Source organism: Zarconia sp. (assembly GCF_057467645.1).
Genome location: NZ_JBRJXU010000063.1, coordinates 1 through 48,677, shown reverse-complemented (window position 1 = coordinate 48,677; position 48,677 = coordinate 1). Strand labels below are relative to the sequence as shown.

The following is a 48,677-nucleotide window of genomic DNA, read 5'->3' as shown; positions in this document are numbered from 1 at the left end:
GGGGGAAGTAGGGAAAGGTAGGGGGAAGTAGGTTGAAGTAGGGAAAGGTAGAGAAAGGTAGGGGGAAGTAGGTTGAAGTAGGGAAAGGTAGGGGAAAGTAGGTTGAAGTAGGGAAAGGTAGGGGAAAGTAGGTTGAAGTAGGTTGGCAATTGCTCAGCCCTCGCGAACTATCCGAACTCGCTCATCATCAAGTCGTTTTATTAACTTGTGAAGCTGCTTGGACAAGGTCAAATTCTCGTCTGAGCAGAGCTTGAATTGTATTGACCGAAGATTCTCAAATCCTTCGCAAGTTTCAGTTACACAGTCGATCACAGTTTCTGCCGCTCGGATCTGGGTGAGCGCAGACCAAAGCAGTTCGTTTTTAATTTTTGTCAGTTCGTTCACGTTTTTCTCTGAGTGTTTGCTGCATCGTTATAGAATGATTTAAGACGCTGAGTCCTTGCCGCCCTTGGGCACTGCTCTTTCATCCGGTTCCTCGCCTTATGGCGGGGTTTCCATTTATTGGGGTAAAATGGATGCACGAATCCGTCCCCAAGTGGGGTTATGGTTGAAGGAATCCGTAGCGTTAGGTGGTACTATTGGGCTGCGGATTCCTTGCTATTTGGGGGTTTTACGCTCGTTTAGCGGCAATGGCAGCTTTGGGTTTTGCCCGTTTGGCAGCTTTTCTGACGGGCCAGGGGAGAAGTGCAATACTCATCATTCCCGACCACTGACAAAAAACCTGAATTCCGACAAAGGTTTCCAAAATGTCATTGGGGAGCCAAATAACAATGGGCAGCATCAGTGCCGGCACAACCATCAGCGCAAAAATTATCCAGAATGGCTTCCCTTCAAAGCCTGCCTTGGTCAAGATTCGGTCCCAAATGAATCCCCAGGCGAAATACACAGCGAGCAGATAAATCAAAAAGGCAAGAAGAGTTCCAAGTACGTAACCAGCGACGTCTCCGACGTAAGTTCCAGCGGTTTCGGCAAATCCTTGTTGAAATGCCTGCCAGAAAGCTTCTTCTTCTCTTGATAACGATGCAATAATGGTCATAGCTTTAATCCGGGGGACGCAACGCGATGTTGTGTCCCTTTTTCAATTTTGGGTAACTGTACTCACCTCCGTTTTAGCTTTAACCGCCCGCTGCAAGCTAATTACTGTTTTCGGGTGGAATGCCCAAGTAATCAGGTAGCTCGTCAACATTAATTACAGTTTTTCCTTGCAATACAAATAGTTTTTTGAACTGAGCAATAGTTAGCCTGATTTCGCTAAAACCTAGCTCGCAACGACGCACTGTGGCAGGATCTGCATCTATTGATGCAGCCATTTTTGTTTGGCTAAGCCCAAGACCCGTTCGAATTTTTTTTAGCACTGCCTCCTGTTCTTTCTCCTGATCTGTTTGACTATTGTCGTTATTTACCATAGCATAAATGCAGGCATTTTGCACGCACAAAAATTACGCACAAAATGTCTGTCCTGAAAAAACACCTCAAAGCGGACTCGCACTCCGCTTTGAACCCCAATTATCCCAGGCATTTTGTCTAGGCAGAATGCCCTACCTCTTCGATTCAGGCACCCCCTGACGGAATCCGTAAAAACTTGGTGCGCACAAAAAAACGGGCGCAGTTTGCCGACTGCACCCCCAAAATCTGACCCAACCCTCTCCGATTACCACGTCGCAAGGGTTGAGAAATGTTAATTCAACAACCAAACCCGGGTAATTTCACGGTGATGGTTGAAACCCTTCAAGACCGTATTTCTACCAGGTTCGTTGTTAAGAAATTATAAACCATGCCCGATCTGAACGTGTCAAATTCTTCGCATCTCAACCCCCAGAATCTGATTCAGTCTTTCATCTGCTTAAAGGAGTCGCTGGAGACCACCGCCCAGACTCTAGACAGTGTTATCTGCAATTTCTTTGGCGAGCGCGCCGCTTGGTCGAACATTCCCGACACCAAATTTGACGACATCACCACTCAGGAATATTCGACCTTTTACCACCCCGCCCTGTCTCTCGATGACATGAGGGCATTAAAAACCCTTTGGGATTTGCGACTCGCCACCAACTCTTGCCTCGTTGCGATCGAACTTGACAAGCTCGACGAACCAACGGAGGAAAAGTGAACCTGGAATTCGATTTCTATCACCTCTACAGCGTTTTTGACGACAACGGCAAGTGGCAAGCGGTACTTCCCGATCGAAAACTGGCTGGAGGCATTGGAGATTTTTTCAGCGAGCGCACCGGGCGTGGGTACCGGGTTCGAGACGAGGGAGTGAGGAACCCTTTGACGTTTGAAAGCCAGGGACCAGCAAGCAAGCTCCCATTTTTTTACCGCGTGGGGGCGGACGAACAAGACAAAATCGATTGGTGGTTGGGGTCTTTCGCCAGCTACCTCGATGCTAAGCACTACTACTACGGCAGCTGCGAAGTCATTTTGTGCGAACCGTGCGTGCTTCGGAAGATTCAGCCAGGGAGGGAATCATGAACATCAAACACTTACTGATTGGCGATTACTGTATCAACCTCGCCAGTATCAACTACATTCAACGGTTTCTCGACGGTACAGTCGCAATCCACTTCTCCAGCAACGAGCGCTTGACGGTGGAGGGAGTGGAAGCCGATGGGTTTTGGGGATTTTACACTGGCCATCAAAACGGCACCAAGCGCATCACCGCCCCTACCGTTCAACTACCGGAGGTTTCCCGCCGTGCTGAAAATTAAGTTTTTTCGTCTTGAAGGAAGGGACGCCCCCGCGATCGTTTTTCAATCGGACTGCATTTGTTTTAACGACTCTCGAATTTCTTTCGCGGAACGAAATCGTTCAAGCTCCGGGGATCGAACAGTTGTTTGGTTTCTCAACGAAGAGCACGTCAGCCTTGCGGGTGAAGCGTCTGTTTGCTACTGGGAAGCTCGGACGCCCAATTAGTTTTGAGTTTTTTTGAGGTTTTCAATCGTGCCAATGAACCGGGAACGCTACCCGAAAAATGCGATTGCCAGAAAAACCACTCTCACTTTTTAAGCCGGAGTCAAATTAGTGAACCCATACCCCGAAATACTCCTAAAGCTTTACTGCGCCGATTCTGAGTTTCCTCAAAAACTGAGATCGATTGCCCCCGTCTCCCCAGAAATCATCAGCCGCACCCTCAAGGTTCAAAATTTCGATGGAGACGGAGTCGATATTCACTTTAGCTTGCCTCTCGATCGGGCGATCGAACTGCTGGGGCGAAACCTTGGCGTTGATTTTCGAGCAGAAGATTGGACCGGACCCGAACCCGAATTTTTGGTGGAAGCAGCCTTACCCCTTCCTCTCCTGCACCAAATGCTAGACCTGATTTTTAGCAACAACGGGCGATCGCACTTTGTAGACTCCTCTGGGTCTCTCGCTCACTTAACCGCCACGATGAATCTGCGCCTCGTTTTGGCAATGGCGATCTGCCAGCAAAACCACAACTACACGATCGCACTTGCTCAAGAAAAAAGAGGGTCCGAACCCTCCCTGTCCAACAGTATTTATTAAGTGTCAAAGCTCATGGTTGCTCTACAATCAAGCAATTCAGAGAAATATAGATTGAATGAAACCCATTTGACCGATCTGTTATCCTCTGGCCTCCACCAGGATAGCATTTTGAATCTGGGACATCAATCGGTAGACGCGGATGAGGCGAAACTCTACACCGGCCACCCACTACCGGGGTTGCTATTTCACTACTGCGACCCAGACGGCAAGCCCTACCGATGGGCGAGCGGTCGGTACAAAAACCGGCACTTTTGCCGCATCAAGCCCGACTGGGACGCCGTCGATGATGCCACTCGCCGCCAGTACGCCAAAGACGACGAACTCCCCAAGTACCTCAGCCCTCGCAAATCCGGAAATCGCCCCTACTTCAGCCGCGCCCAGAGCGAATGGCCCAAAATTTGCCAGAAGGCCAACATTGGCATCGACATCACCGAAGGGGAGAAAAAGAGCGACTGCGCCAACGCTCACGGATTCCCCACCATCGGCTTGGCTGGCGTCACCTGCCACCGCGACCACACGAGCCGAGGTGTAGAAGCGACCGGCAGCCATTGGGATATGGAGGAACCGGAGGAGACCCCCAGCCGATTTTTGCCAGAATTAGAAGAGCTACAGTGGCGCTTTCGTCCGGTTGGTATCGTTTTTGATTCCGACATTGTCGAAAAGCGGCCCGTGCAGTTCGCCTTACAGTCCCTCGCTGTTGACCTGAAGCAACGAGGGGCTTTACCTTTTCCGGTCATCCTTCCCGCCGAACCCGATGGCAGCAAAAACGGGTTAGACGATTTCATTTACCGCCACGGGCGCGATGCCTACGCCGAACTGAGAAAAACCTGGCAGGGGATACAGCGCGGTCGCCACCAACTGTTGAAAACCGACAAAAATGGCAACCTCCGATTTTTCATTGAAGAGCCGATCGCCACGGTGAAAGCGGTGATGGTTTGGGCGGTACTCAAGAGCCACCTTCGCTACCGCACCGGTGTGGGGTGGTACGAATGGACGGGACAGATTTGGCAATACCTGCACCCCGACGATTTCCAAGTTCGACTGGATGAATTCTGTTTGGCTCAGGGCTGGATGGAAACGGGAACCAACCAATTGCACCTCATCGAGCGACTTCTCAAAACCCGACTAACCACCCGAGCCGACCGTTGGAACGGCAACCGGAAACGGGCATTTGCCAATGGCACTTACGATTTTGCACTTCAGCGCTTCGAGCCAGGTTGGGACCGGGAGGATTACCTGACCCAGGCACACCATTACGACTGGCTAGACCCGGAGGAGGTCGACCCCGATCGCGATTGCCCTCACTGGATGCAATTTTTGAACGAATCCGCCGGCGGCGATGGGGAACTGGTGAAATTGCTGCAAGCCTACTTGCGATGGTTGCTCGCCCCCAAGAAACGAGATCGCAACTTCCCCATCCAAATCATCCTCGACTTGATCGGACCACCGGGCACCGGCAAGGGCACATTTCTCGAAGTTTTGCGATCGCTTGCGGGCGAGGCAAACTACGCCGAAGTGAATCAGGAGATGCTCAAATCCCCCGAGAGCCGCGCCGCCCTCATCGACAAATTGGTACTGATTGCCTCTGACGCTTTCGGTCACTGGAGCCGAGTAGACCTCCTAAATACGATCGCCTCCAACGAACCGGTCGTCACTCGACGCCTCTATAACCAGGCGGACCCCACGACCCGTCTTGGAGCCGTCTTGGTTCGGGCGATGAATGCTTACCAAAGCGTTCCCAGCGGGGCAGAAGGACTCAATCGGCGACTGCACGTGGTAAAGTTCGACCATATTCCCGAAAAGAGCGACCCCCATTTAGTCAGCCGGCTTCAATCTGAGTTGCCATTTATCAGCGCGTGGGTTTGGTCGATTGGGAGTGGTGAAATGCGTCGGCGTATCTCCTGGGCAAGCAGCGTCCCCAGTGTCGCCGAAGCCCGACTCGAGCGATTTGAGTTTAACACCCCCGAGTTTCAGTTTTTGCGCGAGGTTTTTCCGGAGGGTTGTTTGAACATTCAAGCCTCCGATTTGTACGAAAAATATGCCAGTTGGGCGAAAAATTCGGGTAAAGATGCGCGATCGTCGTGCAAATTCGGTCTAACTTTGAGCAATTGGAAGCGCTTTGGCGTGCAAAAAATTGAAGGGAAAAACGCCAATTTTTACACGATTCCATCGCCAAAAGCCTTGCTGGAAGCGGGATTGCTGCCAAATCATACCGGAGAAAGGCTGGGGGAGGGTTTAGGCTCCGGTGGAGGGTTGGGGGAGGGTTTGGTGGAGGGTTTAAACCCGCTCCCTGTAAGGATGGTGGAGGGTTCGGAAGGTTTAATCATAAAGAAAACCTATCACCAGCAAAATCAAAACACCAATAGCTTGCAACTGTCACACACTAAACCCTCCGAACCCTCCACCATTCAGTCACAGCAAGGCTTACAACCCTCCACCAACCCTCCACCAACCCTCCACCAACCCTCCACCAACCCTCAAAATGTCAATTTTTCACCTCAGTTTTTAAAAACTCAGAGAGATGTTGAGGGAATTTTAGAAATGCTGAGGCAATTCTCCAGAGAAGGAGCCTTAACCGAAGAAGCGATGGGCATCATCACCACCGGTTTGTCTCCAGAACAGAGGAGTTGGGTGTGGAAAAACCTGGAAAAATGCGATCGCGATCGGCTTAAGAGCCTGAAAAACGAGTCAAAAGCAGTCACTCAATCTCCAATTCAGAACGATGGCGCTCAACTGAAATTATCGAAGATTGACTGGAACAGCTTTCCCTGGATACCCAAAACTTGCTGGCAGCCCGGAGCCGATCGAGATGTGATTCGCCACCAGAAAGCCGAACAGCTCAGAGACAAACTCGTGAAGTGTTCGACAGAGCAGGAATGGCAGGCTCTAATCAAGGAGTGGGGAATGTCGGCGATTAAATGGGTTGATGAATTTCTGAGTCTCCCCCAAGAAATTGCCGAACGAAAAAGCCGGGTGGAAGCCGATCGCGAATCCCAACAGCTCACCATCGGTGGCGAGCCTTCCATCATTGACGTTCCCACTTCCGTTGCGCTTTGGGCAAATTGGCAGGGCGATCGGGGACGAATGCGATTTGCCGATGCCGATTACGAAAAGGCTAAAAACTGGTGCGCGACTGCCAGCGCTTGGGGGTTTATCGCAACCCTCGGTCGAACAGAGTCGCAACATGAGTTACTGGTGCGCGGCAACCCTAAAAATGGCGAGCCATTCGAGGAATTTAAGCGATTAGCCGCTGGTCCGCTCCCAAAGGAGTCGGAATCGAAGGGGCGGGGTCGGGACATTCTGAGTCCTGGACAAGAAATGGAAAAGCATCGACTCGAGGGGATGTCGATCGCTGAATTGCGATCGGATTTGGTAGCGGCAATGGGTGAAGGGTACCTTTGCACCCTCAACCCCAAAGCAATGACTCGACGACAGCTCAACAAAGAGTTGATGGCAGTGCGGGCGTGGCGTTACCCTTAGCCTGCAGGTTTCACTTTTCGTCAGGCGAAGAATCTTCTAGCCAAGGGGCATGAGTTTCGTACCTAACTTGTTCGCGAGGCTGAAAACGCATTTCAATCGCCAATCGTGCTTCCATATCTTCAATGCGACCCTCCAACAATTTAATTGCATATTTCTGTTGTCTAAAAACCGAACCTGTATCTTTTCGGAGCAATACATTTTCGTGCCTCAAATCTCGAATTTGCAGCTTTAAATTGCCGGTGTAGCGCGAAATCGCCAAAAACGCTGTCAGAACAACAGCAGCAATTTGAAGAAGAGTATTGATTAGCTGGGGGTCTATTGTAACCATAGGTAACAATCACTCAAATTTCCGCTTGTCATCGCTTTGGCAAAGCGACTCATCGTCGCTATATTCCCAAACCCTTAACCGAAGGCTCTTCACCCACTGCCAGTTTCTGAACTTAATTTTGTAAGGAAGCCCCCAGTTTGGCCAGATATGAACCTGAAGGCGAGTTGTTACGGCACGAAGTGCAGCATCGGGCGCATCATCGGGAACTGGCCAATTTAAGCGCTGAACGATGTATCCCGCAGAATAAAGAGTGTTCTCTTTGGGGAAAACATCAGTCATGACAACTCTGCTGTGAAACGTGTGCGGCAACAGATGTCCCTCAGGTGCAGATTCAAGCTGTCGATCGAACACCAAGCGCCACAGACGAAGATTGTCAGCCATAGCAAAACACTGCAAATAGCTTTAAGCAAGTTAAAACCCAAAGCTGCTATTGCTGTACCTCCGTCCAAATTTGACCCAGTATTTGTTTGATGTCCGAAGACTGAGGTCCCGAATATTGCCACACCTCGATGTACATTTCCTTGTGCCAGTAGGGAATCGAAAACGTTGCCAGGTATGGCTTTGGCTCAAAATTTGGAAAATAAATTAGAGTCGGTCGGTTAAGCGGAACTTTTCGATCGAACAATGCCATCCCCGTCGTAAATTCAGAAAATGTATCGGGGGAAGCCAGCAGCGACACCGCAACCTCCAGCCCAAAATTCCAAGTAGGCTTTGCCAAAGACGATCGACATCCCACCAGCAAGATATTGCTACTGACCAAGCGGCCAAATGGTGGGATGCGATTTTTTTTTGGCTCAGGCGCGATCGAAAATGTCTCTCGCATCACCCCATCCCAGTGAATTCGATTAGATAACTCTAAAATGGGGTCAAACATTATTTAGCCTGGAGCTGCGGCGGGTTCGGGTTCTTCTTCAAGACTGCTAGGCAACGGAAGCTCAAGCATCTCTGAAAACTTCACGTTACCAACGTAATCAAGTGGCTTGGCAAAAACCTCACCATTTGATTTAACAGCCATGTCGATGGGCAAATTAAACTGAGCGGAAAATACCTGGGTTTCATCGTTAAAACTTGCCGCTGTTACCCCGGTATTAGCAGCCGAGCCGCCGCGACGCTCAGCCTCGTTCAAAATAGTGGTCATGGCAATTAACGCCCCAGAATAGCTGACAGGGTAAGCGTTGCCATCAAAATCGACAAAATCGAGTACCCAATCCTGAAGAGGGCGATCTTGGGTTTCCCCAGCGTAAATAAACTTGGGAATGATTTGAAAACGACCTCCTCCAAAGAAGCCGATGCGACACGGAATTTGAATATTACCCGTCGCGACGTTTTGCCCGTAATTGAGGGTAATATTTACACCTTCAGGTGCAGCGCTTCGAGCGTCATAAGCTCGCTGTAACAACTCAAGTGCTGCGGCAGGAATTCGCGGGCGCTTTAACGTGCCCGTTGTTGGAAATTCAGAAGGCATTTAACACCTCACAAGTTTTCTTGGCTCGCAAAAACCTCATCACATTCGCCACCGTAGAGGTAATCATCAAGCTCTCGGAAATTGACCAGTTCAAGTTGTCCGCTGTTGCGGTAGACAATAGCTGTCTCTCCCCAGTTTTTGTGCTTGTGATTTGACCAGTCCGGTGGCACTGCCGACTGATAAATCTCGTAAAATCCTGGGTCGGTCGGCAGCATAATCAACCTATTCACCGTTACTGCTTAGCAACCCAGCCAGCGGGTAAAGTGCTAGGAATCGGCCACGAGATGAATGTGGACACAAGATCGACACCGTCTTGGCCAGCCGTCTCGGTGCAGGCACGTGGGGGCTTATTTAGACGTCCGCCCTCAACATCGTTAATCCCTTCAATGTAGTTGGCTCCTAAGAAGCAATAATCACTCCCGCCAACAACATTTTTTAAATCCCCAGGAACTTTGACCGTATTGTATTTTGGTGCGTACCAAGCGTACTTTGCACCTTGAATTTCAACATAGTGCAACGTAGATTTTGCTGTGTCCCGAGGTGATGGACCTAACTTGGCAGCTTGAACCAAAACCCAGTTTGTCAAACTTGCAAAGTTAACGCTTGCATCTAAAAACGAAGAAACACTGTCAGTTTCTGAAACTTTACGAACGCGAGCCGGTTTGGGGCGACTACATCCAAAAAATACCGGAGTATTTGTATTGCCTGTCACCTCTTGATGCCCGAGGGCTTGACCATCTCCCGCAGCAATGTTGGTCTGAAACCCGTAGCGACCACCGTACTGGCTCCCTACGGATACTGAAACTTTTCGTTTGTCCGCATAAACCGGCATTAATTTAACCTCCTAAAAACGATCGAATTACCTGTCAAAAATGTCAAAGTCTTAGGAGTTAGCGACGGTCGCGCCAAAATTTAGAGGGGTGGAAGTCACTACGGTAAAAGTGGTATTCGACCGATACGAACCGTCGGCGCGGAGAGTCGGAGCACTAAACGTGGGGTTGTTGAAAGTGTTAATCGTCGCCGTGGGGTTGGCGGCATTGTAATCGTCTTCTGCGAAGGCGCAGCCAGCTAATAAGTCGTGAATGGCATCAGGAATTGTTACATCAGACAACTGAACGCTAATCGCGCTCGTGAGAGCCTTTAAGGAGATCGTCACGTCGTCGGCAGTCTCTGTCAGGGTGCCTGCGGGCAATTTTGCGGCCAGATCGGAGAAGGTGAAAGACATAGCAAGAATGAAGTGAGTTTACGAAGTGGGCGCGCTTAATTTATTCATAGCTGTACAAGCGTATAGCAGTCAATAGATAATCGAAGAGTGCAAAAACACAAACCTTAAGGGCTGTAACAATTTGAGATGGAGCTAAAACTTTACCCAAAGCTTTCAACACGCAGTAAACGAGCGCTGACGCGAAAACACTATCGAGGCAGCCAGCGTCATGCACCAGGCGAGCCAGTAGTTTACACGCCTCGCGGAGCGTTGGTCGCACGGCTGAGCCGCGAAACCGGCATGAACGAAGAGGCTGTGATCAAACAGTTGTTTGCAGAACGAGAGTACTTGCTGGAATTGGGGCGAGTGTAAGTGGGAAATCTTGCCAATCAGTTCGTATACGAGGAAAACACCCAAATCCTCACTCGGTTTCGGGCCGGGGAAACCAGCCCAAAAATTTTGTGGCAACCAAAACTCTCAAAGTACGGAGTTTTTACGCTGTCCTCCCACTACTCAGGATTTCTTCAATCCCTGCGGTTAAAGGTTGACATTAGCTCACTAGAAGAGACTCCCATCCCAGCAATTCCGATAGAGGAAAGCCGAATTACTCGAGCGCAAGCACTTCGAGACATGGAGTGGAAAAACCCCCGATATCAAGTTGACATCATGATGGCTAATGGGGGCGATTACCACAACCTGTTTTCGATTTCTCTGCAAACTCGGCTCCCGTATTACACGGTGAGTTTGTTGTCGTACTTTACAGAAAACGCCGATTTCCTTTTGGGACCAGAAACGATACTGGCTGCCCAAGTGGTGAACGCTGGGTACGGCTATCCCCAAGGGGACGACGAAATTATATTTTACGGCGCAGTTTTAGAACAGGCGTATTATTACGCCGAGAGCTTAGACCAGTTTTCCAATCAGTGCGAAGACTACTTGGTTAGTGTTGACGGCACCGGTGAGCTAATTCGAGGGGCAAACGTCAGGCGATCGACTCTGTCAATTATCAACGATTCGCCTTACCGAGTTTGGCTTTCTATGGGCAAAGAAGCGAGCATTGGTCGAGGAATATTGCTCACTCCTGCCGGATCGAGTTACACCATCGATCGCAGTCATTACTATACCGGTCCAATTTATGCCGTATCTGAAGGCAACAGTAATATCGTGGGGGTTGAATGTTCCAGTTAAAACTTTGGGTAGCAAACTCTTTGCCCATCCGGCGGAAAAACTTTCGCGTCAATCGATTTTTGTACAGCCAAACCGAAGACCGTCGCCAAGTGCGGCACCACGATGAGGTTGAAACCAAGTTCCCGCTCATTTTGCACTCTGCCCATTACATTAATCCCGTTGATAATTATTAATGAAACGAGGCATTCGGCGAACTCCACGCCCTGACTTTGACATTGATATTGACGATTTTGAGTCGATAACAGATATTTACGAAGAAATTGGAACCGGAGTTATTGAATTTCATGGACCGGAATTTGAAGAGCCGAGTTTTGGGGAGTTTTTGTGGGAAGAAGTAGTCCAGCTAGGGTTGTTTAGGGCTGATGCTGAGGTAGAAGTTACAGTCTCTGACTGCGAAATTTGTGTGGGTATTGCACTAGACATTTCCCTGTATGAAACGGCGCAGGGCAAAGGTCCGCGTGTATGTTATCGATTTGACGAATGTAAGGAAGAAGACGAATTTCCGCAACCATCGCCCCCGCCGCCCCCGCCGCCCCCGCCGCCACAAGATCGAATGCCACCACCAAGGAGAGTAAATGCGGGTTCAACGTTGTGTAACGGACTTTTGACGCTTTACTCAACTCGCCACTCAATTACTTACACGGGTGGCTCTAATGCTCGCCCAGGGACTCCTGTAGAGATTCCGGTAACTTCTACGGGCGTAACAAAAGATTCTGTGATTTTTCTTGGAAGCAAAATTGAGTCCTTCACTTACGCTTACAGAGCAGTCTATTTCTACACTGTAATTCGTCCGCCAGACCCGATTGATAACGAGCAAGCAGTTAGACAGTACGATTACTATTTTCAAGAAGAGAATCCCAAAATAAGCAATCGATATCTTATTGCCATTATTGGCTCCGAACAGTATGGAAGGTCAAGGGGAAAAAACTCTGAGTTTTTTCCTCAGTTCAAAGCTTGGGACGAACATGAATACATTCTCGATTGCTCTGTTAAGAAAAAAGCTCCACCCCCAGATGGAAACGAAATGAATTGTTGCAGAAATCAAAGAGATAACGATGCATTACTCAAGAAAATATATCGAGATCTGGTTAAAGCTCGAAAAGAAATTGACGAGATGGGAGAAGTAGTTGGAATTGATGATTTTCCTGCATCAGTTCCTAAATATTTAACAGAAAATCAAGGAAATCGTGCTCTCAAAAGTATTCCTCAGTTTCAGGAATATATCGTTGAACAACTAGACGCCTTGTTTGGTCAGTTCCCAATACAAATTGAGATAGAAGATACTGACCCAACTCAATCAGGTAATCAAAAAGCTAAAATTTCACTTCCTAATCTTGCCGAAGGGCTAGCAGAAGTTTATGGATTGCTGACTAAGGCGGCAATAGATGGAGATGTTGCCTTAAATTTCATGACACGATTAGCCTTTGAACTAGAGTCAGTTAAAGCCGCAACATTGTTGACGCAGTCGTACGCTAGGGGTAACGCTGCATACTTGGGGTATCAAGGTAATTTTGAAGAATTTGAAATTCAAAACTTTTTTAACATCGATTCTGACAATATTGAAAACTTTACTGACATTCTTCGGGAGGAAAAAGCTCGCATTAGTACCTGGATAAACGAAGACAAAAACACGGTGCAGGCATATTTAGAGAGATTAATGTTTGCTGCGTCTATCATTAAACAGGTGTACGTTAAGAACGATGACTTCTCAACTCCTAACAAGATAATTGACCTTGTGGGGTCAGCTTTAGGCAATGGAGTTGGGTCAAAAGAGTGGGAAGAATTTTTGTCATACTTAAACACCGAAGGGTTTGTAGGTAGAACATCTTCTAGCCCTCAACCATCTGCAAAAAATATTGACTTAACAAATACAGAACCGGAAAACAACCCAGAATAATGCCGATAGCAATTTCTAGAAGCGCGCTAAGAAGTCGGGCGATTCGTCAAAAAGTGACTGGCAACAAAATTATTAGAAAGATAGATTTAACTCAGTCAATCGCTAATACAAATCAGCAAGGGTTACTTTCAAAAATACTTGGCGGGCTGGGAAAGTTTGTTGGGTTTATTACAAACCTCGTTTCAAAAGTCAAAGTGTCTGTAACAGCACTTTCTGAGTTTGTAATGGCGCGCATTGAGGAGTTAAAAGCGTTTGACTGGAACGCAACCGATTTAGAGCTGGAAACAGCTATTTGGGCTTATAACGTTCAAATGGCGGGAATTTGGGGAAGCTTAGTGGGGCGAGGTGTTGGATATTTGGCAACAGTGGCGGTAGGGGTAGGAGTTGGATTGGTTATTCCGGTAATTGGTGGTGCAGCACTGGCTGGGGCAATTAGTGTTGCCGTTTCAGAAGAAGCTGTTCCAGAGTTGATATCGGAATTAAGTTCAGCCTTGTTTCAAACAGTGGCTTTAAAATCAAGGCAAATATCGCTTTCTGCATATATTAATCTTCGTCGCTTTATTAAACAACTTCCTTTAGGGACAATCGCGTCAATTCCAGGAATTGACTATAATTTTGCTAAAAAGATTAAAAATGAGTGGGGAGCTGAAGGAGCACCAGTCTTATCTTTCAATAAGTCGGTAAGTGACAAAGTAGAAAAAATTAAAAACCCAATTACTCAAGCGTTTGTAGAAAATGCCTTAGACGAGTCCTGGGATACGTTTGTTGAGGGAACGCTAATTATTGCTCGATCGATTGACGATTTTATCGCTGCCGAGCAAATGCCTAGCTCTTCAAACGGGTTACGGGCGGTAGAGGTTCTGCCTGACAAAAACAATCCCGACGAGAAGGTTTTATTTTACGGGCGAGAAAATTCTTTGATGGGGCAAATCATGGGAACCCTAAACACCCATCAGATGATTCACAATCGGGATATTGGGTTTTCTGAAGACGTTCGATTGACGTCAATGCCAGCGCCTCCCCAAAAGCGAACGTTGCGAATTATTTTGTATTCTTCACCATCTCCCCCATGGACGAGAAAGGGGAAAAGACCTAAGAAGTCAGAGCATATTATTCCCGATCCAAAGCCTGGTTTGACTTGGCAAGATGTCAAAAGGGCTGTGGGGGGAGCTGCCGGAATGAAGGTTGGAGATTTTGCGGCCACAGTTAACTTTTCTAACCGTCGCCAGTTTACGGTTCACGGTGACACCAAAGATGTGGCGTTAGCCAATGCTCGTAAGCTTGCTGAACTTAGCGAAGCAAAAGTGTTTAGGGTTCACGTCAACGAAAATATTGCCTCACGGCAAACTCCCAAGAAAGTTCTTACGGTTTACGGCGCATTTATTCACGTTGGCAAAGTTATTCCTGACTCGACGAGCGATCGACAAAATACGGATGGCCAACGATACAGGGAAGAGAAGAAACGATACGCGCTTTGGCCTGACGACGCCCCTGGCAATCTTCGCAACTTATTTGGTTAACTATGCCTGTTCAAAATTTATCTGAACTACAAAACATCAAATTAGAAGTTCCCGATCCGCAGTTGCTACAGGGGTGGGAACCATTCAACGGCGCGATACTTTACGCCGAGCGCGGCAAAAAATACCTGGTTTTTTCTGAAGACCCCGAAATCCGTATGCCGGCTCCGGACAACGTGAATGGGGAAATTCAGTTTCTTAAGGTGTCTGACGGCATCGCGACCATTAATCCTCAAACTCACACCGTTGAAGGGTTGCTGGCTTTTGACAATCGCGGCATTCTACGAGTGGTTGCCACCGACGACAAGTGGATCGTAACAGCAGTCACGTCGGGAACGGGCAGTGGCTCGGGCGGTAGCGTTTTTGCTGGCAGCGGTGGTGGCAGTCGCCAAATTGTCTTGTCAGCGGCTGCGGAAAATTTTCTTTATGAAAGCGGGGCGCTGACCGTAGGTGTTCGCCCGTTTACTGTGTCGATCGCTCAGGGAGCAAACGAGCAGGGAGTGGCTATTGATACGACGGTGGAGGTAGAAGAAGACCCATTAGAGTTTCCCAACTTGCCCACCAACACCACTGTCTATTTTTGGGTAGACACTTTGGGAAATTTGGGATACACCGATTCTGAGCCGCTGGAGGTAGACTATTTGCCTGTTAACGGCACCGTTGAAAATAGCTTTGAGTTGGTGTCGCTGATGGGGTCGGACGACGGCACGGCAGAAGCTTATGACTCGTCATTGCAGTCGGGGGAATATTTCGATGACAACACGAAACCTTGGTTTGCTTTTGATGGCAATCCTTACACGTTTTGGGCAAGCAATGGTAGTCCTGTAGTGCGGTTGAGGAAAACGTTGAGCAGTCCTAAAACTGTCGTCAAGTACGCCATTACATCTTCTTCGGCGGCTTCAAACTGGGGTAGTCGCTTTTCTCTTAATGGCTGGCACATTCAAGGTTGGGATGGTAGTACTTGGGCGACCATCGACTCTAGAAGCAATCAAGTTTTTGGAGACCAAGAGACCAAAGAGTATTTTGTGGCTACCCCAGGGGCTTACAGCTCGTATCAGTTGCTGGCTGCAAATGCTCAATTAAACGATCCTTACATTACTCTTTCTCTTGACTTCTACGCATCTTCAACCACAGATTACGTGTACCTGATTCCCGAAGGGCAGACGTACAAGTGGGAAGAGTCAATACAGGCTTTTACTCCCAGCTCGCGCATTTTTGTGGGGGAAGCAGACACCGATGGCACAAAGTTGTTGGCGGTTAGACCTTATCGGGTGGGAAATCGGGTTTACCAAAGCCAAGTCGTTAACGCCAATACCAACACGGTCATCTCGACCAACTTGGGGACTAAGCGAGCAATTTATGCCGCATCGTTGCCAGTAGGGGCGGTATCGGGTGGGGTGATTGCTTGGGACAGAAAATGTGTGGTGGTGAGGTCGTCAGCTCAGGGGTTGGTGACGGTGACCGGAGTTCGAAATTATTGACGAGGGAAGTTAATGCCGTACATTGACAGGCAGGGAAATTACTATGAAGGCGATCTCATTTTTCGGGGCGATATTGAGGTGCCACAACGACCGGGAGAAAATATGGAGTGGCACGGCAAAGAATGGGTGGGGGCACCTAGTCGGGCGGTGGTCCACCGGCGAATGACTGAGGATGAGTTTAAGCCTGAAGGGTATAGAATTTGGAGCCACATGAAGTTAAATTCCCCAGGCATTGCCACTGACTTATTTACGGCGTTGACCGGGTCGGGGGAAGAAGATGTTCTGCAATGGAATATCCGCAGTCTTCTTGCCACGATTATTGAGACGCTAGAGCAGTTGGGAAAACCTTTGTCCACAGCACAACTAAGCCGCTTAGACGAAATTTTAGCTGAGGCGTGTTTTGAGTGGACGATTGACGATTTGGGGATTGTGGACGAGCCGTCGTCGTAAAGCGATACTGAAAAAGATCCAAAACTTACAGCGACCACGTGCCCTTGCCTTCGACCAAGGGTATTTTTTTTAAAAAGGAAGAGCGCATTCCCAGTATCCGCGCTGGTTTCGCTGGATAAAGTGTCCTAAGCTAGAAGCAAAGTATTGAATTTTTCGCTCAGAGACATAAGGGGTAAGAACCCAGGCAATATGCAGTATCAAGTCAAGGTTGACTAGCAAGGGCAAAAGTTTGGCGAGCATAACTATTTTGTGCAATTCTCGACCTTCTGGCAGTAATGCAAAAAAGGCGATCGAGTTGGTCAAATTTAGTCTAGCTGGCAAGGAAAAAGAGGCTAAATTTCAGTCTAGACCGCGTATTTAGACTTTAGAAACCTTTGCACACAAGGTTTCAGAAACAAAGACCAGACTTCTGAAAATCCGCGTGTCCCCGGTTCAAGTCCGGGTCCTGGCATAATTCATAATTAATTGACCTAAAACCCTTGTTCTTTCCATAGAGCAAGGGTTTTGAAGCTTCTAGGAAATCTCAAGACTCTCGAATATCCCTCTTCGGTCACTCTCCAGCTTTTCCGTACGACAAGCAATTGTCCCGGACAAGGGATCGCCACTGTCAGTATTGTCGGGAAGTCCTAAATAGCCCGATCGATTTCCCACCGTACTTTCACTGAGGCGATCGAAAATCTACTGGGGTTGTAATGGAAAGTAGGCGATCGATATACCTATCGCCATCGAACGTTCTCGACCTCCCCATCTACTCGATAAATATGCTCCCTTCCACCGGAACCCTACTTTCGGATCGATCGCCGTCTCTACAAATTTCCAGCTCCGAGGGGTTTGCCCGTTGGTTACTCGATCGCCAGCTCAGTTTGGCGTTTACCACCTATCAAACCAATCGGCTGTTTTTTATCGGTGCGAAACCCGATGGGGGGATTTGGGCGTTCGAGCGCTTGTTCGATCGAGCCATGGGACTCCATGCCACCCCCGATCGCCTGTATCTGAGTACCCGCTACCAGTTGTGGCAGCTCGATAACCTCTTGGAGGCGGGGGAAACCTACGAAGGTGGCGATACGCTCTACGTACCTCGCCAGAGCTACATCACCGGTGATGTGAACGTTCACGACGTAGCTATAGACGTATCACAAAAAATAGTTTTTGTCAATACTCAGTTTAGCTGTTTGGCAACCCTCGATCGCCACCACAGCTTCAAACCCATCTGGCAGCCGCCTTTTATCTCCAAACTCGTTCCCGAAGATCGCTGCCACCTCAACGGTTTGGCGATGGTAGACGGGCAACCCCGGTACGTCAGTGCCGTCAGTCAGTCCGATACCCCAGCCGGGTGGCGATCGCAGCGACAAAATGGCGGTTGCATTCTCGATATCCAAACCAACCAAGTCGTTTGCGCGGGATTGTCGATGCCCCATTCTCCCCGATTTTACCGAGGTAAGCTGTGGCTGCTCAACTCCGGTACGGGAGAATTCGGGTATGTCGATCTCGAACGGGGACAGTTTCAGCCGATCGCCTTTTGTCCGGGATTCGTGCGGGGGCTGGCATTCCACGAGAATTACGCGATCGTCGGCCTATCCAAACCTCGCGATCGGACGTTTCAAGGACTGGCGATCGACGAACGGTTAGCCGCTCGCAATATTCTACCGCGCTGTGGGTTGGCGGTGGTGGATCTCGATACGGGAAAAATCGTGGCGGGGTTCGAGTTCCTCGAAACGGTGAAAGAAATCTTCGACGTTGCCGCGTTGCCGGGGGTGCGGCAGGCGCGCGTGGTGGGGTTTCAAACTGACGAAATCGAGCGGTTGGTATCTTTTCCCGGTTCTGGCGGGTTAGTGTCCGTGCGGCCCACTGTTGGGGCGAGTGCAACAGCCGCGATGGCAGCGACTTCCACTCCGACGCGCATTCGCTACCAGTTGGTTTGCAACCTCGATGCCGCCCACACCCAAGACTACGATGCCCTCAGCTTTCCCAGCCTGAAAAAACGGTGGCAGACTTTTACGCAACGGGGGGAACTCATCGGCATTTCCGCCTCCATTCACGAGCGCATTGTTGGCATGGCGATCGCCGAAATTTTGCCGCCCCAACAAGATACACCCAATACCGCCGAACTGATTTCTATCTTCGTCCGGCCCGAAGAACGCAGACGGGGAATCGGCACCAATTTGGTGAAATACCTCGAAACGGCCCTGGGCGATCGAAATTGTACCCAAATTTCCGTGCAGTACCAAGCCAGCCAATTGACCCAGCTTGCTTGGGAACCCCTGCTGGCACAGCGACAGTGGCAGCCCCCCCAAACCACCTACCGATTGTACAAAACCACCACCGAGAAAATTGCCAACGCCCCCTGGTTGGCGAAATATCCCCTCCCCGAAGCCTTTGAAATCTTCCCCTGGCACGAACTCACCGCAGACGAACGGCAGGGGATCGAGAAACGGGGGGGATATCCCCAATCCCTCAACCCCAACGGAAGCGATCCGCGCCTGGAACCGAGTAATAGCTTGGGATTGCGCTACAACGGCGAGGTTGTGGGGTGGAGTATTACCCATCGCATTGCCCCAGATACCATTCGCTACTCCAACCTGTTCGTGCAGCCTCAGTTTCGGCATTTGGGGCGGGGAATTTCCCTCCTGGCAGCCTCCATCCAGCAGCAAATTGCCCAACCCATTCCCAACTGCACTTGGGCGGTGGCAGCAGATAACCCGGCAATGCAGCGGTTCGCCCAGCGTCACCTAGAACCCTTTGCCACCGGACAGTGGCAATCTCGCCAAGCCGACAAATCTCTTTAACAGCAACCCTTGACAACGTAACGAGGAATTCGATCGTGGCTATTTTTGAAAAGAAAACTGGAACCGATAACCCCTTTGACAGCGTAGATGTAGGTAGCAGCAGTGCCCCCAGCTTTGTCGATGTCGATGGCGACGGGGATTTGGATGCTTTCATTGGGGAATGGAACGGCAATCTCAATTTCTACCGCAATGACACTGGTACCTTCACCTCAGTCACCGGTACCGATAACCCGTTCAATGGCGTCGATGTGCTTAGGAGCAGTAAACCCAGCTTTACCGATGTCGATGGCGACGGGGATTTGGATGCGTTCATTGGGGAAGGGGACGGCAATCTCAATTTCTATCGCAATGAGGGTGGCTCTTTTACTGAAGTCACCGGTGCTGACAACCCTTTCAATGGCGTCAATGTGGGGCGCTACAGTACCCCCAGCTTTGCCGATCTCGATGGGGATGGAGATTTGGATGCTTTGATTGGGGAAGGGGACGGCAATCTCAATTTCTACCGCAATGAGGGTGGAACCTTTACCGAAGTCACCGGTGCTGACAACCCTTTCGATGGCGTCGATGTCGGTAGCCACAGTACCCCCAGCTTTGCCGATCTCGATGGGGATGGAGATTTGGATGCTTTGATTGGGGCAGGGGGAGAAGGTGGCGTTATGGGCGTTGTCTACTACCGCAATGACAGTGGAACCTTTACCGAAGTCACCGGTGCCGACAACCCTTTCAATGGCTTAAATGTGGGTGGCTTCAGTGCCCCCAGCTTTGCCGATGTCGATGGCGATGGGGATTTGGATGTCTCGATCGGGTTGTCTGGCGGCACGATCGAGTTTTACGAAAATACTGCCCCCGTCGCCACGATCGCCCCCGGCACGATTCCGAGCGAAGTCGGCACCACCGCCACCACCGGAACCTTCATCGTCACCCTCAGCGATGCTGCCCCGGCTGGCGGAATCACCATTTCCTACACCGTCGGCGGTACGGCCACTTCCGGCACGGATTATACTGCTCTCTCGGGAAGTGTCACTGTAGCCGCCGGGGCAACGACTGCCACGATCGACGTCACCCCCATCCTCGATACCGTCACCGATCCGGGGGAAACCGTCGAAGTCACCCTCACCGGCACTCCCACCTCCAATTACAACCTCGGCGACACCGCAACAGCCGTCCTCCGCATTGCCGACGAAACCCCCACCACTTTCACCGAAGTCACCGGTGCTGACAACCCTTTCAATAGCGTAAATGTGGGTCGCTACAGTCACCCCAGCTTTGCCGATCTCGATGGCGATGGGGATTTGGATGCCTCGATCGGGGCACAGAACGGCAATCTCATTTTCTACCGCAATGACAGTGGAACCTTCACGGAAGTCACCGGTGCCGACAACCCTTTCCATGGCCTCGATGTGGGAGATGACAGTGCTCCCAGCTTTGCCGATCTCGACGGGGATGGGGATTTGGATGCCTTGATTGGGCAACGGGGCGGCAATCTCATTTTCTACCGCAATGACAGTGGAACCTTCACCGCAGTCATCGGTGCCGAGAACCCCTTTGACGGCGTAGATGTGGGTAACCGCAGTGTCCCCAACTTTGCCGATCTTGATGGCGATGCGGATTTGGATGCTTTCATTGGGGAAGGGGACGGCACTCTCAATTTCTACCGCAATGACAGTGGAACCTTCACCGAAGTCATCGGTCCCGAGAACCCTTTCAATGGAATAAATGTGGGTTTATACAGTACCCCCAGCTTTGCTGATGTCGATGGGGATGGGGATTTGGATGCTTTCATTGGAGAATTTGACGGCAATCTAAATTTCTACCGCAATGAGGGTGGAACCTTTACCGAAGTCACCGGTGCCGACAACCCTTTCAATGGCGTAGATGTGGGTTTCTTCAGTAGCCCCAGCTTTGCCGATCTCGATGGGGATGGGGATTTGGATGCTTTCATTGGGGAAGCATTCGGCACCCTCAAATTCTACGAAAATGCCCCCACCGCCACCATTACTGCCGGAATCACCCCCAGCGAAGTGGGAACCACCGCCACCACCGGAACCTTCATCGTCACCCTCACCGAAGCGGCCCCGGCTGGAGGCATCACCATTCCCTACACCGTCGGCGGTACGGCTACTTCCGGCAGCGACTATACTGCCCTCTCGGGAACCGTCACCGTGGCGGCTGGGGCAACTACCGCCAGCATCGACGTCACCCCCATCCTCGATGCCGTCACCGATCCCGGCGAAACCGTCGAAGTGACTCTCACCGACGGCGCAACCTACAACCTCGGCGACACTGCAACCGCAGTCCTGGGCATCGCCGACGAAACCCCCACCACCTTCACCGAACGAACGGGAACTGACAACCCCTTTGACAGTGTAGATGTGGGGAGTACCAGTCATCCCGCTTTCACCGATCTCGATGGGGATGGGGATCTGGATGTATTTGTTGGGGCATGGGATGGCAATATCTACTACTATCGCAACGAGGGAAGTAGCTTTAGTGCTTTTTCCCCCACCGATGCGGACAATCCCTTCAATGGCGTTGACGTGGGGAATGGAAGCAAGCCTAGCTTTGCCGATATTGACGGGGATGGAGATTTGGATGCCTTCCTCGGCGAACAAGACGGCACGATTAATTACTATCGCAACGACGGTACGTCCACCAGTCCTAGCTTCACGGAAGTCACCGGAACGGGCAATCCTCTCAACGGGATCGATGTGGGTTTGACAAGTCATCCCAGCTTTGCCGATATTGACGGGGATGGGGATGTAGATGCCTTTATCGGCAAACGCAACAATGGTATTCATTACTACCGCAACGACGGCACGTCTGCCAATCCCAGTTTTACGGAAGTTACCGGAACCGATAACCCCCTTGACGGCATTAATTTCTCCTTCTCCCGCCCCAACTTTGCCGATCTCGACGGGGATGGAGATCTCGATTTATTACTCGGCGAAGGGGCAGAAGGTGGTCAAATCGTTCGCTACTACCGCAATGATGGCGGAAACTTTACCGCAGCTACGGGAGGCGATAACCCTTTAGATGGCGTAGATGTGGGTTCCTACAGTTCCCCCAGCTTTGCCGATATTGATGGCGACGGGGATTTGGATGCCTTGATTGGGGAAGGGAACGGCACCCTCAATTTCTACGAAAATGCCCCCACCGCCACCATTACTGCCGGAATCACTCCCACGGAAGACGGGACAACGGGAACTTTTACCTTTACCCTCAGCGATCCGGCCCCCGATAGCGGCATCGTTCTGGACTACACCGTTGCGGGTACTGCCACTTCCGGCACGGATTATACCGCCCTCTCGAGAACCGTCACCGTGGCCGCTGGGGAGACGACGGCGACGGTGAATGTAGCCGCGATTGACGATCTTACCGTTGACCCTGGCGAAACCGTATCTGTCACCCTCACTGACGGGGCTGCATACAACCTGGGAACGACGACAACTGCAGAGTTAACGATAACCGACAACGACGCCGCTGGATTCACTCTCTCGAAAACCACCGCCACCGTAGACGAATCGGGCAGTACGGATAGCTTCACCGTCGTCCTCTCCTCCCAACCCACCTCCAATGTCGTGATTCTCGTCAGCAGCGACGATACGGGAGAAGCCACAGCCACTCCTACCCCCCTTACCTTCACCCCTGCCAACTGGGATACAGCCCAAACCGTTACCGTCACCGGAGTCGACGATCATTTAGACGATGGGAACCAAACCTCTACCGTCACCCTGGAAATCGACGACGCAAACAGCGACGACAACTTCGATACCCTAGGAAACCAAACCGTCACCGTCACCACCAATGACGACGATACCGCTGGAGTAACGATCGGGACCACCAACGTCAACGCCACGGAAGGGGGGGCAACGGGTAGCTACACGGTGGTACTCGATGCCGAACCCACGGACGATGTGACCGTCAGTTTCACCACTGACAGCGAAGTAGAGGTCATTGGGGCCCTCACCTTTACCCCCGCCAACTGGGATACGCCGCAAACCGTCACCGTCACCGCCACCGACGAAACCAACATCGACGGAACCACCACCAGTACGATTTCTCACAGTACCAGCGGTGGCGGCTACGACGGCGTAACCATCGAGGATGTTACCGCTACCATTGTCGATAACGATAGTCCCAACGTCGCGATCGCCGAATCCGATGGCAATACGCAAGTGGAGGAAGACGGAACCGCCGACCGCTACGAACTTTCCCTCACCAGTACCCCCAGCGGCGATGTCACCATTACCGTCACCGCAGCCGCTGGGGTGGAAGTGAGTGGGGATAACACCAGCTTCGGCAGTACCGCGGATGTTCTTTTCACGAATGCTAACGGTCTCAATCCCCTGACGGTGTACGTTCGGGCGATCGACGACGATGATGCGGAAGGAACCCTCAGCGGCAGCATCACCCACGCCATTACCGCCAGCGACGATACCAACTATCCCACCACCCTCGATATCGGTTCCGTCATTCCGACGATTACCGATAACGACATCGCCTACGAACTGAGTCTGGATACCAGCCGCCTGGATGAAGGCAATAGCGGCAGCCAAACCCTTGACTTTACCATTACCCGCAGCGGGGCGATCGATGAAATGAGTACCGTCGATTTCACCCTCAGCGGGACTGCCAGCGACGGTTCCGACTACAACAACCCGATCGTCAGCGGGACGGATATCTCGGAGGCAGACGGAACCATTACGTTTGAAGCGGGTTCTCAAACGGCGATCGTTTCTGTGGAGATTCTTGGGGATGCGATCGCCGAACCCGACGAAACCCTGATTCTCACCCTCGACAACGCCACCGCTAGCGGGACTGCCACTCTCACCACCGACAGCCTCACCGCTTCGATACTCAACGACGACACCGCCGGAGTCACCCTCTCCACCACCACCCTTGACCTTGCCGAAGGGGGAACCACCGCCGATTACACCGTCCGCCTCACCAGCCAACCCACCGGTGTCGTGACTCTCGGTTTCAATACCGGAACTCAGCTAGAGGCAATCGCCGATATCGAGTTCGCACCGACCAACTGGAATATCCCTCAAACCGTTACCGTAGCGGCGATCGACGACTTGGACATCGAAGGCGAACACAGCGGCAGCATCTCCCATACCCTCGTCGGTGGCGGCTACGATGGCATCAGCATCGGCGAAATTGCCGTCACCATTGCCGATAACGATATTGCCGAAATCGAGGAGGAGGTTTCCCCACCAGAAACACCCATTTCCAACGATTCTACACCGATAGAAGAGACACAAACCCCAACCACAACCCCCACCTCAACTCAGACCGAAACAGAACAGATTCCCCCTTCTAGCACCGCTCCCGAACCTCTCGTAGAATCGATCGAATCCGATCTCTGCCACCTCGTCACCAATCCCCCCAGCTTCCCCAACCTCAATCCCACCACCAACACCCTCACCGGTACCTCCCTTATCGGCGACGACAATGACAATACCCTCGATGGAACTGGCGAAACCCAGGTGACGATAATGGCTTGGCATGGAAACGACAACCTCCTGGGGAGTTCCGGAGACGATCGAATGTTTGGCAACCAGGGAACCGATGTCATCGATGCGGGTATGGGAAACGATGCGGTATTTGCCGGACAAGGTGACGATGCGGCCCGAGGAGGACTCGGAACCGATCTGATTGCTGGAGACTTCGGAAACGATCGCCTTTGGGGTAACGAAGATAGCGATGTCATCTTTGGTAATGCTGGAAACGACTACATTAATGGGGGAGTCGGAAACGATCTAATTTTTGCCGGGAAGGATAACGATGCGATCGTCGGCGGCGACGGTGCGGACGTTATCGCTGGGGAGATGGGTTCGGATTGCTTGCACGGACAAGCCGGAAACGACATCCTGTTTGGCAATGCGGAAAATGACGTTCTCGATGGCGGCGAAGGAAACGACTTGCTATTTGGCGGTCGGGATAACGATACCCTGTTGGGAGGACTCGGCAGCGACCTACTCTTCGGCGATTTGGGGAACGATCTCCTCTCCGGGGGTGCGGGAGGCGATCGCTTCGATTTCCGCTTCGGCGACGGCAGCGACATCATTACTGACTTTGAAGATGGGATCGATTTAATCGGCTTGCAAGGTGGTTTAACTTTTACCGATTTAGCGATCGCTCAAGTGGGTAACGATACCCAAATTACGGCCACTGGATTGGTAATAACGCTGCAAGGGGTGAATGTTGGGGCGATCGATTCTGCGGATTTCGCCCTTGTCTAGAACCCATCGCTATTTATCCATCACCGATAATGCCCGATTCAACTTACCGCTAACATACCCTTCCAAATCTAGAGTGACGAAAAGAAATCCCAAATCCTGAAACGCCTTCACCAGTTCCGGCAAATCCGTTTTGAGCACGAAGTCTTGAATCTGTTCCGGGGGTAACTCAATGCGTGCCGTATCCCCTTCCGAACGCACCCGCAGATTTTGCCATCCCTGGCGGCGCAGATAGATTTCTGCCCTTCCCACCCGTTGCAACTTCCCCACGGTAATCTCTTCGCCGTAGGGAAACCGGGAGGAGAGGCAGGGTTGGGCGGGTTTATCCCACCAAGGCAATCCCACTTCTCTCGAGAGTTGCCGTACTTCGGCTTTCGTCATCCCCACTTCAGCCAGAGGCGATCGTGCCCCCCGTTCTTTCGCCGCTTGGATGCCAGGACGGTAATCGTGCAAATCATCGGCATTGATACCATCGACGACATAGGGATAGCCCCGTTGCAGTGCCAGGGGTTTGAGGGTATCGTGGAGTTCGCTTTTGCAGAAGTAGCAGCGATTGACGGGATTTGCGGTGTAGTTGGGATTTGCCATTTCGTCGGTAGTGACTTCCTCGTGGGCGATCCCGATCGCCGCAGCTTGGATGCGGGCTTCTTCTAAATCTTCAGGTAGTAGGGATGGGGAGACGGCTGTAACGGCAAGGGCGCGATCGCCGAGAACATCGTACGCAATTTTGGCAACCAGGGTACTGTCAATGCCGCCAGAGTAAGCAATCAATGCCCGATCCATTTGCTCGAACAGGGTGGTGAGGGCTTCGAGTTGCGGGTTTAAGGTTTGTTGGAGTGTCTGGCTCATGGGCGGGGAAATGTCTGCTGGAGATCGATCCGTTACATCTCTTCATACTGCCAGATTTTTTAGAAGATTGGGAAATGGATGAATTCGGAAGTCGGAATTCGGAATTCGGCAATGGGGGAGAGTTGAAGTCAGAATTCGGAAGTCGGAATTGGGAATGGGGTGTAGGGTGTGGGGTGTAGGGAGATGCGCTGATGTGGGGAGATGGGTGATGGAGAAATGGAAGAATTGGGGGGAACGGGAGCAAGATGCTCCCACTATGTACTTTTACTCTTCCTGATGTCCCCTTCGCCCCCTTCGCCCCCGAAGCCTCGCAAATCAGCAAAACTAAAGAGCGACGCTGCCGTACAAGTCGTAGACATCGGCATCCGTAATCGTTACCGGAACCATCGAACCGAGTCGCGCCGTCCCCCGGACGTACACCAAACCATCGACTTCGGGGGCAAATCTGGCCGAACGCCCGATTAATTCACCGGTTTGGGAATTTTCTTCTTCGACGAGAACGTCTACCACTTTCGAGATCGAAGCGCGGTTCTTCTTCAGGGAAATGGGTTGCTGTAACTGCATCAGGGCATCCCGACGAGCATCCATAACCTCCTGCGGTAGCTGGTTGGGAAGGTCGAAGGCGGGGGTTCCTTCTTCGGCAGAGAAAGTGAAAACCCCCACATGGTCGAATTCGTGACGACTGACGAACTCGAGAAGGTGTTGGAAGTGCTCTTCGGTTTCGCCGGGGAAGCCAACGATAAAGGTGGTACGCATCACCGCTTCGGGCAGTTCGGTTTTAATGCGATCGATAATTTCATCGTTCACCCGTCCCTGCCAGGGTCGGTTCATCGCCCGCAAGACTTCTGGGTGGGAGTGCTGGAGGGGTAAATCCAAATAGGGCAAAACGTTTGGGGTTTCCCGAATGGCAGCGATGACTTCGGGGGTGAGTCCCGTGGGATAGGCGTAGTGCATCCGAATCCAGGGAATATCGACGTTGCCCAATGCCCGCAGCAGTTCGGCGAGTTGGGGTTTGCCGTAGATATCGGTGCCGTAGTTGGTTGTGATTTGGGAAATCAGAATGAGTTCCCGTACCCCTTCGGCGGCCAGCTGTTCGGCTTCGGCAACGATCGACTCGATCGATCGCGATCGCTGATTTCCTCGCAGGTGGGGAATAATACAAAAGGCACAGCGATAGTTACAGCCTTCGGCCACCCGCAGGTAGGCAACCCCTTCGGTGGTGGTGCGATAGCGAGGCGTGGTTTCGTCAGCGATATAGGTCGGTTCTGGGGAAACTTCCGTCACTCGTTCCCCGGCTTCGACCCGTTGCACCACATTGACGATCTTGCCGTAGTCTCCCGTTCCCACCACGGCAACGGCTTCGGGTAATTCCGCGAGCAGTTCTTCTTGGAAGTGCTGAGCCATACATCCGGTGACGATTACTTTTTTACCGGCTTCGGCCAGTTCTACCAAAGTCCGCACCGATTCTTCCCGCGCTGCTTGGATAAAACTGCAAGTATTAACGATCGCGTAGTCGGCTAATTCTTCATTACTATCGATGGCGTAGCCGGCATTCGCGAGCAATCCCAGCATGTGCTCGGTATCGATGCGGTTTTTCTCGCAGCCGAGGTGAGAAATAGCGATGGTTGGCTTATTGCCCATGCGGAGTTTTGTTGGCGTGGTGTAAATTTTTGCGATCGTTATCTTACCGCTATTTTTAACGCGGTGTCAAATCAATGAAAATCGTTTTTTGGCTAATTTTTCAAGAATTTTCTATTAGTACTTTCCAGTCCGATCGTTTCTCGATGATTTATTTTTTTTGCAGCGATTAAGCATAGATTTATCTTTAAAAAAACGATCTTTTTTGGATTCTATTTTGACGATTTTAAATACTCTATAGAGTATTTTCTATAAGACCTTTCTTTAGCATAAATTCGTTCATTAAAATAAAATATGAAGATGAGCAAACTTTTGTAAATAACCCTGGGACCAACGGGTATAAATTACGTTAGACTGTAGTCGATTGTCCAATCTACGGGCAATCGACCTTTTATCGTGTCGTCGAAGTAACCCTACAAGCTATGACTGACCTGAATCGCGGCATCATGAAATTCAAGGGTGCCGATACACCCCTGGCTGTTGCAGTTTCCACCCTCGTTATTCTGGGCGGTATCGGTTTCTTGCTCTGGTGGGCTTACCAATCAGCCTACGTCGGACTACTGTAGAAATCGACCCATTCGCTCGACTTTCACTCATCCCCTAACCCAGCAACCGTCTGAGGTTAGGGAAATCTTCATCAATCCCACCTTTGATACTCGCTTCACCTAATATTCTCGCTGCCGACGTTAGGCCCCTTCTTGGAGAAGTGTGGCTCGACGTCACCGTTCTCGGGTTCATGCTACTGCTGTCGGGCTTTTTTGCCGGCTCGGAAACTGCGATTACAGCTCTCGATAACTTTAAGCTGCGATCGCTGATGAAAGACGCGGGTTCGTCGCGCTCGATCTTCCGATTGCTCCTGGAAAACCGGACCCGATTTATCATTACCCTGCTCGTAGGAAATACCCTCGTCAATAACCTCTCAGCTATTCTCACCAGCAATCTCTTCACTCTCTGGTTGGGAAATCAGGCGATCGGCATCGCGACAGCGGTTGTTACGTTTTTGGTGCTCACCTTTGGGGAAATCGTGCCCAAATCTGTGGCAATTAACAACGTTTTGCCCATTTTCATGGTGGTGGTGCGCCCGATTTATTGGCTCTCAAAACTGTTATCGGTTTTGGGAATTATCTACTTATTTGAAACCATCACCCAAACTGCCATTCGTCGCTTTCAGCCCAAAGACGGACAGCAGGGAGAATCCCTCAAAGATTTGCAACTGATGATCGATTTGCTCAGCGGCAAGGGCAAACTCGACTTGCAGAAGCACCAACTCCTCAATAAAGCGTTAATGCTCGATCGCCTCACCGCCAAAGATTTGGTGAAACCGCGGATCGAGATGCAAACCATCTCCCACCAAGCCACATTACAAGAACTGGTCAATTTGTGTTTGAAGACCGGGTATTCCCGGATTCCCGTGCAGGAAGAATCCAAAGATCGGATCGTGGGAATCGCCCATCTCAAACGAGCGTTGCATCGGCTGACAGTCATCGGTACCGAGCGCGGAAAAAAAGACGGGGTACTCAGTGCCGTCGATCCCCCGGTTTACGTTCCCGAAACCAAGCGCATCGCCGATCTGCTCAAAGAAATGTTACAACAGCGCCTGCACATTGCTATCGTCGTGGATGAGTATGGGGGAACGGTAGGATTGATTACCCTCGAAGATATTTTAGAAGAGTTGGTGGGGGAAATCTACGATGAAAGCGATCGTCCCCGCAGATTGAGCGATCGTCAAGGGATCTCGAATAAGTAATTTGAAGTCATATTCGGAATGCAACCTGACTGAACTTAGCGGTGGCTATAATCACGAGACTGTCACGAAATTTCCCCGAAGCTGTTCTGGAGAGGTCACCGAGACTAATCCCAACACCAAATTCGTCCCAGCCACGGAAATGGCAATACTAATGGGTACGTCCGGACTAATGGCAACCGTCACCACTTCAAACGTCAGATTGGCTTCGGTAAACCCTTGAGTCAAACCAATTTTATCCACCCCCGGCTGAAAATCGGTGATGGCATCGACTCGCAGAAAATCCAGTTCGTTATTAATCGTGATGCCCTTTTCCACGGGTAACACCAGGGTATCGCTCCCTTCGCCACCGACCAATAAATCCCGACCGAAACCCCCATCAAGCAGATCGTCCCCAGTCCCGCCATCGAGAAAATCATCTCCCAATCCACCCAGCAGGCGATCGTTCTCCGAGTCGCCCAAAATGACATCGTCCCCCAATCCACCCAGCAGTTCGTCAGCACCTGCGCCGCCCGAAATAAAATCGCCCCCCAAACTTCCCACGAGGGTATCTTCTGCCGGTGTCCCCACCAGACTGGTTCCAGCGATAAAAATATCCGAACTCGGCGCTTCCCATTCCGGCGTCAGAGGGGGCAGAACCACCACATCCGTCAGTGCCGTCCCATCCATCAACCAAATTTGGTTTTCTCCCGTGCCAAAATTACGGATGTGTAGGTCGGTCCGTCCGTCGCGGTTGAAGTCGCCGGCACTTTCGATCCGCCATTCCAACGGTGGCAGAATCGGCAGTGGCGCATCGCCAATGAGGGTGGTTCCGTTCATGAACCAGACGGCATTTTCACCACTATTAAAATTGCGCCAGACAATGTCCTCCCAACCATCGCCATTAAAATCTCCGGTGGCTTGGATGCGCCATGCAATATCGGGATTCGTTGATAAATTCACAACCTCCGATATCGCGGTACCGTTCATCGTCCAAATTTGAGTTTCTCCCGTGACGTAATTGCGCCACAGCAAATCCCCTTGGGTATCGCCGTTAAAATCTGTGACCCCTTCGATATGCCATTCCGGACCGGGGACGGGGGGGAGGCTATCGGCACCGATAATAGTGGTGCCATCGAGGAACCAGAGGAAATTTTCCCCGGTGGAGTGAGAGCGCCAAACCACGTCGTCCGAACCATCGCCATTAAAATCTCCCGTCCCGGACAAGCGTAGCAGCGGATCGAAAACCGTCGGCAGGGGAACGCCATTGGTGACGAGCGTTCCGTTCATCAGCCAGATAACGTGGCTACCGCGATCGGTGTCTCGCCAAAGAATATCGGGGTTGCCATCACGGTTGAAGTCGGACATATTGTTTCAGCAATTGGGTTATGAGTGACCTCGAGCGGTGAATGTTATCGGTGACAACAGTGGGTCGATCGCCCAGACGAAATGGGAATCGCAATTGTTTCGACCCAGAGGATTTTTGAGATCCTCCCCATGTCGATCCGGGTGCACCCACACTCTAGTGGAGATCGGGTATTTCACACAGGATAGGGGCAATTAGCTTGCCTGGCCATGTAACCTTCGGGGTTTATCGTTGCGGTTCCCCCACCTTGGGGCTGTCCCCAGCATAACCAATGTCTGTGAAATCGAGGCAATTACCGGAAAAAGAGCATAGGCTAGTGTAGTTAGAGATATACCATCATTTCAAACCTTCAAGCGCGAAAAAATTGGTGTCTCCCTGTCTGGATCGTTTGCCCCCTCAACCTGACAAAAAATCCACACTTTTTTCGAGGTAATGGTTCGAGTCCAAGTTGGAGGGAACGATCGAGGGTAATTCACACGAAAAACACCAGTTCTGTGAGGTCAAAACCTGTGTTTGAGCGCGATCTAGAATTTGATACGATGAAGTAAAATCTTCAGCATTTACCCAAACCCATCGGGCATATGAGTCAACTCAATAATCCTTCTCTCAAACAACTTCCTCGCCACGAAGCGGCGGAGGTGATTCCCTTAAACCAAGAAACGTCCATCCTCGATTGGCTGCAAGCGACAGGACGTCTCATCCCCCGCGATGATGACGAACAGGCGTCACCCCAACAAGATGACGGTCTCGATGGACTGATTGTCGATGATGACGTCTCTTACGATGAGGACGACGATGACGATGCGTAAATTGCGCTCGTTGCAATGAGGATTCATCATTGAAACAGCGTTCGCGAAAACGATCGATCCCCAAAGGGATAGCGTTTTCAATCTGGTTCCGCTAGGATAGCGGTGCGATCTGGGCGATGCAATATGGAATAATAAATTCCTGAGCCAACAATCGCCTTGTCCGGTGTGTAAGGAGTCAAAAAATTTCGTGGATACCAACTTTTACAGCAGGCGAATTCAAGTTTCGGGAACTGCTTTATCAGGATGCTTAGGAATCGGTTTGAGTCTAGCGGCGCTAGCCTTAGACTTAGAAGCCGATCGGCTGACCTCCATTGCGTCATCTCTGGTTCTTCCATTATTGCTCTGTGCGGCGGTTTGTGCGAGTCTCGGCTATTGGGCGATTCCCCTACTCCGAGCGCTAAAAACCGGTCAAATTATCCGCGAAGACGGACCTCAAGCGCATCTGAAGAAGGCGGGAACCCCCACCATGGGCGGGATATTTTTTGTCCCCACCGCCGTGACCATTGCGCTACTGTGGTCCGGAGTCTTCGGTGCGGTTTCCCCTGCGGACATGACCCTTCTGTTGGCGGTTTCTCTACTGACCTTATCTTACGGGGCGATCGGCTGGATCGATGACTGGCAGGTCATTCGCCGTAAATCCAACAAGGGCATCTCTCCGAAGATGAAACTTGCCTTGCAAATCGGATGCGGGGCGGCATTTTGTTATTGGTTGAGCCTGCAACCCAATTTTGAGAGTTTAACCTCCATTGCAATTCCATTGGGATTATCCATCCCCTTGGGTCTTCTCTTTTTACCCCTAGCCGGATTCGTCCTCGTCGCCGAAAGCAACGCCACGAACCTCACCGATGGGGTTGATGGGTTGATGGGCGGAACCGGCGCGATCGCCTTTTTGGGACTCGGAGCAGTGGTGGCACCCACTTCTCCCGCTCTCGCCACCTTCTGTGCTTGCATGAGCGGCGGATGCCTGGGTTTCCTCGTCCACAATCGAAACCCGGCACAGGTATTTATGGGCGATACCGGTTCCCTACCCCTGGGAGCGGCTTTGGCTGCCGTTGGCATTACCACCAACCACCTGTTTGCCTTGTTCGTCCTCAGTGGTTTGTTCTTCGTTGAAACCCTATCGGTCATCCTCCAGGTTGGATATTACAAAGCCACTAAAAATGCAGACGGTGTTGGGAAGCGATTGTTCCGGATGGCTCCTTTACACCACCACCTCGAACTGTCTGGATGGACGGAACGTCAAGTGGTAGGGATGTTTTATTTCGTGGTGGCCGTGCTGGCATTTACTGGCATTGCTTGGTTTTAGGGAGAAATGCTTCGAGATCTGCGATCTCCGATCTCGAAAACACAGTAAAAGCTCGAATGAAATCGTTATTCTTTCGTTCGTTTCAAGCTTTCACAAGATTGCCGGTAAGACGCAATCGTATCGAGTTGGCGCTCGTCGAAGTGCATTGTTATTTCATGCCCCGTTGCCGAATCTAAAATCTGGGTACATCGAAGATTTGGAACCTAAACGTTTCGGGCTCTAAATTTTATAAATTTTAATGTCGAGATGGTAAAGAGAGCGTGCCAAGCGACTGAGTTTAGGGTCTGAATCAAAATATAGCCGTCGCCATCGGGTCAAATCCCGATCGTCTCGCGAGGTCGGGAAGAGTCAGACCCGCCAGGGGAAATGCCCGAGCCGCCGACCCGAGGCGAACTCGAGCCGTTTGAGAATTTAGGCTTAAGCTGGGAGGCATTTGAAGATTACTACGATCGCGAAAGACCTCCCATTCGGCGATTCCGGATTTTGTATGCAGCCTCAAATCATGGGTGACCGTGGGCTGCCTTCACTCGCAAGTGAAAACCGAACAAATCTTGACTTCGAGGATCCAAGCTCTCAACGGTCGGATTCTTCCGGTTCACTATACTATTCTGTGACAATCCGTAAAAACCTTTCACGGAATCAGGCGATCCGAAATCCGGTCGAATGAGAATGACCCTGCCATCGTGCCTCGCGAACCGAATTCCCCGCAAATGTCACCTGCGAACCATTTCTATCGTTCCCTTCGTGGTGCAAATTGTCGCCACTGTCGGATTGACCGGTTGGCTATCCTTTCGGAACGGACAAGCAAGCGTCCGGGATGTTGCAGAGAAATTATCCTCAGAAATCGGCGATCGCATTGGGGAAAATGTCAGAAGTTACACCGAAATCTCGCACCTCTTCCTGCAAATTAAAGCGGCTGAAGTGCGATCGGGGGAACTGGATTTAGAGAATTTCGCCGTTCTCGAACGACAGTTTTGGGATTCGACGCAACTGACCTCCGCCGTTTCCTTCATCTACTACGCTAACGAACGGGGAGAGTTTATCGGCATCAATCGCTACGAGAACGATCGCCCGATTTTGTGGATACTCGACAAACCCGATATTCCCCAACTGAGTTTCTACCAACTCGCTCGACCCGGAGATCGCGATGGATTTTTGCGCCGCGAACCCTACAATCCCCTCACCCGTCCCTGGTATCGGGAAGCCGTTTCAGCAGGGGAACTCACCTGGTCTTCGGTTTATCCCGACTTCGCCCGCCCCATTTTAGTGGTCAGCCCCATGCTACCGCTCTACACTGATACCGGAAACTTGCAAGGGGTGTTGGCGATCGATCTCACCCTAGAGCAAATCGGGGACTTTCTGGGGCAGCTCAAAATCGGCCAGTCAGGTCTTGCCTTCATCGTCGAACCCTCCGGAAATCTGGTGGCCAGTTCCGATGGGGAATTGCCCTTCATCGAGACCGAGGCGGGAAAACAGCGACTTCACGCCACCCAAAGTCCCAATCGAGAGATTCGATCGCTCGCCACAGAGCTAGAGAAACAGTTTGGCAGCTTCGATCGCATCCCCGCCAAACGCCCACTCGTTCTCGAGATCGAGAACGCCCGACAATTCGTCAACGTGACCCGATTTCAAGACGATCGCGGTCTCGATTGGTCGATCGTCGTCGTAGTCCCCGAAGCGGATTTTATGGCGCGCATTGCGGCGAATACTCGCAACACGATTATTCTGTGCTTGGTTGCCTTGGGCGTCACCGCCACCATCGGATTCCTCAGCGCCCGCTACATTACCCAACCCATTCTTCAAGTTATCGAAGCCAGCCAGAAAATTGCCACCGGTCAATGTGCTGCCCCCGTCGAAGCCCGAGGTATCGTCGAACTCGAATTGCTCGCTCGCGCCTTCAATAAAATGAGCGCCGATATCAAATGCTCTCACGCCCAACTCACCGGTCGATCGGAATCCCTCGAACGCAAAGTCCGAGAGCGCACCCGAGAACTCGAAGAGCAAATCCGCCTCAGCGAAGCCGCTCGCCAAACCCTTGCCGACACCCAAGTGCGCTTGCGCGAATCGGAAGAAAAATTCTCCACGGCTTTTCGCTGCACCCCCCACCCCATCACCATCACTCGACTCAGCAACGGACAGCATATCGAAGTTAACGATACCTTTCTCACCATTACCGGATACAGTCTCGAAGAGATTCTCGATCGCACTGCCCTCGATCTGAACTTATGGGTGGATACTAACGATCGAATCCACCTGTTTGAGACCCTAGAAGCCGATGGGAAAATCTCCAATCTCGAATTCGAGTTTCGCACCAAATCCGGTGAGGTAAAGACCGCCTTACTCTCCTGCGAAATTATCAATCTCGGCGGGGAGGAATGCCTGCTTTCGGTAACCACCGATATTAGCGATCGCAAACAAACCGAAATTGCCCTCGAACAGGCCAAAGAAGCCGCTGAAAAAGCCAACCGCACCAAAAGCGAATTCTTGGCGAACATGAGCCACGAACTGAGAACCCCCCTCAACGCCATCCTCGGCTTCAGCCAACTGATGGCTCGCAATCGGGCCTTTGCCTCTGGTGCCCGGGAACTCGAGATTATCAACCGCAGTGGCGAACACTTGCTCGAACTGATTAACGACATTTTGGAAATGTCAAAAATCGAAGCCGGACGGACAATTTTCCACGAAATCCCATTCGATTTATACCGCTTGCTCGATACCCTGGCGGAAATGTTCGCCCTCAAAGCCCAATCGAAGGGACTCGCACTCATTTTCGATCGCGACCCGGCCACCCCTCGCTACGTCAAAACCGACCAAAGCAAACTGCGCCAAGTCCTGATCAACCTCGTGGGCAATGCCATTAAATTTACCCAAACTGGAACGGTGATGCTCGGTGCCGGACCCCGAGAAGAAGACCCCGGTTCCGACCCCATCTGGCTGTACTTTTCCACCAGCGATACCGGTCCCGGCATTGCCCCCCAAGATCTCGAAAGCATTTTCGATCCCTTCGTCCAAACCAGTACCGGACAGCAGTCTCAAGGGGGAACCGGTTTGGGATTGCCCATCGGTCGTCAGTTCGTGCGGTTGATGGGGGGTCAACTTCAGGTTGAAAGTACCTTAGGCGAAGGCAGCCGATTCTATTTCGAGATTCCCGTTCGCCCGGTGGCAATGGAGGATGTGGAAACTCAAACCCCCAGCCAGCAAGTAGTAGGTCTCGAACCCGGTCAACCGGACTATCGCATTTTAGTCGTCGATGACGTGATGGAAAATCGCCTATTGATGGTGCGTATCCTCGAATCGATCGGGTTGAACGTCTTAGAAGCAGCAAACGGTCGAGAAGCCGTTGAAATTTGGGAAAACCAGCGACCGCACTTAATCTGGATGGATTTGCGAATGCCGGTGATGGATGGGTTTGAAGCCACCCGGCAAATTCGATCGCGCGAAGCACGAGATCCGGACGCGGCAACAGCAACACCAACGGCGATCGTGGCTCTTACCGCTAGCGTCTTGACCCAGAAACGAGATTTAGTCATCGCAGCCGGTTGCGACGATTATGTCGTTAAACCTTTCACAGAAGCCCTGATTTGGCAGAAAATGGCGCAATATCTCGGCGTTCGCTACCTCTACAAAACCCAGAAAGACAAAGACGTCGTACCTCCGGAAGTCGAACCTATTTCCCAACTGACGCGGGAACACCTATTGGTCATGCCACCGGAGTGGATCGCGCGACTTCACCAAGCCACCCTCGTCGGAGACGATCTGTTAGCGATCGATCTAATCGGACAAATTCCCCAATCTCAAGCTCCTCTGGCTGCCGCCTTGACCGATTTAGTGGAAAATTTCAGTTTCAATCTCCTCGGGGAGTTGACTCAAGGGGAGACGCGGTGATGGGGGGATGGAGACAAGGGAGACAAGGGGGACAAGGGGACAAGGGGACAAGGGAGACAAGGGAGACAAGGGAGACAAGGGAGACAAGGGAGACAAGGGAGACAAGGGAGACAAGGAGAGGGGAAGAGTGTAACAACTAAACGAGTTGTCAATTGTTCCTGCCTACCTTCATCAGTGTTCTAATTGATGTGGTAGCGGCCATCGCTTGTTCGGTTGTTGCCAATGTTGGAAAAGGAAATATGCCGATACCCTAGTATTAGTTGGTAAAACAATCGTCTTTCCAAACCGGCAACGAACCCTTGTAAGAGTTACGTCCTCGCGTTGTTAACTCCTACATCTAGTTCTTGAAGGTTTTGAAAACGCCAGATTTACCTCAACGGTACGGCAAACCCGCAAATAGTGGCATCAATGCCTCGCGCGAGGATTGCGTCGAGACCTAATGACATTTACGGCAACTGCCCGGTGGCAGGAGATGATGGGTGCGAAGAAAATCGCTCACCCTCAAGACCCAAGCCGATATAGCAGGGGCATGATTTCATTGCAAAAAAACGATCGATCGAAATTGATGTATCCCCTAAAGAAATCGAACGCAAGCGCTAGATTGAAGGCGGATTGGAGCAACGTCAAGGTTAACTTAGGGATATCAAGGAGGTAAATCCGAGTGGTTCGAGCGAGTGTAGAATCGATCGAGAGTCTTCCCACCTTAAGTGAAGTGTTGGCAGGGTCTCAAGCCGAGCGGAGCACGACCGCGATCGCAGACCCCAAATCGCTGCCTCAAGCGGCATGGGAAGTACAACGACAATGGCAAGGGGCGATCGCCGCCATCGGGCAGATGCTCGGGCAGATCGTCGAAGAACCATCCACCCAGCGACCAGTGGGGTTAATTTTATCAAATTCGGTCGCCATGCTGGCGAGCGCTTCTTTACTCGGACGCTTGGCTGCCTGGAACTTTACCACGACAGGTCGGCATATCCGGTCACTGCCGAGTCATCGATTATCCGATGGTGCGGAATCGGTTATTCATGGCGATCGAACCGGTACGATCGTTCTAGGTGACGGCGACCCGATGGAAGTGGAGCAATTTTGCTGGGTACTCACTCATCAATTTACCTTGGTGGCAGCACGAGGTATCGATCCGGTGGGAATGCCAGCGTTTCAGTTTTCTTTCGATCCCGAGACGGTCAAAAAAGCTTGGAATTGTTTGCGGGGTCGGATCGTGCGTGCAGAGCAACCGGGCGCCCTCAAACAACTCGATCGCCTCGTTGGTGAGTTTGCCATCGTCGAACCCGATTACAAAACCGTTACCCGCTTTACTCGGCTGCTACTCGAAAATCTGCCGCTGCCAGATGCTCCCACTACGAACAAGAGACCTCGACGGCTAGAACCAATTTCGACCGCGAAACACCACACGCGATCGCCCCACGTTCGTTTTGCATCCCATTGCCATTCGAGACCCGTTGCAGAGTCGGGAAACGCGAACCGGACCCCATCCCCCGAAGCGGAATCCACTCCGCCGGATATCGAACTCTTGCAAGCCATCGCTCATGAAGTCCGCACGCCGCTGAGTACCATTCGGACGCTGACGCGATTGTTGCTCAAACAGCGGGATTTAGCCCCGAAAGTCGTGAAATGGCTCGATGCCATCGATCGCGAGTGCAGCGAACAAATCGAGCGTTTCGGTCTGATTTTCAACGCCGTGGAACTCGAAACCAGCCAGGTTCGACGCGATCGCGTGCATCTGACTCGGACTTGTCTCGAGCGAGTCGTCAGTAGTTGCATTCCCCGGTGGGAGAAGCAAGCCAGCCGACGCAGCCTGAAACTCGATGTCAAACTCCCCCCGACGATGCCCCAAGTGGTGAGCGATCCGACGATGCTCGATCGGGTTTTAACCGGAACCGTGGATAACTTTACCAGTAGCGTACCGGCCGGCAGCCACGTCACCGTGCAAATTGCCCTGGCAGGCGATCGACTCAAATTGCAGTTGAAAGCGCGCGGAAAGTCAGTCGGATGTAGCGATCGCACCTCTTCTCTCAAATCTATCGGTAAGTTGTTGATGTTCCAACCGGAAACGGGGAATCTCAGCCTCAATTTGTCGGTGACGAAGAACTTATTTCAAGCCTTGGGGGGAAAGCTGATCGTGAGGAATCGCCCCCAGCATGGGGAGGAACTGACGATTTTTCTACCCTTGGAGTGAAGGGGAGATGGGGTGTGGGGTGTAGGGTGTGGGGTGTAAGGTATGAAGTGACAAAGAAGAATATCGCCTCCCCTCACTTATTCCGCACCCAATGTGACGACTGCTATTGGACGAGTGTGGCTTCAAATTCTTCGAGTGCCTGGAAACTCCCCACTTGCCACGATCGTTCGACGGTATGAGGGACGATGTGGATGATGTCGATGTCGGGGAACGTTGGACTGGTTTTGGATTCGATGTATTTTCCGGCTTCGAGGAGATAAATTTTGAGCCGTCCGCTATCGTAAATCCACACTTCCCGAACACCGATCGCAGTATAGGCATCGATCGTTGTTTTTGAGGTGACATCCGTTTCGATCGCCAAGTCCGGTGGGGGATCGCCCGGTTGCAAGCGGCGACGACCGATTATTTGTTGGTAGTTTTGGATATAAAAGCAGGCATCGGGTTCGACTCCCGCTAGCCCAGTTCGTTTGAACGTCGTAGAACCAAACGGTTGATATCGCCGACCTGTTGCTTTGAGTAAGGTTTTGACCAAATCGGAGATTAAATCGTTGGGAAGTTCGTGTTCGGGTAGGGGAACCATAATTTCCAAAGTGTTTTGGCTGTATGCCACTCGGGCCGATCGATGTTCTCCAATTTCTTGCAAAATCGCTTCGTATTCTGCCCAACTCACATTCGGAATGGCGATCGAACTTCCCGGTGCGAGTTCGATTTGGCTGACGGGTTTGAGAACGGGGGTGGCAAAGGTCATCACGCGAATTGGCACGCTCGCCAGTGGTAAGAAACGATCGATGTTATTGAGTGTAACGCAGGCTCAACCCAGCTCGATCGCACTTGCTATAGTAGGATATTCACCTACCTTGCACGTCGAGTCCCATGAAATTGTTCTGGTCTAAATCCGGCTTGTACGGCATTCTCGCCCTGTTGAGTGCGGTATCGATTTTCCTCTTCAAAAATGTTAGTCGGGCGCAGGAAACCGTCACTATCAAAGTATTGATGCAAGCCTTGGAAGCCGCCCAGTGGGAACCGTTAGAGGCAGCATTTGAAGCCCAAAATCCCGATATCGACTTGGAAATCGTCGAGGGTCCCAACGCCACCAACTTAGTGGAAGATTTATATACCTCGTCGTTTCTCCTGGGGGATTCTCCCTACGACTTGGTGTATATGGATATCGTCTGGACGCCCAAGTTTGCGGCGGCAGGTTGGTTGGCCGATTTGTCCGATCGCATTTCCGAGGAAGAGTTGGGTCAGTTTCTGGCGGGGGATGTCAATGGCGGACGCTACAACGGTCAGTTGTATCGGATTCCCTTCCGTTCCGATGCCGGGATGCTGTACTACCGCCAAGATTTACTCGCCGAGGCGGGATATCAGCCGCCACAAACCACTCAGGAGTTGATGGCCATTTCCCAGGATTTACAAGATCGAGATGTGGTGGAGTGGGGATACGTCTGGCAGGGCAAGCAATACGAGGGACTCGCGGCGATGTTCGTGGAAATTCTCCACGGTTTCGGTGGTTTTTGGATCGATCCGGCAACGAAAGATGTGGGACTTGATGGAGAAGGGGCGATCGCGGCGATCGAGTTTTTGCGCGATACGATCGATTCGGGAGTCTCGCCGGGGGGAGTGACGACCTACCAAGAAGAAGAAACTCGCCGTTTCTTTCAAAATGGCACCACTCTCTTTCTGAGAAATTGGCCCTACGTCTGGCGGTTTGCCAATGAGGAAGGGTCGCTAATTGCTGGAAAAGTGGCAATTAAACCCATGGTTGCCGCCCCTGGAGAAAGTAGCGGTGCAACTCAAGGGGGTTGGGGTTTGGGAATGGTGAAGACGACCAAACATCCCGATGAAGCGTGGCGGGTTATCGAGTTTATCACCAGCGAGGCGGCGCAGAGACGGTTCGTCCTAGAAACGGGATACGTACCTTCGCGGCGATCGCTCTTTAACGATGCCAAAATCGTTACCGAATACGGTCACTATCCCCAACTTTTGCAAGTGCAAGAGTCGGCCGTGTTGCGCCCCCCGATCGCCCAATACGCCCAGGCTTCCGATATTTTACAACGCTATTTGAGTGCAGCCCTGACCGAGCGCATGAGTCCGCAAGAGGCAATGCAGGCAGCCGCAGATGAAACGCGCCGATTGTTAGGGACTAAGTGAGGATTGAAACGGGGAAAATTATGACGCAAGATACGATTCGGAATCGAGAACAAAAAACAGGTTGGCTTTTGGTCGCCCCCGCATTAGTCATTCTGTTATTGGTATACGCTTACCCCATTTTGCGAGCTTTTTGGTTGAGTTTATTTACCCAAAATTTAGGCACGCAATTACAGCCAGAATTTTCCGGTTTAGCTAATTACGGACGGATGATGGGGGATGGAAGGTTTTGGCAAAGTTTGTGGAACACGACGATTTTCACTTCAATTGCCCTAGCGTTTGAATTGACATTAGGTATGGGGATTGCCTTAGTGTTAAATCGGGCATTTCGCGGACGCGGATTTGTCAGAACAATTGCCATTCTTCCTTGGGCGCTACCCACAGCTATTATGGCGCTGGCGTGGACGTGGATTTTTAACGACCAATTCGGAATTTTAAACGATATTTTATTGCGATTGGGGTTGATTCAAGAGGGAATTAATTGGTTAGGCGATCCGACCCTAGCGATGATGGCTGTAATTACGGCGGATGTGTGGAAAACGACATCCTTTGTGAGTATTTTGCTACTGGCAGGATTGCAATCGATTTCAGAAGATTTATATGAAGCTCACGCTATTGAAGGTGCAACACCCTGGCAGAGTTTTCGGCAAATTACTCTACCCTTATTAATGCCCCAAATTCTAATAGCTGCCCTCTTTCGATTCGCTCAATCTTTCGGGGTATTTGACCTGGTACAAGTGATGACGGGGGGAGGACCAGCCGGTTCGACGGAGATGGTTTCCCTGTACATTTACGCCACGGTACGGCGCTATTTAGACTTCGGCTACGGTGCAGCGTTAGTGGTGGTGACCTTTATTATTTTGGTGGTGGTGGTTGCCCTGGCTTTTTATTTGCTGGGTAAAGTTCGTCGATCGGCAGGAGTTTGAGTAATAATTAACAATTAACAATTAACAATTAACAATTAATAATTAGAGTTTAGAAAAATTTAACCCCGCGAGCCATAAAACCCTTATCCTGATGAGATTTGATAGTTTTAAGAGATCTCAGAGGATTGGCAATCCAAAATGCTCACCTTGTCAGGGTTGTAGCCTTCGCAATCAATTTTTTCTCTAAACTCCAATTAATCAACATAGGGCATGAATATTTAATTTGTAAAAAAAATCAAAATATTTATTAAATAAACGTTATTTTTTCTGAAAAAATAAAGGAAAAATTTAGGTCGAGTCTTCGTCAATCTGGTGGGGGTCAACGGCCGTTGACTCCTACCATCTTTATTGTTAAACATTAAATGTCCGAAACCCTCTGCGCGTCGCTATAACGAAACTAGCACGGACTGCGATAAGTTTTTATTTCATTTTTATCCGATTCCGATTGCGAATATTCGATCGAATCCCAAGGCTAGAATTGGACTATGACTTTAATCGAAGCAGTTCGATCGGGAAATCTCGATCGCGTAAATGCAGAAATTGCTGCCGGTGCGGATGTTAATTTACCCGCCGACGATGCCACCCCTTTAACCTTTGCAGCGGCAGCCGGACGCAAAGATCTCGTTCGTACCTTAGTTCGGGCAGGGGCAGATGCCAATTGGCAAACTGAAAACGGCGATACGGCGATGATGCTGGCGGCGATCGCCGGACAGACTGCAATTTGCGAGTATCTGGCCATCTTAACGGAACCGAGCGAATGCCAGCGCGCCATCCAACACCTCCACGCCATAACTCCACCCGATATTAACGATCGAGTCGACGATTTTATCGCGGCGGCGGCAACGGGAGAGGCGATCGAACCCTTCCTCGCAGCGGGGATTAATGTGGATGGGTTGGGAAAAACTCCGCTCTACAAAGGAAAAACCGCCCTGTATTTAGCGGCGCGCAACGGACAAACAGACACCGTGCGGCAACTCCTCGCGGCCGGAGCAAATCCAGATATCGTCATCGACAGAGACGATCTTTGGGCGGGGAAAGCGCGAGATTGTCCCCGATGCCAAACTCGTTTTACCGCCGTTGCCGATAGAGGGCAATGTCCGAACTGCAAGTGGGAGTTCCACGCCAGCTTACCCGACTACGATCCCAAAGCTCGATCGAATCCCTCAGATCGAGTCATCGTCGATGAAAGCCAGCCAGGTCGAAAGATAACCTTCCGCCCTCAAGCGTTGTCCGATTGGGCAGTACCTAAATTTCACGATATTTGGTCTCGCCACACCCCCTTAATGGCAGCAGCGCGCATGGGACATCTCAATGTAGTGCGGCTGTTGCTCGATGCCGGAGCGAGTCAGGAAGATAAAACGCGCTGGAATCCCCCATCGCCCCTGTATCGCGCGGTGGAAGGGGGGCATCGAGAGATTGCCCGAATTTTAATCGATGCGGGTGCGGTACTCGATCGATTTGAAGGAACATCCACAGACGCTCGCACCCCTCTGATGGTGGCAGTGGAAAAATCAGATCTGGCTCTGGTGGATCTGCTCTTGGAAGTGGGAGCTAATGTCAACGCACGGGGCGAGTTCGGGCGTTCGGCGCTGGTGGTGGCCGCAGAACTGGGACTGGAGGAGATGGTGCGACGGTTGCAAGAGGCAGGAGCGATGAGATTCGGGCGGTTGGCAAGCCTCTTGATGAGCGAAGCGATCGCACTGGCTACATCTGGTTGCTGGAGAGCAAAGTACTTCATCCCTATTCCCCATTCCCCATTCCCCATTCCCCGCCCTCACCGGAAACAGTCTTATCCAAAACTGACGTTAAAGTAAGGAAAAAGAGCGCTCTGACCAGGCGCAGAGAGCCTAAGACAGTCGATTTGGGAAAGCAAGGCAAGAACCGTCGGGTCAAACATGCAGCCATGCCGTAGGGGTCAACGGCCGCATTCCCCCTGCAAGATTTATAAAAACTCAACCCGAATTTATTGTCCGCACCCGCCATGCGCTTAGCGATAAAGCGTCAGTCCTGAGATAGCTATTATTGAAAGCATAGTCGCGATCCTCCAAAAGATAACAGATTGCCTCATGAATCGAATTCAAACTTTAACTGCTGCGGGATTGACTCTTCTCTGGGGAGCTGGAGCCACGCGACTTCCTCAATATCCAGCTGATGCCCACACGGCCGGAGCACCGGCCGTCGCCGACGAAAACGGCGATTACACGCGCCGCACCGACCAAACCCACTGGCAAGTCGTCGATCCCGACCCCAACGGTCTCAACTGCCGAATGGCTGGCACGTTGGAGGATTATTACCGCAGCGATACCTCCCCCAAGATTCTTGATTTCCCGGTCGTAGCAACACTGGAGTCAGATCTACTCTTCGAGGTTCAAGCGACTCCTGCCGGATGGGTAAATTTCGGGGACGATCGGGGATTGCCTTGGTTCTACGTAGCCGAACGGGAGTGCTTCGTTCGGGCTAACAGCAGTTTTATCGTCCCGACTTCCCATTAAGGGACTTGCGGGTTAATCATGTACCCATCAAGTTTTTTAGATTCTGGAACACAGGTTTTCTGGTAGGTACTTTATTTCTTTGCACATCCCTTATAACTGGACGCAACAGGTGCCGGAGTATTTTGGGTTCGATCCCTTCAACCCCGAAGATTGGCAAGGCTTTTTTCTTCAGTACGGGGGCTATCACAACCCATTCCCCTCAACGAACGGGGTCAGCGGGTGAGCCAAGCATTGGGATTGGCGTTGCTGCGGTGGCAGGGTTGCGATCGAGGAATTGAAGCGATTGGGTTGCGTTGGGCGACGCTCGCTGGAGAGTTGTTACCGTTGTCCCAGGAGATTGCCGAACAAGAACGAGAACGAGCCGAAAAAGCTGAATCTCAACTAAACTCCTGCGCGCTGGAGCTATTGAGAGAAGGGATGAGTGTGGAGCGGGTGGCCCGGTTGACGGGACTTTCGGAAGAACGAGTCAGGGATCTGAGCGATCGAATAGCTGGAGATGAAGGGTAGGATTGGGAAATGCAGTCGGGGAATAATTGACCGAGCGATCGCATCCTACCCTCTCGATTCTCAGGATTCATGGGCGACATTCCGAGCTTGCCAAGCCAAGTCCAACACTTTCGTCCAGCGTTTTTGAGCTTGCTTGGGGGTGCACTTGAGGGCTTTAGCAATTTGGGCTTCATCGGTACCGGCTTGCTTGAGTTCGAGGAGCTGTTGCTGTTGGGGATTCAGTTGTCCCAAGAACTCCTGCCACTGCCCCGGAGACATGCCCAAGTTTTTATCCAAGTCGGCGCCCAACCACTGATGTACGAGCTTCCAGTTGTGGGTGCGGGCGAACTTCTCCACGTGGTACTTGAAACGCTGTTGCAAGTAGTCGCGCTGGCGGGAGGACAGACCCAGGATTTCGTCGATTTCGTGGGCGGGTAAATCTTGCAACTTCAGGGTGAGGTAGTCCACGCAATCGGACTGACCTTGACCGGCGAGGTAGTCCATCAGGGAGTGAATGACCCGATCGCGCATCACCGCTTCGGAGGGATCGACAGCTTCGGACACCATTTGTTCCCGTACTTGCTGCATGGCGGCAGAACGGCTGTGCATTTCGTTTTCTTCCCCTTTTGCCGATTCCACGGCTAGTTCCATGTCGATGGAGGTTTCGGGGGGCTGACCTTTAGCAAAGCTCTGGGCGCGCAGAATCACCAACTGCTGGGATTTGCGACCGGGGAGAGAAATGCGGCGCTTGGCATACTGCTCGGTGAACGCCATGTATTCAGCCAGTTCGACGCGGGTGCGGGGAGAGTAGTTTTCGGCGACTTCGTGTTCCCGACGGAAGGCGCGGAGGACTTCGACGTAGAAGTTTTGCAGGAAGTCTTCGATCAGGTTGTAGCGCGCTTGGAATCCGAATTGGGCTTTGGCGGGGGCAACGTGGCGGTACACCATGACGCTCAAGTTGCTGTGGAGTTCGACCCGTCCTTTTTGGGAACCTAACTCGTAGTATGCGAAGATTTTACCGAGCCGATGGCGCGCCAGGGAGATTTGCCAGGTTTCGACTTCTCCAGAATCTTGAATCCGGTGGCTCTTATCGCAGATGCGGGTGACTTCCCGAGCGATACGTTCGGCGACGGCAACGGCACTGCGGGAGGTGGATTTCAATCCCCCTTGCAATTCTTGAAGAACGAACCGAGCGAGGGCTTGAATTTCGGCTTCGTCTCCGTTGCGATCGTCGTTGGGCACGTTAGAACTCCGGTCTTGGGGCTGGGCGATGGCTGCTGGGGTTTGGGAGACCCGAACTGCGGGGGTGAGGGTGGGGGTGGTGGAGTTTACGAGTTTTGTTTTCATCCTGATTAGCCTCGGGTAGCGCACTAAAGTGAAATGTCGGGGGGTCGTTGCTTGAATCTCAACTGTCCACATTTCAAATGTAGGATGCGCCGCTTTTGGGAGGGGAGCGTAGGTTGCCAGTATCGAAAGCGAAAAAAGTAGACGCAGCCACCTCGCGAATTAGCCGAGGGATGGAGGAGAAATCGTGCCGCAAAATTCCCTTGCCTTTAAGGGGATAAAAGCCTTGCCAGGTAACGGTTTTAGGGCTTAAATTACCCTAGATTCTCGACGCTGAGAAAAAGAGGACGATCGCCAAACTGGTTTTTGGAATGCGTCCAATTGCCCAATTGGTACACCTCAGTCGAGATCTAACCAGTGAGAAACTTCATCCCAACCGAGACCTTTGCGGATGACGCTGGGTTCGTCGGTGGTCAGATCGAGAATGGTGGACACTCGATAACCGAGTTCGCTACCGTCATCGACGATGACATCGACTAAATTTTCCCAACAATCGAAGAGTTCGGCTTTATCGATAGGTGGGTTGTCTTCCACCGCTGGAAGGGGGGCGCTATTATCTTCGGGGGGAAGATAGGCCGAGGTGGAAATCACCGGATTGCCCAATGCTTGGAGCAAAGACTGGCAGACGGGACTATCGGGAACGCGAATCCCAGTGGTTTTGCGCTTGGGGTCCATCACCAGGCGCGGCACGAGTTTGGTGGCCGGGAGTAAAAATGTATACGTTCCGGGAATTAGATGCTTCATAATCCGATAGGCTCGATCGGTGACCCAGGCATAATTCGCAATGTTGGAGAGTGAGGAGCATAGGAAGGTGAGGGGTTTATCGTTTGCGAGTCGTTTGATTTGTCGAACCCGTTGCACGGCGGATTTAACATTTAAGTCGCAACCGATCGCGTATACCGTATCTGTGGGATACAGCATCACCGCGCCATCTTTGAGTGCCTTCCCTATACGATCTATTCGGCGTTCCTGGGGCGTATCCGGATGAATTTCGTAAATTGTTGCCATCAAAATAAGGGATTATAAATTACGGATGAAAAATGCGCTTGCGTCCCCTCATCTTCCCACCTTTTCGATGACTCGCGTCCGGATGTAACGATGACGAAACTGGCCTATTTAGAATGCCCGACGGGAATTTCGGGTGATATGTGTTTGGGTGCCCTGGTTCACGCGGGGGTGCCGTTGGAATATTTAAAGGAACAGCTCGATCTCCTCGAGATTTCCGATGAGTACGAATTGCGATCGGAACTCGTGGAGCGCAATCACCAGCAGGCGACGAAAGTACACGTGGATTTGAGGCGATCGCATTCCCATCCCTCCCATAGCCCAGAATCGGACGATGGCGCTGGACATTCGCATCACCACCACCATCCCCCCGTTCGTCACCTACCGGAGATCGAGGGGTTAATTGAGGCTGCCGGGTTGCCCCAGCGGGCGCGGGATTGGAGTTTGGCAGTGTTTAGAATTCTCGCACGGGCAGAGGGAGCGGTACACGGCATCGCGCCGGAACGGGTGCATTTTCACGAAGTGGGGGCTACCGATGCAATCGTCGATGTGGTGGGAACTTGTTTGGGGTTGGATTGGCTGGGAATCGATCGCCTTTACTGTTCTGCACTGCCCACGGGAGGGGGAACGATTCGCGCCGCTCACGGTTTGCTGCCGGTTCCCGCCCCAGCGGTTTTGAAGTTGTGGGAGATGGGGGAAGTGCCTATCTATAGTAATGGGATCGATCGGGAGTTGGTGACGCCGACAGGAGCGGCGATTTCGGTGACGCTGGCGGAATCCTTTGGCGCACCGCCACCGATGCGGTTGCAAACAGTGGGACTGGGGGCGGGTTCTCGGGATTTTCCATTACCGAATATTCTCCGGTTGTGGATTGGGGATTCTATGGGAGAACGCGGGGACGTGGGGACGCGGGGACACGGAGAGGGGAATCGATGGGAAGACGCGGGGACGCGGGGACGCGGGGACG

Annotated in this window: 40 protein-coding genes; 25 read left to right on the top strand and 15 right to left on the bottom strand. The window is 51.5% G+C overall.

Features of this window, described 5'->3' with window-relative positions; translation table 11 throughout:
- Positions 1-610 precede the first annotated feature (610 nt).
- Both AC2215_RS09095 and AC2215_RS09090 read right to left on the bottom strand, forming a co-directional pair.
- Positions 611-1,036, bottom strand: a complete 426-nt coding sequence (locus AC2215_RS09095) for a hypothetical protein (protein ID WP_486809662.1) — start codon at positions 1,034-1,036, stop codon at positions 611-613.
- Positions 1,037-1,133: 97 nt separating this feature from the next.
- Positions 1,134-1,406, bottom strand: coding sequence for a helix-turn-helix domain-containing protein (locus AC2215_RS09090; RefSeq protein ID WP_486809661.1), 273 nt, complete (start codon positions 1,404-1,406; stop codon positions 1,134-1,136).
- A 368-nt stretch (positions 1,407-1,774) separates the two neighbouring features.
- Here AC2215_RS09090 and AC2215_RS09085 point away from each other — a divergent pair, with 368 nt between their 5' ends.
- The 5 genes from AC2215_RS09085 to AC2215_RS09065 all read left to right on the top strand — a co-directional run bounded on the left by AC2215_RS09085 (position 1,775) and on the right by AC2215_RS09065 (position 6,981).
- Entirely contained in the window at positions 1,775-2,107 is a 333-nt protein-coding gene (locus AC2215_RS09085) for a hypothetical protein (protein ID WP_486809660.1), read from the top strand.
- Positions 2,104-2,469, top strand: coding sequence for a hypothetical protein (locus AC2215_RS09080; RefSeq protein WP_486809659.1), 366 nt, complete (start codon positions 2,104-2,106; stop codon positions 2,467-2,469). The genes AC2215_RS09085 and AC2215_RS09080 overlap by 4 nt, the downstream gene beginning before the upstream one ends.
- A complete protein-coding gene (locus AC2215_RS09075; RefSeq protein WP_486809658.1) occupies positions 2,466-2,705 on the top strand; it encodes a hypothetical protein in 240 nt (79 codons plus the stop codon). The genes AC2215_RS09080 and AC2215_RS09075 overlap by 4 nt, the downstream gene beginning before the upstream one ends.
- A gap of 313 nt (positions 2,706-3,018) precedes the next feature.
- Positions 3,019-3,501 (top strand): hypothetical protein, encoded by a 483-nt coding sequence (locus AC2215_RS09070; RefSeq protein WP_486809657.1) that lies wholly within the window; start codon positions 3,019-3,021, stop codon positions 3,499-3,501.
- Positions 3,502-3,567: 66 nt separating this feature from the next.
- Complete coding sequence (locus AC2215_RS09065) at positions 3,568-6,981, top strand: DUF3854 domain-containing protein (RefSeq protein ID WP_486809656.1); 3,414 nt, start codon at positions 3,568-3,570, stop codon at positions 6,979-6,981.
- Positions 6,982-6,991: 10 nt separating this feature from the next.
- On the opposite strand, the gene AC2215_RS09060 is transcribed toward AC2215_RS09065, so the two are convergent.
- From AC2215_RS09060 to AC2215_RS09030, 7 genes are read right to left on the bottom strand one after another with little or no spacing between them, the layout of a single operon-like run.
- Positions 6,992-7,309, bottom strand: coding sequence for a hypothetical protein (locus AC2215_RS09060; protein WP_486809655.1), 318 nt, complete (start codon positions 7,307-7,309; stop codon positions 6,992-6,994).
- Between the two features lie 9 nt (positions 7,310-7,318).
- A complete protein-coding gene (locus tag AC2215_RS09055; protein WP_486809654.1) occupies positions 7,319-7,690 on the bottom strand; it encodes a hypothetical protein in 372 nt (123 codons plus the stop codon).
- Between the two features lie 46 nt (positions 7,691-7,736).
- Entirely contained in the window at positions 7,737-8,183 is a 447-nt protein-coding gene (locus AC2215_RS09050) for a hypothetical protein (protein WP_486809653.1), read from the bottom strand.
- Between the two features lie 3 nt (positions 8,184-8,186).
- Entirely contained in the window at positions 8,187-8,774 is a 588-nt protein-coding gene (locus AC2215_RS09045) for a hypothetical protein (protein WP_486809652.1), read from the bottom strand.
- An 8-nt stretch (positions 8,775-8,782) separates the two neighbouring features.
- On the bottom strand, positions 8,783-8,989 hold the full coding sequence (locus AC2215_RS09040; RefSeq protein ID WP_486809651.1) for a hypothetical protein: 207 nt from the start codon (positions 8,987-8,989) through the stop codon (positions 8,783-8,785).
- Positions 8,990-9,006: 17 nt separating this feature from the next.
- Complete coding sequence (locus AC2215_RS09035) at positions 9,007-9,606, bottom strand: hypothetical protein (RefSeq protein WP_486809650.1); 600 nt, start codon at positions 9,604-9,606, stop codon at positions 9,007-9,009.
- A 51-nt stretch (positions 9,607-9,657) separates the two neighbouring features.
- Entirely contained in the window at positions 9,658-9,999 is a 342-nt protein-coding gene (locus AC2215_RS09030; RefSeq protein WP_486809649.1) for a hypothetical protein, read from the bottom strand.
- Between the two features lie 645 nt (positions 10,000-10,644).
- Here AC2215_RS09030 and AC2215_RS09025 point away from each other — a divergent pair.
- The 7 genes from AC2215_RS09025 (at position 10,645) to AC2215_RS08995 (ending at position 25,542) form a co-directional block, all read left to right on the top strand.
- Positions 10,645-11,166 (top strand): hypothetical protein, encoded by a 522-nt coding sequence (locus tag AC2215_RS09025; protein WP_486809648.1) that lies wholly within the window; start codon positions 10,645-10,647, stop codon positions 11,164-11,166.
- 172 nt (positions 11,167-11,338) lie between these two features.
- Complete coding sequence (locus tag AC2215_RS09020; RefSeq protein WP_486809647.1) at positions 11,339-13,063, top strand: hypothetical protein; 1,725 nt, start codon at positions 11,339-11,341, stop codon at positions 13,061-13,063.
- Positions 13,063-14,583: a hypothetical protein gene (locus AC2215_RS09015; protein WP_486809646.1), complete on the top strand. Its 1,521-nt coding sequence runs from the start codon at positions 13,063-13,065 to the stop codon at positions 14,581-14,583. The genes AC2215_RS09020 and AC2215_RS09015 overlap by 1 nt, the downstream gene beginning before the upstream one ends.
- Positions 14,584-14,585: 2 nt before the next feature.
- Entirely contained in the window at positions 14,586-16,061 is a 1,476-nt protein-coding gene (locus AC2215_RS09010) for a hypothetical protein (protein WP_486809645.1), read from the top strand.
- A 12-nt stretch (positions 16,062-16,073) separates the two neighbouring features.
- Positions 16,074-16,511: a hypothetical protein gene (locus tag AC2215_RS09005; protein WP_486809644.1), complete on the top strand. Its 438-nt coding sequence runs from the start codon at positions 16,074-16,076 to the stop codon at positions 16,509-16,511.
- A 761-nt stretch (positions 16,512-17,272) separates the two neighbouring features.
- A complete protein-coding gene (locus tag AC2215_RS09000; protein ID WP_486809643.1) occupies positions 17,273-19,297 on the top strand; it encodes a TIGR03032 family protein in 2,025 nt (674 codons plus the stop codon).
- 35 nt (positions 19,298-19,332) lie between these two features.
- On the top strand, positions 19,333-25,542 hold the full coding sequence (locus AC2215_RS08995) for an FG-GAP-like repeat-containing protein (protein ID WP_486809642.1): 6,210 nt from the start codon (positions 19,333-19,335) through the stop codon (positions 25,540-25,542).
- A 9-nt stretch (positions 25,543-25,551) separates the two neighbouring features.
- Here the strand turns inward: AC2215_RS08995 and larE are convergent, their stop codons facing one another.
- Both larE and rimO read right to left on the bottom strand, forming a co-directional pair.
- Complete coding sequence (gene larE, locus AC2215_RS08990) at positions 25,552-26,388, bottom strand: ATP-dependent sacrificial sulfur transferase LarE (RefSeq protein ID WP_486809641.1); 837 nt, start codon at positions 26,386-26,388, stop codon at positions 25,552-25,554.
- 324 nt (positions 26,389-26,712) lie between these two features.
- A complete protein-coding gene (rimO, locus tag AC2215_RS08985; protein ID WP_486809640.1) occupies positions 26,713-28,029 on the bottom strand; it encodes a 30S ribosomal protein S12 methylthiotransferase RimO in 1,317 nt (438 codons plus the stop codon).
- A 419-nt stretch (positions 28,030-28,448) separates the two neighbouring features.
- On the opposite strand from rimO, the gene AC2215_RS08980 reads away from it, so the two are divergent.
- Both AC2215_RS08980 and AC2215_RS08975 read left to right on the top strand, forming a co-directional pair.
- A complete protein-coding gene (locus AC2215_RS08980; protein WP_486809639.1) occupies positions 28,449-28,592 on the top strand; it encodes a hypothetical protein in 144 nt (47 codons plus the stop codon).
- A 140-nt stretch (positions 28,593-28,732) separates the two neighbouring features.
- Positions 28,733-29,773, top strand: coding sequence for a hemolysin family protein (locus AC2215_RS08975; RefSeq protein ID WP_486809638.1), 1,041 nt, complete (start codon positions 28,733-28,735; stop codon positions 29,771-29,773).
- Positions 29,774-29,824: 51 nt separating this feature from the next.
- Here the strand turns inward: AC2215_RS08975 and AC2215_RS08970 are convergent, their stop codons facing one another.
- On the bottom strand, positions 29,825-31,117 hold the full coding sequence (locus AC2215_RS08970) for an FG-GAP-like repeat-containing protein (RefSeq protein WP_486809637.1): 1,293 nt from the start codon (positions 31,115-31,117) through the stop codon (positions 29,825-29,827).
- A gap of 579 nt (positions 31,118-31,696) precedes the next feature.
- Here AC2215_RS08970 and AC2215_RS08965 point away from each other — a divergent pair.
- From AC2215_RS08965 to AC2215_RS08945, 5 genes are all read left to right on the top strand, one after another.
- Positions 31,697-31,924, top strand: coding sequence for a DUF3134 domain-containing protein (locus AC2215_RS08965; RefSeq protein WP_486809636.1), 228 nt, complete (start codon positions 31,697-31,699; stop codon positions 31,922-31,924).
- Positions 31,925-32,111: 187 nt separating this feature from the next.
- Positions 32,112-33,230: a phospho-N-acetylmuramoyl-pentapeptide-transferase gene (gene mraY / locus AC2215_RS08960; RefSeq protein ID WP_486809635.1), complete on the top strand. Its 1,119-nt coding sequence runs from the start codon at positions 32,112-32,114 to the stop codon at positions 33,228-33,230.
- A gap of 366 nt (positions 33,231-33,596) precedes the next feature.
- Positions 33,597-33,740: a hypothetical protein gene (locus AC2215_RS08955; RefSeq protein WP_486809634.1), complete on the top strand. Its 144-nt coding sequence runs from the start codon at positions 33,597-33,599 to the stop codon at positions 33,738-33,740.
- 159 nt (positions 33,741-33,899) lie between these two features.
- Positions 33,900-37,115: an ATP-binding protein gene (locus tag AC2215_RS08950; protein ID WP_486809633.1), complete on the top strand. Its 3,216-nt coding sequence runs from the start codon at positions 33,900-33,902 to the stop codon at positions 37,113-37,115.
- A gap of 661 nt (positions 37,116-37,776) precedes the next feature.
- A complete protein-coding gene (locus tag AC2215_RS08945) occupies positions 37,777-39,309 on the top strand; it encodes a sensor histidine kinase (RefSeq protein WP_486809632.1) in 1,533 nt (510 codons plus the stop codon).
- Between the two features lie 103 nt (positions 39,310-39,412).
- On the opposite strand, the gene AC2215_RS08940 is transcribed toward AC2215_RS08945, so the two are convergent.
- Entirely contained in the window at positions 39,413-40,057 is a 645-nt protein-coding gene (locus AC2215_RS08940) for a Uma2 family endonuclease (RefSeq protein ID WP_486809631.1), read from the bottom strand.
- 125 nt (positions 40,058-40,182) lie between these two features.
- Between AC2215_RS08940 and AC2215_RS08935 the strand changes: the two genes are divergently transcribed.
- The 5 genes from AC2215_RS08935 (at position 40,183) to AC2215_RS08915 (ending at position 45,382) form a co-directional block, all read left to right on the top strand.
- Complete coding sequence (locus AC2215_RS08935) at positions 40,183-41,460, top strand: ABC transporter substrate-binding protein (protein ID WP_486809630.1); 1,278 nt, start codon at positions 40,183-40,185, stop codon at positions 41,458-41,460.
- Positions 41,461-41,480: 20 nt separating this feature from the next.
- Entirely contained in the window at positions 41,481-42,383 is a 903-nt protein-coding gene (locus AC2215_RS08930) for a carbohydrate ABC transporter permease (protein WP_486809629.1), read from the top strand.
- Between the two features lie 485 nt (positions 42,384-42,868).
- On the top strand, positions 42,869-44,197 hold the full coding sequence (locus AC2215_RS08925) for an ankyrin repeat domain-containing protein (protein ID WP_486809628.1): 1,329 nt from the start codon (positions 42,869-42,871) through the stop codon (positions 44,195-44,197).
- A 252-nt stretch (positions 44,198-44,449) separates the two neighbouring features.
- Complete coding sequence (locus tag AC2215_RS08920; RefSeq protein ID WP_486809627.1) at positions 44,450-44,875, top strand: hypothetical protein; 426 nt, start codon at positions 44,450-44,452, stop codon at positions 44,873-44,875.
- A gap of 150 nt (positions 44,876-45,025) precedes the next feature.
- Positions 45,026-45,382 (top strand): hypothetical protein, encoded by a 357-nt coding sequence (locus AC2215_RS08915; protein ID WP_486809626.1) that lies wholly within the window; start codon positions 45,026-45,028, stop codon positions 45,380-45,382.
- A gap of 60 nt (positions 45,383-45,442) precedes the next feature.
- Here the strand turns inward: AC2215_RS08915 and AC2215_RS08910 are convergent, their stop codons facing one another.
- Positions 45,443-46,708 (bottom strand): HetZ-related protein, encoded by a 1,266-nt coding sequence (locus AC2215_RS08910; RefSeq protein WP_486809625.1) that lies wholly within the window; start codon positions 46,706-46,708, stop codon positions 45,443-45,445.
- Positions 46,709-47,044: 336 nt separating this feature from the next.
- Positions 47,045-47,713: an L-threonylcarbamoyladenylate synthase gene (locus AC2215_RS08905; protein ID WP_486809624.1), complete on the bottom strand. Its 669-nt coding sequence runs from the start codon at positions 47,711-47,713 to the stop codon at positions 47,045-47,047.
- A 90-nt stretch (positions 47,714-47,803) separates the two neighbouring features.
- On the opposite strand from AC2215_RS08905, the gene larC reads away from it, so the two are divergent.
- Positions 47,804-48,677: nickel pincer cofactor biosynthesis protein LarC (gene larC, locus AC2215_RS08900; protein WP_486809623.1), on the top strand; the 874-nt coding region annotated here is incomplete at its 3' end.

Excerpts from the sequence above, each read along its gene's own strand:
- AC2215_RS09095 (WP_486809662.1), bottom strand. The coding sequence starts at position 1,036 with ATGACCATTATTGCATCGTTATCAAGAGAAGAAGAAGCTTTCTGGCAG.
- AC2215_RS09090 (WP_486809661.1), bottom strand. The coding sequence starts at position 1,406 with ATGGTAAATAACGACAATAGTCAAACAGATCAGGAGAAAGAACAGGAG.
- AC2215_RS09085 (WP_486809660.1), top strand. The coding sequence starts at position 1,775 with ATGCCCGATCTGAACGTGTCAAATTCTTCGCATCTCAACCCCCAGAAT.
- AC2215_RS09075 (WP_486809658.1), top strand. The coding sequence starts at position 2,466 with ATGAACATCAAACACTTACTGATTGGCGATTACTGTATCAACCTCGCC.
- AC2215_RS09060 (WP_486809655.1), bottom strand. The coding sequence starts at position 7,309 with ATGGTTACAATAGACCCCCAGCTAATCAATACTCTTCTTCAAATTGCT.
- AC2215_RS09055 (WP_486809654.1), bottom strand. The coding sequence starts at position 7,690 with ATGGCTGACAATCTTCGTCTGTGGCGCTTGGTGTTCGATCGACAGCTT.
- AC2215_RS09050 (WP_486809653.1), bottom strand. The coding sequence starts at position 8,183 with ATGTTTGACCCCATTTTAGAGTTATCTAATCGAATTCACTGGGATGGG.
- AC2215_RS09045 (WP_486809652.1), bottom strand. The coding sequence starts at position 8,774 with ATGCCTTCTGAATTTCCAACAACGGGCACGTTAAAGCGCCCGCGAATT.
- AC2215_RS09040 (WP_486809651.1), bottom strand. The coding sequence starts at position 8,989 with ATGCTGCCGACCGACCCAGGATTTTACGAGATTTATCAGTCGGCAGTG.
- AC2215_RS09035 (WP_486809650.1), bottom strand. The coding sequence starts at position 9,606 with ATGCCGGTTTATGCGGACAAACGAAAAGTTTCAGTATCCGTAGGGAGC.
- AC2215_RS09030 (WP_486809649.1), bottom strand. The coding sequence starts at position 9,999 with ATGTCTTTCACCTTCTCCGATCTGGCCGCAAAATTGCCCGCAGGCACC.
- AC2215_RS09025 (WP_486809648.1), top strand. The coding sequence starts at position 10,645 with ATGATGGCTAATGGGGGCGATTACCACAACCTGTTTTCGATTTCTCTG.
- AC2215_RS09020 (WP_486809647.1), top strand. The coding sequence starts at position 11,339 with ATGAAACGAGGCATTCGGCGAACTCCACGCCCTGACTTTGACATTGAT.
- AC2215_RS09015 (WP_486809646.1), top strand. The coding sequence starts at position 13,063 with ATGCCGATAGCAATTTCTAGAAGCGCGCTAAGAAGTCGGGCGATTCGT.
- AC2215_RS09010 (WP_486809645.1), top strand. The coding sequence starts at position 14,586 with ATGCCTGTTCAAAATTTATCTGAACTACAAAACATCAAATTAGAAGTT.
- AC2215_RS09005 (WP_486809644.1), top strand. The coding sequence starts at position 16,074 with ATGCCGTACATTGACAGGCAGGGAAATTACTATGAAGGCGATCTCATT.
- AC2215_RS09000 (WP_486809643.1), top strand. The coding sequence starts at position 17,273 with ATGCTCCCTTCCACCGGAACCCTACTTTCGGATCGATCGCCGTCTCTA.
- larE (WP_486809641.1), bottom strand. The coding sequence starts at position 26,388 with ATGAGCCAGACACTCCAACAAACCTTAAACCCGCAACTCGAAGCCCTC.
- rimO (WP_486809640.1), bottom strand. The coding sequence starts at position 28,029 with ATGGGCAATAAGCCAACCATCGCTATTTCTCACCTCGGCTGCGAGAAA.
- AC2215_RS08980 (WP_486809639.1), top strand. The coding sequence starts at position 28,449 with ATGACTGACCTGAATCGCGGCATCATGAAATTCAAGGGTGCCGATACA.
- AC2215_RS08970 (WP_486809637.1), bottom strand. The coding sequence starts at position 31,117 with ATGTCCGACTTCAACCGTGATGGCAACCCCGATATTCTTTGGCGAGAC.
- AC2215_RS08965 (WP_486809636.1), top strand. The coding sequence starts at position 31,697 with ATGAGTCAACTCAATAATCCTTCTCTCAAACAACTTCCTCGCCACGAA.
- AC2215_RS08955 (WP_486809634.1), top strand. The coding sequence starts at position 33,597 with ATGCCCGAGCCGCCGACCCGAGGCGAACTCGAGCCGTTTGAGAATTTA.
- AC2215_RS08950 (WP_486809633.1), top strand. The coding sequence starts at position 33,900 with ATGACCCTGCCATCGTGCCTCGCGAACCGAATTCCCCGCAAATGTCAC.
- AC2215_RS08940 (WP_486809631.1), bottom strand. The coding sequence starts at position 40,057 with ATGACCTTTGCCACCCCCGTTCTCAAACCCGTCAGCCAAATCGAACTC.
- AC2215_RS08935 (WP_486809630.1), top strand. The coding sequence starts at position 40,183 with ATGAAATTGTTCTGGTCTAAATCCGGCTTGTACGGCATTCTCGCCCTG.
- AC2215_RS08930 (WP_486809629.1), top strand. The coding sequence starts at position 41,481 with ATGACGCAAGATACGATTCGGAATCGAGAACAAAAAACAGGTTGGCTT.
- AC2215_RS08925 (WP_486809628.1), top strand. The coding sequence starts at position 42,869 with ATGACTTTAATCGAAGCAGTTCGATCGGGAAATCTCGATCGCGTAAAT.
- AC2215_RS08920 (WP_486809627.1), top strand. The coding sequence starts at position 44,450 with ATGAATCGAATTCAAACTTTAACTGCTGCGGGATTGACTCTTCTCTGG.
- AC2215_RS08910 (WP_486809625.1), bottom strand. The coding sequence starts at position 46,708 with ATGAAAACAAAACTCGTAAACTCCACCACCCCCACCCTCACCCCCGCA.
- AC2215_RS08905 (WP_486809624.1), bottom strand. The coding sequence starts at position 47,713 with ATGGCAACAATTTACGAAATTCATCCGGATACGCCCCAGGAACGCCGA.